The following is a 57,329-nucleotide window of genomic DNA, read 5'->3' as shown; positions in this document are numbered from 1 at the left end:
GGGCTCGGCGCCGTCATCGTCGCCTCGCTGTTCATCGTGAAGGAGGTCTTCGTCGGTGTGATCGTGGTCGCCGTCGTCGTGGGCCTCTGGGAGCTCACCTCACGGCTCCAGGAGCGCAAGGGCATCAAGGCGCCGCTCGTCCCGCTGGCGGTGGGCGGCGCGGCGATGGTGGTGGCCGGTTACGCGCAGGGCGCCGAAGGCGCCTGGGCGGCGATGGCGCTGACCGCGCTGGCGGTGCTCGTCTGGCGGATGACCGAACCGCCCGAGGGCTACCTCAAGGACGTCACGGCCGGTGTGTTCGCGGCGTTCTACGTACCGTTCCTCGCCACGTTCGTCGCCATGCTCCTGACCGCCGACGACGGGCCGCAGCGGGTGCTCACCTTCCTGCTGCTGACCGTGGTCAGTGACACGGGTGCGTACGCTGTCGGCTGGCGCTTCGGGAAGCACAAGCTGGCGCCGCGCATCAGCCCCGGAAAGACCCGGGAGGGTCTGTTCGGCGCCGTCGCCTTCGCGATGGTCGCCGGTGCGTTGTGCATGCAGTTCCTGATCGACGGCGGTTCCTGGTGGCAGGGGCTGCTGCTCGGGTTCGCGGTCGCGGCCAGCGCCACCCTCGGTGACCTGGGCGAGTCGATGATCAAGCGGGATCTCGGGATCAAGGACATGGGCACGCTGCTGCCGGGGCACGGCGGCATCATGGACCGGCTGGATTCGCTGCTGCCGACCGCCCCGGTGGTCTGGCTGCTGCTGGTGCTGTTCGTCGGATCCAGCTGAGAAAGCATTCCTGACCTGCGATTTTACGAGTGAGGGCCCGCTGTCCACAGGACGGCGGGCCCTCACTGTTCTGTCTGCGACACTGGAAGAACCATGCCTAAGCCCGGAGAACTCACTTTCGTCGCGCCCCGCGGAGCCAAGAAGCCGCCGCGGCATCTCGCCGACCTCACGCCCGCCGAGCGCAAGGAAGCCGTCGCCGCGATCGGCGAGAAGCCGTTCCGCGCCCAGCAGCTCTCGCAGCACTACTTCGCGCGGTACGCGCACGACCCGGCGGAGTGGACCAACATCCCGGCCGCGTCGCGGAACAAGCTTGCCGAGGCGATGTTCCCCGACCTGATGTCGGTGGTCCGCCACATCAGCTGCGACGACGACACCACCCGCAAGACGCTGTGGAAGCTGCACGACGGGACGCTCGTCGAGTCCGTCCTGATGCGCTACCCGGAGCGCGTGACGATGTGCATCTCCTCGCAGGCCGGATGCGGGATGAACTGCCCGTTCTGCGCCACCGGACAGGCCGGCCTCGACCGCAATCTGTCGACCGCCGAGATCGTCCACCAGATCGTGGACGGGATGCGGGCCCTGCGCGACGGCGAGGTTCCCGGTGGCCCGGCGCGGCTCTCCAACATCGTCTTCATGGGCATGGGCGAGCCGCTCGCCAACTACAACCGGGTGGTCGGCGCGATCCGCCGGCTCACCGACCCGGAGCCGGACGGGCTGGGGCTCTCGCAGCGCGGGATCACCGTCTCCACGGTGGGCCTGGTGCCCGCGATGCTTCGTTTCGCCGACGAGGGCTTCAAGTGCCGTCTCGCCGTCTCGCTTCACGCGCCGGACGACGAACTGCGCGACACTCTCGTTCCCGTGAACACGCGCTGGAAGGTCGGCGAGGTGCTGGACGCCGCGTGGGAGTACGCGGAGAAGTCCGGCCGCCGCATCTCCATCGAGTATGCGCTGATCCGTGACATCAACGACCAGGCGTGGCGCGGTGACCGGCTTGGCCGGCTCCTCAAGGGCAAGCGGGTCCACGTCAATCTGATCCCGCTGAACCCCACGCCCGGTTCCAAGTGGACCGCCTCGCGGCCCGAGGACGAGAAGGCGTTCGTCGAGGCGATCGCCGCCCACGGGGTGCCGGTCACCGTGCGGGACACCCGCGGCCAGGAGATCGACGGGGCCTGCGGTCAGCTGGCGGCGGCCGAGCGCTGAGGCGGATAAGGCCCGTGTAATCTGGGCCTGAAATCAACTTCATATTCCGACAGGGGAGCGCCACAGCGCTGAGAGTGCGGCACCGAGGACAGGTCGGCCGCAGACCCTCTGAACCTCGCCCGGGTCATTCCGGGTAGGAAGTTCGGTCATCAACTCATGCTGTTGCGCCCTGCCCGCTTCCCGCGGGCAGGGCCGCGTCTCTTCCTGGCCAAAGCCCAGGAGGAATCCATAATGACCACCACGCGCAGGACCAGGCAGTTCGCGGCTACGGCCGTCGCCGCCGCGCTCGGCGTCACCGCACTCGCCGGGTGCGGGAGTTCCGACGACACGTCTTCCGGTTCCGGCGGTACGAAGGGCTCGGGCTCCAAGACCGTGACCCTCGTCAGCCACGACTCCTTCAACGCTTCCAAGGACGTGCTGAAGCAGTTCACCGAGGAGACCGGATACACCGTCAAGGTGCTGAAGAGCGGCGACGCGGGTGTCGCGCTCAACCAGGAGATCCTGACCAAGGGCTCCCCGCGCGGCGACGTGTTCTTCGGCGTCGACAACACGCTGCTCTCCCGCGCCCTCGACAGCGGGCTCTTCACGCCGTACGAGGCGAAGGGCATCGACCGGGTCGCGGCGGACACCCGGCTCGACGCCGACCAGCACCGGGTCACCCCGATCGACACCGGTGACATCTGCGTCAACTACGACAAGAAGTACTTCGCCGACAAGAAGCTCGCGCCGCCGCGGTCCTTCGACGACCTGGCGAAGCCCGCGTACAAGGACCTGCTCGTCACCGAGAACGCCGGGACCTCCTCGCCCGGTCTCGGCTTCCTCCTCGGCACCGTCGCCACCTACGGCGAGAAGGGCTACCAGGACTACTGGAAGAAGCTGGGACGCAACGGCGTCAAGGTCGTCGACGGCTGGGAGCAGGCGTACAACGAGGAGTTCTCCGGCTCCGCGGGCGGAAAGAAGGCCAAGGCGGACCGGCCGCTCGTCGTCTCGTACGCCTCCAGCCCGCCCGTCGAGGTGCTGTACGCGAAGCCGCAGCCGGCCGAGGCCCCGACCGGTGTCGCCACCGGGACCTGCTTCCGCCAGATCGAGTTCGCCGGCCTGCTGAAGGGGGCGAAGAACGAGGCGGGCGGCAAGGCCCTGCTGGACTTCCTGATCAGCAAGAAGTTCCAGGAGGACATGCCGCTCAACATGTTCGTCAACCCGGTCGTCAAGGACGCGGCGCTGCCGGAGCTCTTCACCAAGTTCGGTGCGACGGTGGACAGTCCGACGACCGTGGCCCCGGACCAGATCGCCAAGAACCGTGAGCAGTGGGTCCAGTCGTGGTCCTCGCTCGTAGTGAAGTAACGAAGAGTCCCGTACGCGGAACGGACGCGGGCGGGAAGACTCCCCGCCCGCGGTCCGCGCACGCGGCTGCCGCTCGCGCGAAGGCCCGGCGCGGGAGCGCGGTGCGGCTCGGCCTGATGGCCGTGCCCGTCGCGTTCTTCGCGCTGTTCTTCGCCTACCCGGTCGCGGCGATCGTCGGCCGGGGCCTGAAGGCGGACGGTGTCTGGCAGTTCGGCCGGATCGGCGAGGTGCTGACCCGGCCGGAGATCCGCGACGTCCTCTGGTTCACCACCTGGCAGGCGCTCGCCTCGACGGCGCTGACGCTGCTGATCGCGCTGCCCGGCGCCTATGTCTTCGCCCGCTTCGACTTCCCCGGCAAGCAATTGCTGCGGGCGGTCGTCACGGTGCCGTTCGTCCTGCCGACCGTGGTCGTCGGGACGGCCTTCCTGGCGTTGCTGGGACGCGGCGGATTCCTCGACCAACTCTGGGGCGTACGGCTCGACACCACAGTCTGGGCGATTCTGCTCGCCCATGTCTTCTTCAACTACGCGGTGGTCGTACGGACGGTGGGCGGGCTGTGGTCCCAGCTCGACCCCCGGCAGGAGGAGGCCGCCAGGGTGCTCGGCGCGGGACGGTTCGCCGCCTGGCGACGGGTCACCCTGCCCGCCCTGGGACCCGCCGTGGCCGCTGCCGCGCTGATGGTCTTCCTCTTCACCTTCACCTCCTTCGGGGTCGTGCAGATCCTCGGCGGCCCCGGTTACGCCACCCTCGAAGTGGAGATCTACCGGCAGACCGCGCAGTTGCTCGCCCTGCCGACGGCCGCCGTGCTGACGCTGGTGCAGTTCGCCGCGGTCGGCGCGATCCTCGCCGTGCACGCCTGGACCGTACGGCGCCGGGAGACCGCGCTGAAGCTGGTCGACCCCGCGCAGACCGCCCGCAGGCCGCGCGGTGCCGGGCAGTGGGCGCTGCTCGGCGGGGTGCTGCTGACCGTGCTGCTGCTGATCCTGCTGCCGCTCGGGGTGCTGGTCGAGCGCTCCTTGGACACCACCGGCGGGCATGGCTTCGACTTCTACCGTGCCCTGTCCTCCGTGGACGCGGGCGGCGGTACGTTCCTGGTCGCGCCGCTCGAAGCGATCTGGAACTCCTTGCAGTACGCGCTGGTCGCGACGGTCATCGCGCTGGTCATCGGCGGGCTGGCCGCCGCGGCGCTGACCCGGCGGGCCGGCCGGCTGGTGCGCGGTCTCGACGCGCTGCTGATGCTGCCGCTCGGAGTGTCCGCGGTCACCGTCGGCTTCGGCTTCCTGATCACCCTGGACAAACCGCCGCTGGATCTGCGGACCTCCTGGATCCTGGTGCCGCTCGCGCAGGCGCTGGTCGGTGTGCCCTTCGTCGTACGGACCATGCTGCCCGTGCTGCGCGCGGTGGACGGGAGGCTGAGGGAGGCGGCCGCGGTGCTCGGGGCGTCGCCGCTGCGGGCCTGGCGGGAGGTCGATCTGCCTCTGGTGCGGCGGGCGTTGCTGGTCGCGGCCGGTTTCGCGTTCGCCGTCTCGCTCGGTGAGTTCGGCGCGACGGTGTTCATCGCCCGGCCCGACCGCCCGACGCTGCCGGTCGCCGTGGCCCGGCTGCTGGGGCGGGCCGGAGAGCTCAACTACGGCCAGGCGATGGCGCTGAGCACCATCCTGATGGTGGTCTGCGCCGTCTCGCTGTTGCTGCTCGAACGTATCCGCACGGACCGGTCCGGGGAGTTCTAGGAATGCTGACACTGGAATCGGCCACGGTTCGCTTCGGCGAGCGGGCGGCGCTCGACGCGGTGGACCTGGAGGTCGCCGAGCACGAGATCGTCTGTGTGCTCGGGCCGAGCGGAAGCGGCAAGTCCACCCTGCTGCGGGTTGTCGCCGGACTGCACCCGCCGGACGGCGGCCGGGTGCTGCTGGACGGCGCGGACCAGGCCGGGGTGCCGGTGCACCGGCGCGGGCTCGGCCTGATGTTCCAGGACCACCAGCTCTTCCCGCACCGTGACGTCGGCGCCAACGTCGCCTTCGGGCTGCGGATGCGCGGGGTGTCGCGCCGCGACCAGGATCACAGGGTCGGCGAACTCCTCGACCTGGTGGGCCTGCCCGGTGCCCAGAGGCGCGCCGTCGCCGCCCTGTCCGGCGGTGAGCAGCAGCGCGTGGCCCTGGCCCGGGCCCTCGCCCCGAGCCCCAAGCTGCTGATGCTGGACGAGCCGCTCGGCCAGCTCGACCGCGGTCTGCGGGAACGGCTCGTCGTCGAACTGCGCACGCTCTTCGGCCGCTTGGGCACCACGGTGCTCGCCGTCACCCACGACCAGGGCGAGGCGTTCGCCCTGGCCGACCGGGTGGTGGTGATGCGCGACGGGCGGATCGCCCAGGTGGGCACCCCGCTGGAGGTCTGGCAGCGGCCCGCCTCCGCCTTCGTCGCCCGGTTCCTCGGCTTCGACAACGTGGTCGGGGCGACGGTGACCGGTGCCGTCGCCGACACGGTGTGGGGCAGGGTGCCGGTGCCGAAGGGTTTGCCGCAGGGGGCGTGCGATCTGCTGGTGCGTCCGGCCGGGGTCCGGATCGGCGCCCCGGACGGGGGGCTGCGCTGTGTGGTCGGGACGCGCACGTTCCGGGGCAATCACGTCGCGGTGCGGCTGAAGCCCGAGAGCGGTCCGGAGCTGGAGGCGGAGTGCGCGCTGCGGGACGCCCCCGAGGAGGGCGCGACGGTGGGGGTGGGCTTCGACGCGGCGGAGACCGTGGTCCTGCCCGCCCGGCTCTGACCGTTCCCCCAGGGGTCGCCGGGGGTACGGTGCGCACCGGTCGCGGGAGCCGCCCATCGGCCGGAGGATTGCCGGATGCGCCGGAGTGCGGCGCCGGCCGCCCCGGGGCCCCGGGGGAACGCCCTCGCGGGCGGCCCCGGGACCGAGCGGCAGATCCGGAAGGACAGGGACATGACCGAGTCAGCACGCGAGGGCATCGACATCACCCGCATCCTCGACGCCCCGCCGGAGAAGGTCTTCGCGGCCTGGACGACGCCGGAGCACTTCGCGGCCTGGTACGGCGGTGACGCCGAGGTGCCGCTCGACCGGGTGTCGATGGACGTCAGGCCGGGCGGCGCCTGGAGCCTGGTCATGGTGGTGCCGGGCACCGAGATGCCGTTCCACGGCGTCTACCGGGAGGTGGTGGCCCCGGAACGGCTGGTGTTCACCCTGAAGGACGCCTCCGCGCCCGCCGACATCGAGGGCGAGACCGTCACCGCCACCTTCACCGACCGCGGCCACGGGACCACCGAGATGGTCTTCCGGCAGCGCGGCGGCAACCTCACGGCCGAGCAGTACGCGGCGGCCGAGGACGGCTGGGAGGCCTTCTTCGACGCGCTCGTGACCCGGCTCGCGTCCTTCTGAGTCCGGACAGGACCTACGCGTACAACCGGGCGAGTGCCTTGGGGGCCTCGTCCACCGTGTCCACGAGCGCGATCCGGGACTCCATCGCCCGGTCGGCGGCCAGCGCGCGCAGCAGCGGCCACGCGGGCAGGGCGCGCGTCCAGTGGGCGCGGCCCACCAGCACCATCGGGGTCGGCCCGCCGAGCGAGCCGTAGTAGTTCGGCGTCGCGTTGTCGAAGATCTCCTGTACGGTGCCGGCCGCGCCGGGCAGGAAGATCACGCCCGCCGTGGAGCGGGTGAGCAGTCCGTCCTCGCGCAGCGCGTTGGCGAAGTACTTGGCGATGCGGTCCGCGAACGGGTTCGGCGGCTCGTGCCCGTAGAACCAGGTCGGGATCGAGACGGAACCGCCGCCGCCCGGCCAGCGCCGCCGTACGTCGAAGGCGGCCAGCGCCCAGTCGGTGACCGACGGGGTGAACGAGGGGGCTGTGGCCAGCAGCGCGCAGGCCTCGTCCAGTACTGGATCGGGGTGCGGCGCCGTGTATGCCCCGAGGTTCGCGGCCTCCATCGCGCCGGGACCGCCGCCGGTGGCCACCGTCAGACCGCCTCGGGCCAGGGTCCGGCCCAGCCGGGCGGCGGCCGCGTACGGGGCGCTGCCGCGGGCCGTAGCGTGGCCGCCCATCACCCCGACCACGCGGGCGCCGGTGAGGAACTCGTCCAGCGCGTCGGAGACCGCGTCGTCGTGCAGCGCCCGCAGCATCGACGCGAGGGTGTCGCCGTTCGCCCGGGTCTGCTGGAACCAGCGGTACGCGCGGGCGTCGGGCGTGGCCGCGTAACCGCCGTCCGACAGCCCCTCGTAGAGCGCGTCGGGGGTGTAGAGCAGGCCGCGGTACGGATCGAAGGGGAGTCCGGGCACCGGCGGGAAGACGAACGCGCCGTCGGCCCGTACCTTCGCCGTTGCCCCGGGCTCCATCCTGCAGCCGAGGAAGACGGCGCCCGCCGTGTCGGCGGCCAGCAGGGCGGCGCCGCGGTCCGTCAGGTCGACCGACTGCACCCGGTGCCCGGCCAGCGACCCCGAGGCGACCGCCTCGTCGAATTCGGCGAGCGACTCGATCTCGGGGCCGGGCGGGGGAGCGACATCGTCCGGATTGTCCACGTTGTCATGCTACGTAGCGGCCGGGTGCGGGGCGTGGTCCGTGGCGCGCGTGCTCAGGCCGTCAGCGGCAGTGCGGCCAGCTCGGCGATCAGCCAGGTCAGCGGGGCGAAGACGATCAGCAGGGCGGCGGCGCGCAGGGCCGTCGCGGCCCGCAGCGCCGATACCGGGGCGCCGAGCCGCAGCAGCGCCCGCGCCGTCTGCGCGCGCGCCTGCCTCGCCTCCAGTGCCGAGGTCATCAGCGTCGCCGTCGTGCAGCCGAGCACGAGCACCGCGCCCAGGACCGTCAGCGGGCCGAGGGGGTGGGCCTTCGTCCCGTAGAGCGCGTAGGCGGCGACCGCCGCGGCGAGCACCGCGCAGACCACACCGAGCGGCCGGCCGATCCGGCGCGACTCGTCCATCAGTACCCGGCCGGCCAGCAGCCGGACGGCGCCGGGGCGCGCCGCCTGCAGCAGCCGCCCGCACAGATAGGCCAGCCCCGGGCCCGCCATGGCCAGACCGGCCGCCGTCAGCGTCCACCCCACCAGCACCCCGGTCGGGGTGGCGTCGAGCCTGCTGGGCAGCGGGAGCAGGCTGCGGCCGTCGCCCCGGCTCATGTACGCCTCGACGGCGAGGCCCGCCGCGGTCAGCGCCACGCCCCACGGCAGCCCCGTGGGAGGCGCGGCCGGACCGGGGGCCTCCGGCTCCGTCAGGACCTCCGAGTCGTCCGGGGCCGCCGAGGCCACCGGCTCGGCGCGCAGCGCGAGCGCGCTCGCGGTCGCCGCCGCCACCGGGACCAGGGCCAGCAGCACCAGCGCGGCAGCCGACGGCAGCGGGGTCTCGGCGTCGAGCAGTCCGGCCGCGGCGCCGTCGAACGGCAGCCCTGACAGATCACCGCGCAGATGCAGGTAGAACAGCAGCGCCACCATCGACCCGAGGGTGCAGGAGACGGCGGTGGAGACCGCGGCGAGCACCGCGAGCCGGACCGGCCCGAGGCCCACGGCGGACAGCCCGGAGCGCGGCCGGGTGCTGGGGTCGGTACGTGCCACCGCGATCGCGAACTGAACGGTGGCGGCGAGCGGCACGAAGCACCACAGCAGGCGCAGCACGGCGCCGGTTGAGTGCGCCGGGTGCGCCGAGGCGTAGCCCAGGGCGCACAGCAGCAGGAAGCCGACACCGGCCGAGGCGGTGGCGACCAGCAGCCGCCTCAGCAGGACCAGCGGATGGGAACCCCGGGCTAGACGGAGAGCGAGCACGCCGCGCGGCCCTCCGTATCGGACCCGGCGGGCAGGGCGACGGTCGCGACGCGACGGCCGTCCAGCAGCGGGACCGTGCGGTCGGCAAGGGCGGCGATCTCCGCGTCGTGGGTGGCGAGCACGATCGTGATGCCGTGCGAACGGGCCGCGCTGGTGAGGGTGCGCAGCACATGCGTCCGGTCGCTGCGGTGCAGGGTCGCGGTCGGTTCGTCGGCGAAGATCACCGTGGGGGCGGCCGCCAGGGCGCGGGCCACGGCGATCCGCTGGCGTTGTCCCTGGAGCAGGGTGTGCGGCCGCTGCCTGGCGCAGGCGCCGATGTCGAGCCGCTCCAGCCACTCCAGGGCGGCCTTCTTCGCCTCCCGGTGCGAGGCGCCGCGCAGCAGCAGCGGTAGGGCGGTGTTCTCCCAGGTGTTCAGCTCGGGCACCAGCTGGGGTTCGGGGGCGATCCAGCCGAACCGGTCGCGGCGCAGCCGCTCGCGCAGCCGGGGGCCCATGGTGTGGACGGGGACGCTGTTGAACCACACCTCGCCCTGCTCGGGCACCAGCTGACCGGACAGGCAGTGCAGCAGGGTCGTCTTGCCGCAGCCCCGGGGGCCGGTCACGGCGAGGATCTCGCCGTCACGGACGCCCAGGGATACGCCGCCGAGCGCGGGTGAGCCGTTGTGGGAATGTTGCAGGGAGCGCGCCCAGATCACGTCGTTGTCCGGCGGGGCCACCATGGCGTACACCTCGGTTCAGATCGTAATTCCCGTCCCCCGTACGGGGGAACGAAATCGGGGCCGATCGGTCACTCGGCACCGTAAGGATTCGAACCGCGGTGAGCGCACAGCACACGGCCCGGATGCGCCCCTTCCCACTCGAATGGGCGCATCCGGGCCGTGTGGACCGTATGAGGATGACGGCTGGAAGCCGGTCAAACAGTGGTCAAGCGATGGTCAAGCGACGGGGCGGTCCGACCGGCGGCCGATCCGTGGTCGGGCCGCCGGTCGTCGTGCCGGTCAGAGCTTGGTCCATGCCTCCGTGAGGACGGTGCGCAGGATGCCCTCGATCTCGTCGAACGTCGACTGGTCGGAGACCAGCGGCGGCGCGAGCTGGACGACCGGGTCGCCGCGGTCGTCGGCCCGGCAGTACAGGCCGTTGTCGTACAGCGCCTTGGAGAGGAAGCCGTACAGGACGCGCTCGGTCTCCTCGTCGGTGAAGGTCTCCTTGGTGGCCTTGTCCTTCACCAGCTCGATGCCGTAGAAGAAGCCGTTGCCGCGGACGTCGCCGACGATCGGCAGGTCGAGCAGCTTCTGCAGCGTCGTGAAGAAGGCGTTCTCGTTGTCCAGGACGTGCTGGTTGAGGCCCTCGCGCTCGAATATGTCGAGGTTGGCGAGGCCTACCGCCGCGGAGACCGGGTGGCCACCGAAGGTGTAGCCGTGCAGGAAGGTGTTGTCACCCTCGTAGAACGGCGCGGCGACGCGGTCCGAGACGATGCAGGCACCGATCGGGGAGTAGCCCGAGGTCATGCCCTTGGCACAGGTGATCATGTCCGGCACGTAGCCGAACTTGTCGCAGGCGAACATCGTGCCGAGACGGCCGAAGGCGCAGATGACCTCGTCGGAGACGAGCAGCACGTCGTACTTGTCGCAGATCTCGCGGACGCGCTGGAAGTATCCGGGCGGCGGCGGGAAGCAGCCACCGGCGTTCTGCACCGGCTCCAGGAAGACCGCGGCGACGGTGTCCGGGCCCTCGAAGAGGATCTCCTGCTCGATCTGGTCGGCGGCCCAGCGGCCGAAGGCCTCGGGGTCGTCGCCGTGGATCGGGGCGCGGTAGATGTTGGTGTTCGGCACCTTGTGCGCGCCGGGGACCAGCGGCTCGAAGGGGGCCTTCAGGGCCGGCAGGCCGGTGATGGACAGGGCGCCCTGCGGGGTGCCGTGGTAGGCGACCGCGCGCGAGATGACCTTGTACTTGGTCGGCTTGCCCTGGAGCTTGAAGTACTGCTTGGCCAGCTTCCAGGCGGTCTCGACGGCCTCGCCGCCACCGGTGGTGAAGAAGACCTTGTTGAGGTCGCCCGGGGCGTAGTCGGCCAGGCGCTCGGCCAGCTCGACGGCCTTCGGGTGGGCGTAGGACCACACCGGGAAGAAGGCCAGCTCCTGGGCCTGCTTGTACGCGGCCTCGGCGAGCTCGTGACGGCCGTGGCCGGCGTTGACCACGAACAGGCCGGACAGGCCGTCCAGGTAACGCTTGCCCTGGTCGTCGAAGATGTAGGTGCCCTCGCCACGCACGATGGTGGGAACGGGCGCGTTCTCGTAGTCCGACATGCGGGTGAAGTGCATCCACAGGTGGTCGTACGCGGTTTGGCTGAGGTCCTTGCTCACGGCTATCGGGTTCCCCACATATAGGTCTGCTTCTTGAGCTTCAGGTACACGAAGCTCTCGGTGGAGCGCACACCGGGGAGGGCCCGGATGCGTTTGTTGATCGTTTCCAGCAGGTGGTCGTCGTCCTCGCAGACGATCTCCACCATCAGGTCGAAGGAGCCCGCGGTCATCACCACGTACTCGCACTCGGCCATGGCCGACAGCGCTTCGGCGACGGGATCGAGGTCTCCCTCGACATTGATGCCGACCATCGCCTGCCGCCGGAACCCCACGGTGAGGGGATCGGTGACGGCGACGATCTGCATCACGCCCTGATCGAGCAGCTTCTGGACCCGCTGTCGCACGGCCGCCTCGGAAAGGCCGACGGCCTTGCCGATCGCGGCGTACGGACGGCGTCCGTCCTCCTGGAGCTGCTCGATGATTGCGAGGGAGACGGCATCGACCGCTGGTGACGATCCGTTCCCGGTCCTGGAGTCTGCGCTGCGACTGGCCACGCATCCACTGTGCACCGGGACTCGTCGGTCTGGCAAGCCCAGATCGATGAAATTCGTTGTTTGAGGGTCCAGATCTAACTGAATCCGAAGTTCACGGCGGTTGGGCATGTCGAAAGCGACACCCGAGCGACTACCCTGGGCATCTCACCCATTGGACGTGTCGACAGGAGGGGTGGTTGTGACCACCGAGGTGCGCCGTCTGCGCAACTACATCAACGGAGAATTCCGGGACGCCGCTGACGGGCGGACCATCGATGTGATCAACCCGGTGACGGAAGAGGTCTACGCGACCTCGCCGCTCTCCGGGCAGGCCGATGTCGACGCCGCGATGGACGCCGCCGCGGCCGCTTTCCCCGCCTGGCGCGACGCCACGCCCGCCGAGCGTCAGAAGGCCCTGCTGAAGATCGCGGACGCCTTCGAGGAGCGCGCCGAGGACCTCATCGCCGCCGAGTCGGAGAACACGGGCAAGCCGCTCGAACTGACCCGTACCGAAGAGGTCCCGCCGATGGTGGACCAGATCCGCTTCTTCGCGGGTGCGGCCCGGCTGCTCGAAGGCCGCTCGGCCGGCGAGTACATGGAGGGTCTGACCTCCATCATCCGGCGTGAGCCGGTCGGCGTCTGCGCGCAGGTCGCGCCGTGGAACTACCCGATGATGATGGCCGTCTGGAAGTTCGCCCCGGCGCTCGCCGCGGGCAACACCGTCGTCATCAAGCCGTCCGACACCACCCCGGCGTCGACCGTGCTGATCGCCGAGATCATCGGCCAGATCCTGCCCAAGGGTGTCTTCAACGTCATCTGCGGCGACCGGGACACCGGCCGCGCGATGGTCGAGCACCCGACCCCGGCGATGGCCTCGATCACCGGCTCGGTACGGGCCGGCATGCAGGTCGCCGAGTCCGCCTCCAAGGACGTCAAGCGGGTCCACCTGGAGCTCGGCGGCAAGGCCCCGGTCGTCGTGTTCGAGGACACCGACATCGCCAAGGCCGTCGAGGGCATCTCCGTCGCGGGTTACTTCAACGCCGGTCAGGACTGCACGGCCGCGACCCGCGTCCTGGTCCACGAGTCCATCCACGACGAGTTCGTCACCGCGCTCGCCAAGGCTGCCGCCGACACCAAGACGGGGCAGCCGGACGACGAGGACGTGCTCTACGGCCCGCTCAACAACGCCAACCAGCTGAAGCAGGTCAGCGGCTTCATCGAGCGGCTCCCCGCCCACGCCAAGGTCGAGGCGGGCGGCCACCGGGTCGGCGACAAGGGCTACTTCTACGCCCCGACCGTCGTCTCCGGCCTCAAGCAGGACGACGAGATCATCCAGAACGAGGTCTTCGGCCCGGTCATCACCGTCCAGAAGTTCACCGACGAGGCCCAGGCCGTGGAGTACGCCAACGGCGTCGAGTACGCCCTGGCCTCCTCGGTGTGGACCAAGGACCACGCCCGCGCCATGCGGATGTCCAAGAACCTCGACTTCGGCTGCGTGTGGATCAACACCCACATTCCGCTCGTCGCCGAGATGCCGCACGGCGGCTTCAAGAAGTCCGGCTACGGCAAGGACCTCTCCGCGTACGGCTTCGAGGACTACACCCGCATCAAGCACGTCATGACCTCGCTCGACGGCTGATATCCCGTCAGCAGGCAGGTCACGGCCCCGGGCACTCGCCCGGGGCCGTCCCCGTTCCCCGGGCCGTCCCGTTCCGCTCGCATCGACAGGGTGTGCGGACGGAGCGGGTGGCGCTGGACGGTTGGTCCATTGCCCGCACCGCCGGCCGACCGGCATCCTGCGCAGGTGCGAGCAACCCCGAAGAACCCCATGTCCCGCCGGTCCGTGCTGCGTGCCTTCGGAGCCACGGCCGCCGGTGTCACGCTGGCCGGCTGCGGAGTGCCCGCCGCCTATGTGGAACCCGGCGACCGCGCCGGACGCGACACCTCGGCGAGCGACCACACCCTGCACTTCGCGAACTGGCCGCTCTACATCGACACCGACGACGAGAACGAGTCGAAGCGGCCCACCCTCGACGCGTTCACGAAGCGGACCGGGATCTCCGTCACGTACACCGAGGAGATCAACGACAACGACGAGTTCTTCGGGAAGATCAGCCCGGCGCTGATGAACCACCAGGAGACCGGCCGGGACCTGATCGTCATCAGCGACTGGATGTCCGCCCGGTTCGTGCGGCTGGGCTGGGTGCAGGAGATGGACCGGGCGAAGCAGCCGAACGTCGCCAAGTACCTGGATCCGCAGTTGCGTTCGCCCGCCTTCGACAAGGGCCGGATGCACAGCGTTCCCTGGCAGTCCGGGATCACCGGCATCGCGTACAACCGCAAGAAGCTCGGCCGCGAGATCAAGCACCTGAGCGATCTGTGGGCGGACGACCTGCGCGGCAAGGTGACGCTGATGTCCGGGCTCGACGAGTCCATGGCCCTGCTGATGCAGGGCAACGGCGTCGACATCACCCGCTGGCAGCCGGACGACTTCTACCGGGTGTGCGACCAGGTCGAGAAGCTGGTGAAGAAGCGGCACATCCGCCGCTTCACCGGCAACGACTACATCAAGGACCTGTCGACCGGCGACGTGCTCGCCTGCCAGGCCTACTCCGGCGACGTCATCCAGCTCCAGGCGGACAACCCGGAGATCGAGTTCGTGGTCCCCGAGGAGGGCGCCGAGCTCTGGGCGGAGTCGCTGATGATCCCCAACCTCGCGCGCCACAAGCGCAACGCGGAGCGGCTCATCGACTACTACTACGAGCCGGAGGTCGCCGCCGAGCTGGCCACCTGGGTCAACTACGTTTGCCCCGTCCCGGCCGCCCGCGACGTGCTGGCCTCCGCGAAGGACAAGGAGACCGCCGAGCTCGCCGAGGACCCGCTGATCTTCCCCGACGACGCGATGCGCAAGAGGCTCGCGATCGCCCGCGACATCACCTCCGAGGAACGCACCGGGTTCGCGAAGAAATGGAACTCCATCGTCGGCCTGTGAGCCTTACCAGGGGTGGCGTAAGGGGCCGGTAAACGCGGGCGTACGCTGCGGACATGAGCGAGCGAAGAGCCCTGCTGAGGCGCATACGTGTGTGGTTGGCCGTCTTTATCGTCTGTCTTGTACTGAGCGGGCTGACCGCCTTTCCGCTCGTCCATGAACTCCACTGGGCCGAGGACCTGCTGAGGTCCTCGGCCTCTCCCGTTCCGGAGCACTTCCCGGCACTGATGGAGTGGATCACCAAGGTCCGCACCGGCCTCGACGAGGCCGACGCGAAGTACCCCTTCGTGCTGTACGGCACTGACTGGCTGGCCTTCGCGCACCTGGTCATCGCGGTCGCCTTCTACGGCCCCTACCGCGACCCGGTGCGCAACATCTGGGTCATCGAGTTCGGCATGATCGCCTGCGCCGGGATCATCCCGCTCGCGCTGATCTGCGGACCCATCCGAGGCATCCCCTTCTGGTGGTCCGTCATCGACATGTCGTTCGGCGTCTTCGGGGTGATCCCGCTGCTCGTGGTGCGCCGCATGATCAAGCGGCTGGAGGCCCTGGAGGGGACACCGCGGCCGGAGCCCGCCGCGACGACCGCTCAGGCTCTCTGAGTCACCCGGCCGACGGGGCGCCGAAGGCCGCCACGACTATGTTCATCGCCGTGGGGTTCATGTCGTCCCCCTTCGCGTCCGTCGAGTTGACGCTGTAGACGAGGGTCCGGGAGAGATCACGGGTGGCCGCGACGACGGTGTTGTAGCCCCAGCGGCCACCCGTCTTGCCCCAGACCTCGCGTCCGCCCAGCCGCATCACCGAGAGACCCGCGCTGTACGCGGCGGGCTTGCCCGTGCCGTACTCACGCACCGAGGCGTCGGGCAGCGTGAACATCTCCTGGAGCAGCGGACCGCGCACCACCCGCCCGCCGAACAGCGCCCGGGTGAAACGCTCCAGGTCGGCGGTGGTCGAGATCAGGTCGCCCGCCGCCCAGGCGTCCGTCGCCCCCCACACCGTCACATCGCGCAGCTCGCCCGTGCCGAAGAGCTGGTAGCCGTGGTTGTGCGGTCCGCGGATCGCCGGATCGGCGCCGGGGAAGTACGTGTCCTTCAGGCGCAGGGGCTCCAGGACGCGGCGGGAGACCTGCGAGGCGTACCTGTCGCCCGTGACCCGCTCGATCAGCAGGCCCGCAACGGTGTAGCCGATGTTGGCGTAGTGCTGCTGGGTGCCGGGCACGAAGTCCGGCTCCTGGGAGGTGGCTTCGCGCACGGTCCGCTCCGGGTCGTGCAGGTCGAAGCGGTGCGCGTACCAGTCGTCCAGGTCGCCGCCGGAGCCGACGGAAGGGATGCCGCTCGTGTGGTTCAGCAGTTGGCGCACCGTGACGTCCTTGTACGCCGCCGGGATCAGATCCGGCAGATAGCGCCGGACCGGGCGGTCCAGGCCGAGCCTGCCCTCCTCGGCCAGCTGAAGCACGACGGCCGCCGTGAAGACCTTGGTCACCGAACCGGCCCGGAAGCGGCCGTCCGGGTCCGCCGGCCGCCCGGAGGCCAGGTCGTGGACGCCGGAGCTGCCCCGCCAGTCGCCCCCGGAGCCCGAGACCCGCACCAGCGCGGCCGTGGCGTCGTCCTTCGGGAGGCCGGCGATGGCGGTCCGCAGCGCCTCGGCGTCCGGAGCCTCTGTGACGGGAGCCCTCTGAACGGAGTGGCCCGTGGCCGCCGAGGCCCCGGTACCGGCTGCCAGGGCCGGTGAGGCGGGGCCCGCGGCGATGCCGAGGACGAGCGCGGCTGCGAGGGCGGTGCTGGACATGCGGACGTTCATGACGGGTGCCTCCTGGGCGTGGAATCCTCAACTGCTCACGGACTCCATCCTGTTGATCAGCGCCCTCGGGCGGATCCCCCGCCCGGGGGTTTGCCCGGGGGAGACGGGCTCCCCTGCGCGGGGGAGCCGGATGCCGGACCTCCCCCCGGAGAGGGAGACACGGCTGGAGACAGAGACACGACCGGAGCCGGAGAGAGGGTCACGATTCCGGAGAGGGAGTCACGACACCGCACTCGTAAGCGCAGATCACCGCCTGGATCCGGTCGCGCAGCCCCAGTTTGGACAGCACATTGCCGACATGGGTCTTCACCGTGTGCTCGCTGACGACCAGCGCCGCCGCGATCTCCGCGTTCGACAGCCCACGGGCCAGGTGCAGCAGCGTCTCGCGCTCCCTGGCGGTCAGTACGTCCAGGCGCGCCGACGGTGCCACGGCCGCGGCCGGCGGGCGCGAGGTGTACTCGGCGATCAGCCGGCGCGTCACCGAAGGAGCCAGCAACGAGTCCCCGGCCGCCACCACCCGTACCGCGTGCACCAGGTCGTCGCGGCGGACGTCCTTGAGCAGGAAACCGCTCGCGCCCGCGTGCAGGGCCTCGTAGACGTACTCGTCGGAGTCGAAGGTGGTCAGCATGACCGTCCGGCAGCCGGTCCCGGCGCTGATGGTGCGGCAGGCCTCGATGCCGTCCGTGCCGGGCATCCGGATGTCGAGCAGCGCCACGTCGGGCGCCAGCCGCCGTACCGCTTCGACCGCCGCCCGGCCGTCGCCCGCCTCGGCCACCACCTCGATGTCCGGCTGCGCGTCCAGGATCATCGCGAAGCCGCTGCGCACCAGCTCCTGGTCGTCGGCCACCACCACACGGATCGTCAACTTCCCACCTCTGTCCCCTGCTCCGTCTCCATCTTCGTCTCCACCCCTGTCTCCGTCTTCGCCCCTGCCCCTGTCTCCGGCCGGGCCCGCGGGATCGTCACCCGGACCCGGAACCCCCGCCCGCCCGGACCGGGGCCGGTACCGGCCGTGCCGCCGTGCGCGGCGGCGCGCTCCCGGATGCCGATCAGTCCCAGCCCGGCGCCGCCCTCGGGGCCCCGTCCGTCGTCGGTGACGGTGAGCGTCAGCGCGTCGGGTCCGTGCTCCAGCCGGACGCCGACCGTGCTCGCGTCAGCGTGCCTGACCACGTTCGTCAGCGCCTCCTGCACGATCCGGTAGACGGTCGCCTCGACCGCCAGGTCCAGTGAGCCGGGGCTGCCCGTGACCTCGTACGAGACCGCCGGACCGTTGCCGCGCACCCGCTCCACGAGCCCCGGCAGTCCGGCCAGCGAGGGCTGGGGCTCCCGCGGCGCGTCCGGTGCGCCCTCGTTCTCGCGCAGCACACCGAGCATCCGGCGCAGCTGTGCCATCGCGTCCCGGCCCGCCTCCGAGATCGCGTCGAAGGCCGCCTCGGCACGCTCCGGCGCCGTGCGGACCGTCACCGGTCCCGCCTCCGCCTGCACGATCATCAGGCTCACCGCATGGGACAGGATGTCGTGCATCTCCCGGGCGATCCGGGCCCGTTCGCGGGCCGCTGCCTGTTCGGCCTCGATCCGGTGCGTCAGCTCCAGCTGACGGGCCCGGTCCTCCACCGCGCGCAGATAGGCCCTGCGCGTCACCGTGAACCGGCCGAAGGCGTAGGCCGCCGCGAACACGAACAGGGAGAAGAGCAGCTCCCGCATGTCCTCGCCGTCGAGTCCGACCGAGACCAGCACCGCCGCCACCGTGAGCACCGCGATCCCGATCCGCTTCGGCGGCGAGGAGAGCTCGGCCACCGTGTAGAACGCCACGAGACCGGTGTACGGGAGCGGCTGCCCCGGCCCGTCGACGGTGAACGTGTACAGGGCGCCGGCGGCCAACACCGCGATGAGGACCGCGACCGGCGCCCGGCGGCGGGCCACCAGCGGCAGCACCATCAGGGTGGTCAGCCCGTACGACGTCCACGTCGCCTCCGGCAGCTCCGGGGCGCGCGGCACGACGAACGGCATGGTCATGGCGGCCTGGACCAGAAGGACGATGAGCAGGTCCAATCCGAGGGGGCCGGCCCCCGGGGCGAGTCCCGGCACTCTCGCGGTGATGTCCCGTATGCGCATCGGACCGGCGCCCTCAGGGCTTCCGCGCAACCGCGCCGAACTGCGCGACCTGTGCCGCACCGGGCTCACCGCGCCAGTGCGCGCACGACACGACGCCCGGGTCCACGAGGTCGAGCCCGGTCAGGAACGCGGCGAACTCGGCGCGGGTGCGGGCGGTGATCGGCGGGGTGGCGTTCTCGTTCCAGAACCGCATCGCCGCCTCGTTGCCCTCGCCGCCCAGCTCCAGCGTGGGATGGGTGAGCACCAGATGGCTGCCCGAGGGCAGCGCGTCCATCAGCGTGCGGACGATGCGCCGCGCCTCGTCCGTGTCGAGCACGAAGTTCAGAATGCCCAGGAGCATGACCGCGACCGGCCGCCCCAGGTCGAGCGTCGGCTGCGCCGCCCGCAGGATCCGCTCCGGGTCCCGGGCGTCCGCGTCGACGTACTCGGTCGCGCCCTGAGGCGATCCGGCGAGCAGCGTCCGGGCGAGCGCCAGCACCGTCGGATCGTTGTCGACATACACGACGCGGCAGTCGGGCGCGGTGCGCCGGGCGACCTCGTGGGTGTTTCCGGCGCTCGGCAGGCCGGTGCCGATGTCCAGGAACTGCCTGATCCCCGCCTCACCGGCCAGATAGCGCACCGCCCGCTCCAGGAACGCCCGGTCGGCGCGCGCCACTTCGCCGATGCTCGGGTACATGGCCGTGACCCGGTCGCCGACCGCGCGGTCCACGGGGTGGTTGTCTGTGCCGCCGAGCCAGTGGTTCCAGACCCGCGCGTTGTGGGCGACGTCGGTACGGATGCGGTCGGGGACGGGGGTGGTGCGGGGATCGGTCATGTCGCTGCTCCTCCTGCGCCGGGCCCGCATCACGGACGATGGGGCGGGCCCATGATGCCGGACCGGTCGACGGGAGCGGTTCGGCGCGGTCATGATGCCGGACCGGTCGACAGGCGCGGATTGGCGCGGCCATGAGCCGGACTTCAACGGGAGCGGCCCGGCGGGCCCGCGCTGCCCGGCCGGTCAACGGGGGCGGTTCGCGGGGGAGTTGGCGAGGACGTCGTGCAGGACGTCGACCCGGTTGGTGGTGATCGAGTCGACGCCGTGCCGGACGAGGCGGCGCATGGTCCGCCTGGTGTCGGCCGTCCAGGCGGAGACCAGCAGCCCGTCCCGGTGCAGCCGCCGGGTCAGTTCCGGGTCCACCAGGCCGAACCGGTAGTTCAGCCAGCGCGGCCGCACCGCGTCGAGGAGCGCGGCGCGCGGCGGCGCGGGACTCGTCCACGTCAGGGCGATCTCGGCGCTCGGGTCGGCGGCCCGAACCCGGAGCATCGCCCCGGCCCCCGCGCAGTAGTACGCCCGCTCACCGGCCCCGCACTCGCGCACGACACCGACGATCCTCGGCACGGAGCCGTCCGTCGAGCCCGGGAGGTCGACCATGACGCGGTGCGCCCCGGCGGCGAGCAGCGCCTCGCGCAGGGTGGGCACGCCGCCCCGGGTCAGCTCGGTGAGCTCCGCGTGGGTCAGCCGGTCGAGCCGCACATCGTGACCCCACAGTCGCTTCAGCGTGGCGTCGTGCAGCAGGACCGGCACGCCGTCCCGGGTGAGCCGTACATCGATCTCGACCGCGTCCGCCCCTCGTCCGAGCGCGGAGCGGATCGAGGGCAGCGTGTTCTCGCGGACACGGTAGGGATCGCCGCGGTGGGCCACGGCGGTGACTGAGGTGACCATGGGGCCATTGTGGCCACCGGGATCACCGGCCCGTGCGCCCCAGCCAGTTGGCCGTGTACGTGTCGATCTCGGCGGCCAGCGTCCGCTTGCCGGCCGCGTCGAGGTACGACGCCTCGACGGCGTTCTTCGCCAGCGACGCGAGGCCCCGCTCGTCCAGACCGAGGAGGCGGGCGGCCACCGCGTACTCGTTGTTGAGGTCGGTGCCGAACATCGGCGGGTCGTCGCTGTTGATGGTGACCAGGACGCCTGCGTCCACCATCTCCCTGACCGGGTGCTGCTCGATGTCGGCCACCGCGCGGGTCGCGATGTTCGAGGTCGGGCAGACCTCCAGCGGGATGCGGTGCTCGGCGAGGTGGGCCAGCAGCTTCGGGTCCTGGACGGAGCTGGTGCCGTGGCCGATGCGCTCGGCGCGCAGGTGGATCAGGGCGTCCCAGACGGTCTGCGGGCCGGTGGTCTCCCCGGCGTGCGGCACCGAGTGCAGGCCCGCGGCGATCGCCCGGTCGAAGTAGGGCTTGAACTGCGGGCGCTCCACACCGATCTCCGGACCGCCGAGACCGAACGAGACCAGCCCCTCGGGCCGCAGGTCCACGGCGAGCCGGGCGGTCTCCTCTGCCGATTCGAGCCCGGCCTCGCCGGGAATGTCGAAGCACCAGCGCAGCACGACACCCAGCTCGGCCTCGGCGGCCTTGCGGGCGTCCTCTATCGCCTCCATGAACGCCTGCTCCGGAATGCCGCGCCGGGTCGAGGAGAACGGGGTCACCGTGAGTTCCGCGTAACGGATGTTCTGCCGCGCCATGTCGCGGGCGACCTCGAAGGTCAGCAGGCGGACGTCCTCCGGGGTGCGGATCAGGTCCACGACGGAGAGGTACACCTCGATGAAGTGCCCGAAGTCCGTGAAGGTGAAGTAGTCGGCGAGCGCCTCCGGGTCGGTGGGGACCTTGGAGTCGGGGTGGTGCGCGGCCAGCTCGGCGACGATACGCGGAGAGGCGGACCCGACGTGGTGGACATGCAGCTCGGCCTTGGGCAGCCCCGCGATGAAGGGGTGCAGATCGGTCATCGGACTCTCCGGGGCGTGGAACGGTTCGGGTGCCGGGCACGGTCGGCCGGGCAGGGGACGGGGATCATCGTAGGCCGGGCCCAGCGGTGCGCAGCGGGGCCGTAGCATGACGGGACCACGATGGGGGAGGCCCATGTCAGACAACACAGAGCAGCCAGAGGGTGGGGCCGCGCCGCGCGATCCGTGGGCTCCGCCGGACAGCAAGGTGCCGCTGGAGAAGCCGGCCGGCGATCCCAGCCCGCCCGCTGTGCACAACCAGCCCACAGTCGCCTCGATGCCGGGCGCCGGGGACGGCCCCGAACCCGCTGATTCGACACCGCCGGGATTCGGTTCGCCGGCGCAGACCGGGCCGGTGCCCGGATTCGGCCCCGGCCCCGGCGAGGTTCCGCCGCCGCCGGTCGGACCGAACGGACCGGGCCAGCCGGTCCCACCGGTCGCGGGCCAGTACGGCTACCCGGCCGCACCGCCCGTCCCGCAGTACGGCGGATACCCGGGGTACCCCGGCTACAACCAGGCGCCCTGGGGCGGTCCGCCGCCCTCCAACGGCATGGGTACCGCGGCCATGGTGCTCGGCATCCTGGCCGTCTGCTTGTTCTGCATCTACGGGATACCCAGCCTGGTCCTGGGCGCACTGGCCCTGATCTTCGGCATCCTCGGCCGCAAGCGGGTGCAGCGCGGTGAGGCGACCAACAGCGGTCAGGCGCTCGCCGGGATCATCATGGGGGCCATCGGCATCGTCTTCGGCGTCGCGATCATCAGCTTCTTCATCTGGGTGTTCGTCGCCCACGGTGAAGATTTCGAAGAGAGCACCTACAACGACGACCCGTACTCCACGTCGCTGGTCCTCGAGGTCACCCGCTAGCGGGTCCCGCAGTCAGTCCCGCTCCCGATGGCCCGGCTCCCGCAGCCGGGCCATCGGGCTTTCGGCCGTCGGGCGTCCGGGGTGCTTCATGACGCGGCGCGCCTCATGAAGTGCGCAGCTCCGCCCGCGAGTCCATCAGCGCGAACCCCAGCAGATTCAGCCCCCGCCAGCTCGCCGGATTCGCCGCCCGCGGGTCGTCCGCCGCCAGGCCTATGCCCCAGATCCGGTCCATCGGGCTCGCCTCGACCAGCACCCGGTCCCCGGTGTTCAGCAGGAACTCCCGCAACTCCGGATCGCCGCCGAACTTGTGCACACTGCCGGCCACCACCAGCCCGTACCGCTCGCGCTCCCACACCGCGTCGTCGAATCCGCGGACCAGCCGGCCCACCTTCTTCGCCATCGCCGGGCTCTTCGCCGCCACCGCCGCGGCCTCCGACTCCGCATCGCCGAACAGCCGCGCCTTGCCGGCCATCATCCAGTGCTCGGCCGACGCGTAGGTCACACCGTCGACCGTGAAGCGCGACGGCCACCACTGACTGAGGCAGCTCGTACCGATCCGGCCGTCGGGCCGGGGGCGGTGCCCCCAGAAATGCAGGTACTTCACCTTCTCGCCGCGCGCGGCCCGCGCGAGGAGATCGTCCATGTGTTCCATGACATGCGATTCTGGCATTCGCCACTGACACTCCGTACGGGGATTTCTGCACTGACGCGACACATGGTCGACAGATTCCGTCGCGTAACCAAAAGGCAACAACGGAATCACTTGTTGGGGTAGATCCCCTCTGCCAGGATCGGCACTCAAATCGAGCAGAGGCTACGCCGCCCCCGCACTCCGGGGTACGCGGCGGAGGAGATCGTCATGGGCAACGGCATCCAGGTGCGGGACCGCTTCGCGGACGGCGCACAGTACATCGGCGGAAAGCTGCGGTCCGGAACATCGGGACGTCACCACGACGTGGTGAACCCGGCGACGGGCGAGACCGTCTACCGCTACGAGCTGGCGGGCACCGCCGACGTGGACGCCGCCGTGGCGGCCGCACGCGAGGCGTTCCCCGGCTGGTCGGGCGCGACGCCCGCCGAGCGGGCGGAGGCGATGCACCGTTTCGCCGCCGTCCTCGCCGAGCAGGCCGACGACTTCGCGTACGTGGAGTCCCTCCAGTGCGGCAAGCCGATCAAACTCTCCACCGAGTTCGACGTGCCCGGCACCGTGGACAACACCTCCTTCTTCGCCGGGGCCGCCCGCCACCTGGAGGGCAAGTCGGCCGCCGAGTACGACGGTGACCACACCTCCTACGTACGCCGCGAGGCGATCGGCGTCGTCGGCTCCATCGCGCCCTGGAACTACCCGCTCCAGATGGCCGCCTGGAAGGTCCTCCCGGCCATCGCCGCGGGCAACACGATCGTGCTGAAGCCCGCCGAGATCACCCCGCTGACCTCGCTGATGTTCGCCCAGGCGGCCACCGAGGCCGGGATCCCCGACGGTGTGATCAACATCGTCACCGGCGCGGGCAAGGACGCCGGCGAGCACCTCGTCGGCCACCCGGACGTCGTGATGACCTCCTTCACCGGCTCCACCGCCGTCGGCAAGCGGGTCGCGGAGATCGCCACCTCCACCGTCAAGCGCCTCCACCTCGAACTCGGCGGCAAGGCCCCCTTCGTGGTCTTCGACGACGCCGACCTCGAAGCCGCGGTCAACGGCGCGGTCGCCGGAGCGCTCATCAACACCGGCCAGGACTGCACCGCCGCCACCCGCGCCTACGTCCAGCGCCCGCTGTACGACGCCTTCGTGCAGGGCGTCGCCGAGCTCATGGAGACCGTCCGGCTCGGCGACCCCTTCGACCCGTCGACCGACCTCGGTCCGCTGATCAGCCACGCCCAGCGCGACCGGGTCGCCGGATTCGTCGAGCGGGCCCGCGCGTACGCCACCGTCGTCACCGGCGGCGAGGCCCCCGGCGGCGAACTGGCGGCAGGCGCCTACTACCGGCCGACGCTGGTCGCCGGAGCGGCCCAGGACAGCGAGATCGTCCAGTCGGAGATCTTCGGCCCGGTCCTGGTCGTGCTGCCCTTCGACAGCGACGACGAGGGCATCCGCCTCGCCAACGACACCCCGTACGGACTCGCCGCCTCCGCCTGGAGCCGCGACCTGTACCGCGCCAACCGCGCCACCCGCGAGATCAAGGCGGGCTGCGTCTGGGTCAACGACCACATCCCGATCATCAGCGAGATGCCGCACGGCGGATACAAGGCCAGCGGCTTCGGCAAGGACATGTCCTCGTACTCCTTCGAGGAGTACACACAGGTCAAGCACGTCATGTACGACAACACAGCGGTCGCCCGCAAGGACTGGCACCGCACGATCTTCGGGGACCGATAAGCCGGCCGACCCAGGCCACACACACCCGAAAGGGCAACGCGCATGGAGCAGTACGAGCCCGAGCGCCTCTCCGCGGCCCAGATCGCCGCGATGCGACGCAGCCTCACCAGCGGCCGGGGCGCTCTGACCCGCCGATCGCTGATCCGCGCCTCCGGCATGGGGGCGCTGGCGATCGGCGGGCTGGGCACGCTGAGCGCGTGCGGCATCCCGCCCGCCAAGCGGGAGGGGGATGCCGCCGCGGCGTCCGACGACCACTCGGCCGAGGAGAAGCAGATCAACTTCTCCAACTGGACCGAGTACATGGACGTCACCGACGACGGCAAGCACCGGCCCACCCTGGAGGCGTTCACCGAGCGCACCGGGATCAAGGTCAAGTACACCGAGGACATCAACGACAACGTCGAGTTCTTCGGCAAGATCAAGCCGCAGCTCGCGGCCGGCCAGGACACCGGCCGCGACATCATCTGCGTCACCGACTGGCTGGCCGCCCGCATCGTCCGGCTCGGCTGGGCGCAGAAGCTCGACGCGTCGAACCTGCCGCACGCCTACGCCAACCTCTCGGCCCAGTTCCGCTCCCCGGACTGGGACCCGGGCCGTGCCCACTCCTACCCCTGGGCGGGCATCCCCACCGTCATCGCCTACAACTCCAAGGCGACCGGCGGCCGCAAGGTCGACTCCGTCAGCCAGCTGCTGGACGACCCGAAGCTCAAGGGCCGGGTCAGCTTCCTCTCGGAGATGCGCGACACCATCGGCATGACCCTGCTCGACATGGGCAAGGACCCCGGCAACTTCACCGACGCCGACTACGACGCCGCGATCGGCCGCCTCCAGAAGGGCGTGGACAAGAACCAGATCCGCCGCTTCACCGGCAACGACTACACCGCGGACCTCGACAAGGGCGACATCGCCGCCTGCGTCGGATGGGCCGGCGACGTCATACAGCTCCAGGCCGGGAACCCGGACATCAAGTACGCGATACCCACCGCGGGTTACGTCATATCCAGCGACAACCTGATGGTCCCGGTGAACGCCCGGCACAAGACCAACGCCGAGAAGCTCATCGACTACTACTACGAGCCGTCGGTCGCCGCGAAACTCGCCGCGTACATCAACTTCGTCTGCCCGGTCGACGGGGTCCGTGACGAGCTGGCGAAGATCGACCGGGCGATGGCCGACAACGTCCTGATCCTCCCGGACAGGGAGATGGCGTCCCGGTCGCATGCCTTCCGCTCTCTGACCAGCAAGGAAGAGACGGCGTACGAAGAGAAGTTCGCCAAGCTCATCGGCGCCTGACCGCCGCTCCGCACCCCCTCCGCACCCCCTCCTGATCTCCCTCTGACACCACTGGGACCGCGATCCATGACACAGCAGCAGACCGGCGGCGACGTCCGCCTCACCGGGATCAGCAAGTCGTACGGCTCCTTCGAAGCCGTCAAGCCGCTCGATCTCACCGTCCCGCAGGGTTCCTTCTTCGCGCTGCTCGGCGCGTCCGGCTGCGGCAAGACCACCACCCTGCGGATGATCGCGGGCCTGGAGGAGGCGACCACCGGCACGGTCTCGCTCGGTGGCCGCGACATCACCGGGCTTCCCCCGTACAAACGGCCCGTCAACACGGTCTTCCAGAGCTACGCGCTCTTCCCGCACCTCGACATCACGGAGAACGTCGCCTTCGGCCTGCGCCGGCGCGGCATCAAGTCGGTGAAGAAACAGGTCGACGAGATGCTGGAGCTCGTCCAGCTCGGCGACTTCGCCAAGCGCAAGCCGCACCAGCTCTCCGGCGGCCAGCAGCAGCGCGTCGCCGTCGCCCGCGCTCTGATCAACCACCCGCAGGTGCTCCTGCTCGACGAGCCGCTCGGCGCCCTCGACCTCAAGCTGCGCCGCCAGATGCAGCTGGAGCTCAAGCGCATCCAGACCGAGGTCGGCATCACCTTCATCCACGTCACCCACGACCAGGAGGAGGCCATGACCATGGCCGACACCGTCGCGGTGATGAACGGGGGCCGCGTCGAGCAGCTCGGCGCCCCCGCCGATCTGTACGAGAACCCGAGGACGACCTTCGTCGCCAACTTCCTCGGCACCTCCAACCTCATCGAGGGCGAGACCGTCTCCGCGGGCACCGACATCGTGGTGGCGGCGGGCGGCGGGAAGCTGCGGCTGCCCGCCGACCGGTGCACGGCCCCGACCACGAGTGGCGGCAAGCTGCTCCTCGGCGTCCGCCCGGAGAAGATCTCGCTCGCGCACGCCGACGACGCGGACGCGATCGCCGACGGCCGCAACCGGGTCACCGGCCGGATCGTCGACTCCAGCTTCATCGGCGTGTCCACGCAGTACGTGGTGGAGAGCCCGGCGGGGAAGGCGCTTCAGGTCTACGAGCAGAACATCGAGCGCGACGCGCGGCTCACCGCCGGGGCCGAGGTCGTTCTGCACTGGAACCCCGCGCACACCTTCGGACTGGACGCAGCCCAGGACATCGACGCCGGCGTGGAGACGGTGGAGGACGCGGCGTGACCGTCACCAAGGAGGCGCCACCGGCGCCCGTCACGGCGGAGCTCGTGCTGCGCAAGCCCTCCACCCGTAAGCGCCTCGTCCCGTACTGGCTGCTGCTCCCCGGCATCCTGTGGCTGCTGGTCTTCTTCGCGCTGCCGCTGGTCTACCAGGCGTCGACCTCCGTGCAGACCGGATCCCTGGAGAAGGGATTCGAGGTCACCTGGCACTTCCAGACCTACTGGGACGCGCTGACGGACTACTACCCGCAGTTCGTCCGGTCCCTGCTTTACGCCGGCACCGCCACCATCCTGTGCCTGCTGCTCGGCTACCCGCTCGCCTACCTCATCGCGTTCAAGGCGGGCCGCTGGCGCAACGTCGTCCTGGTGCTGGTCATCGCGCCGTTCTTCACCAGCTTCCTGATCCGCACGCTCGCCTGGAAGACGATCCTCGCGGACGGCGGCGCGGTCGTCGACGTACTGAACACCCTGCACGTCCTGGACGTCACCAGCTGGCTCGGCTGGACCGAGTCCAACCGCGTGCTGGCCACCCCGATGGCGGTGGTCTGCGGTCTCACGTACAACTTCCTGCCGTTCATGATCCTGCCGCTCTACACCTCGCTGGAGCGGATCGACGGCAGGCTGCACGAGGCGGCCGGCGACCTGTACGCCACCCCCGCCACCACCTTCCGCAAGGTGACCTTCCCGCTCTCCATGCCGGGTGTCGTCTCCGGAACGCTGCTCACCTTCATCCCGGCCAGCGGTGACTACGTCAACGCGGAACTGCTGGGCTCCACCGACACGAAGATGGTCGGCAGCGTCATCCAGACCCAGTTCCTGCGGGTCCTGGACTATCCGACGGCGGCCGCGCTCTCCTTCATCCTCATGGCGGTCGTCCTGATCATGGTCACCGTCTACATCCGCCGCTCCGGGACGGAGGACCTGGTCTGATGCCCGTACTGCGCTGGATACGCCGGAATCTGATCGTCATCGCGGGTCTGCTGACCCTCGCGTACATGATCCTTCCGAACATCGTCGTCATGGTGTTCTCGTTCAACAAGCCGAACGGGCGCTTCAACTACTCCTGGCAGCGCTTCTCGCTCGACGCCTGGAAGGACCCCTGCGGCGTCGCCGACATGTGCGGCTCGCTCTCGCTGTCCCTGCAGATCGCCGTCTGGGCCACCGTCGGCGCGACCGTCCTCGGCACGATGATCTCCTTCGCGCTGGTCCGCTACCGCTTCCGGGCACGCGGCGCGATCAACTCGCTGATCTTCCTGCCGATGGCGATGCCCGAGGTCGTCATGGCCGCCTCGCTGCTCACCCTCTTCCTCAACATGGGCGCGCAGCTGGGCTTCTGGACGGTCCTCATCGCGCACATCATGTTCTGCCTGAGCTTCGTCGTGACGGCCGTCAAGGCGCGCGTGATGTCGATGGACCCGAGGCTGGAGGAGGCGGCCCGCGATCTGTACGCCGGACCCGTGCAGACCTTCCTGCGGGTGACGCTGCCGATCGCCGCCCCCGGAATCGCCGCGGGAGCGCTGCTCGCCTTCGCGCTCTCCTTCGACGATTTCATCATCACCAATTTCAACGCGGGCTCCACCGTGACCTTCCCCATGTTCGTCTGGGGATCGGCACAGCGCGGCACGCCCGTGCAGATCAACGTCATCGGAACGGCGATGTTCATCATTGCCGTGATGGTGGTCGTCGTCGGCCAGCTCATCGCGAACCGGCGCAAGAACAGCGCACGATAGAAAGCCCTGAAGGAGTTGGAAACCATGGCCCCAGCTGCCATGCGTACTGCTGCACAATCACTCTCCGACGCGAAGCCCGTCTCGTTCTGGCTGGACGACCCGGGCAAGCCCGGCGCGCTGCCCGCACTCACCGGTGACGAGCACTGCGACCTGCTCGTCATCGGCGGCGGCTACAGCGGACTGTGGACCGCGCTGATCGCCAAGGAACGCGATCCGGAACGGGACGTCGTACTGATCGAGGGGCACGAGGTGGGCTGGGCCGCCTCGGGCCGCAACGGCGGATTCTGCGCCGCCTCCCTCACCCACGGCCTGCCCAACGGGCTGGAGCGCTGGCCCGAGGAGATCCACAAGCTGGAGGAGCTCGGGGAACGCAACCTCGACGCCATCGAGGCCGCCGTCGCCCGTTACTCGATCGACTGCGAATTCGAGCGCACCGGCGAGATCGACGTGGCCACCGAGCCCCACCAGCTCGAAGAGCTCCATGAATGGCACCAGGAGGCCGAGAAGCTCGGCTTCACCGGGTCGGAATTCCTGGACCGGGACGCGCTGCGTGCCGAGGTCGACTCACCGACATTCCTCGGTGGCCTCTGGGACCGCAGGGGCGTCGCCATGCTGCACCCCGCCAAGCTGGCCTGGGGCCTGAAGCAGGCCTGCGTCGACCTGGGCGTGCGGGTGTACGAGCACACCCGGGGCCTCGAACTGGCCAGGTCCACCACGGGAATGGCGGTCCGCACCCCGTACGGAAGGGTCTTCGCGCGCCGGGTGGCGCTCGGTACGAACATCTTCCCGTCGCTGGTCAAGCGGGTGCGCCCGTACACCGTGCCGGTCTACGACTACGCGCTGATGACCGAGCCGCTCACCGCGGACCAGCTCGCCTCCATCGGCTGGAGGAACCGGCAGGGGCTGGGCGACAGCGCCAATCAGTTCCACTATTTCCGGCTGTCGTCCGACAACCGGATCCTGTGGGGCGGCTATGACGCGATCTATCCGTACGGCGGCCGGCTGAGCGCCGATCTCGATCAGCGTCCGGAGACCTTCCTCAAGCTCGCGGGCCAGTTCTTCGACTGTTTCCCACAATTGGCGGGAGTGCGTTTCAGCCATGCCTGGGGCGGGGCGATCGACACCTGTTCGCGCTTTTCCGCTTTCTTCGGCACGGCCCATCAGGGCCGGGTCGCCTACGCCGCCGGATTCACCGGACTCGGCGTCGGCGCCACCCGTTTCGGGGCCGATGTGATGCTCGATCTGCTGGCGGGCGAACAGAACGAACGGACCGCGCTGGAAATGGTCCGCAGCAAGCCGATGCCGTTCCCGCCGGAGCCCTTCGCCTGGGCCGGGATCGAGCTCACCAAGCGGTCCCTGGCCAGGGCGGACAACAACGGCGGGCACCGCAATCTCTGGCTGCGGACGATGGACCGGCTGGGGCTCGGCTTCGACAGCTGAGTACGACAGCTGAGTACGGCAGTTGAGTACGAAAACTGAGTAGGAATGCGGAGTACGACGGGCAGGTCACCCCCCGCGGGGGGTGACCTGCCCGCTCGTCGTGAATTCGTCGCCCGAACCCGCGTAATCGATCGGCGTCACCTCTCTCTCCCGTGTGAAGCACCGCCACCGTATGGCCGGTGCACACGGAATGGAGACAGGTCATGGCTGGCGCGGGGGTCAAGGCAGCGGTCGAATGGCTGGCATCGGTGGCGCCGGATCCGGATGCCTGCCGGTGGGAATGGGAGCGCAATCCCCGAGGTGTCGCACTCCTTCCCGCCGGCCGCCGCTGGGACGTGCTGATTCCTCCGGGGGCGCTGGGCCATCCCACCCTCGACGTACTGACCCGCCTCATCGACAGGCCCGGTCCTGTTCTCTCCGACTTCGGCGACGCCCGCATGGGTTACTTCGTGGCGCCGGGCACCGTCTCCCGCTGGGTCGGCACCGGAGTACGGGGCGTGGGGCAGGGAGCCTGGATCGTCGTGCCGCATCCGGGCCGGGCGTCCAGCAGCGGGGTGCGCTGGCTGATCCCGCCCGACGGCTCGGGAACCCTCACCGACGCGACACTTCTGGAGCTCGCGATGCACGAGGCGGCGGCCGGACAGGCCGAGCGCCGCAGGGACTGAGGGCGACCGGGCGGGGGAGAACGGTGTACGCGGTCGGGCCGGGCGGACGCCCCGGGACTGTCAGAGGTCTTGACAACCCGATTGGTCTGGACCATGTTGTGGCGGCCGCACTCGATTCCCCCATGCACGGAGGCCGTTGTGGAACGCACGGGACCCCCCGCCCGATTTACCGGAGCCGTGGCCGCCTTCGCGGCGGCCCTGCTCGCCGCCGGCGGCCTGACCGCCATAGCTCCGCCCGCCGCCGCTGCCGACACCGACCAGGCGCGCAACGGCGGCTTCGAGTCCGGCCTGGACGGCTGGACCTGTACCGGCGGCAGCGGTGCCGCCGTCAGCACCCCGGTCCACAGCGGCACTTCGGCGCTGAGGGCGACCCCGGCCGGCTCCGACAACGCCAAGTGCTCCCAGCAGGTGGCGGTCCAGCCGGACTCCACCTACACGCTGAGCGCCTGGGTGCAGGGTTCCTACGTCTACCTCGGCGCGGACGGCACCGGCACCACCGACGTGTCCACCTGGACCCAGTCCTCCGCCGACTGGAAACAGCTCACCACCACGGTCAGGACGGGCCCGTCCACCACCCGGGTGACCGTCTACACCCACGGCTGGTTCGGCACCCCCGCCTACTACGCCGACGACCTCACCCTCGTCGGTCCGGGCGGCGCCCCGGCCGAACTCCCGGCCGCCCCCACCGGACTCAAGGCCGGCACGGCCACCGCCTCCTCCGTCGACCTCTCGTGGACCGGTTCCTCCGGGGCCACCGGCTACAACGTCTACCGGGGCGGCACGAAGGTCCTCTCGGTCACCGGCACCTCCACCACCGTGACCGGCCTCGCCGCGTCGACCGCGTTCAGCTTCCAGGTCGCCGCGACCAACTCCGCCGGGGAGTCCGCCAAGTCCGCGGCCGTCTCCGCCACCACCACGGCGGGCGGCGGCGGAGGGGGCGGGGGAGGCGGCCTGCCCGCCCACGCGCTCGTCGGCTATCTGCACTCCAGCTTCGCCAACGGCTCCGGCTACACGCGGATGGCGGACGTGCCAGACTCCTGGGACGTCATCGACCTGGCCTTCGGTGAACCGACCTCGGTCACCTCGGGCGACATCCGCTTCTCGCTCTGCCCGGTCGCCGAGTGCCCGAACGTCGAGTCCGAGGCCGAGTTCAAGACGGCCATCAAGGCCAAGCAGGCCGCGGGCAAGAAGGTGCTGATCTCCATCGGCGGCCAGAACGGCCAGGTGCAGCTCACCACCGCCGCCGCCCGCGACACCTTCGTCTCCTCGGTCGGCAAGATCATCGACGAGTACGGTCTGGACGGCCTCGACATCGACTTCGAGGGCCACTCGCTCTCGCTGAACACCGGGGACAACGACTTCCGCAACCCCACCACCCCGGTCGTGGTCAACCTGATCTCCGCGGTGAAGTCCCTCAAGGCCAAGTACGGCGACAAGTTCGTCCTGACGATGGCCCCCGAGACCTTCTTCGTCCAGCTCGGCTACCAGTACTACGGCTCGGGCCCCTGGGGCGGCCAGGACCCCCGGGCCGGAGCCTACCTCCCGGTCGTCCACGCGCTGCGCGACGACCTGACCCTGCTGCACGTCCAGGACTACAACTCGGGCTCCATCATGGGCCTGGACAACCAGTACCACTCGATGGGCGGCGCGGACTTCCACATCGCCATGACCGACATGCTGCTCACCGGTTTCCCGGTGGCGGGCGACCAGACCAAGGTCTTCCCGGCGCTCCGCCCCGACCAGGTCGCCATCGGCCTGCCCGCCTCCACCCAGGCGGGCAACGGCCACACCTCGCCCGCCGAGGTCACCAAGGCGCTGAACTGCCTGACGAAGAAGACCGACTGCGGCTCCTACGCCACCCATGGAACATGGCCCGCGCTGCGCGGACTGATGACGTGGTCGATCAACTGGGACCGGTTCAACAACGGGGAGTTCTCGAAGAACTTCGACGCCTACTTCGGTAGCTGAGGGGCACGGACAGCCCTCAGCGGCAGCAGCACCGCCCCGAACAGGAACCAACTGCCCAGCACATCCAGCGGCCAGTGGTAGCCGCGCAGCACCAGACCGATGCCCGTCGCCGTGGTCAGCAGGACAGCGGCGACGGGCATCATCCATGACCACGACCGCCGCACGTACGGCGCGACCAGCAGCGCCGCCGCCCCGTACGCCACCGCGGCCGTCGCCGCATGACCGGACGGGAAGTAGCCGGTGGCGTCCGTCAGCGGCCCCGGACGGGCGATCCACGCCTTCAGCGGCACGACCAGCGCGGGCACCGCGCCCATGGCGAGCGCCGCGTACAGCGGGGCACGGCGCGCACCACGCACCAGGGCGAGAACGATCGCGCAGCCCAGCACCGGGAGCGCGACCTGCGTATTGCCCAGATCGGCGAGGAATTCGGTCAGCCGGGCGGGGCCGTGGCCGACGACGGCCCGGCCGGTCCGCTCGTCCAGTGCGCGCAGCGGGCCGTCGGCCACGATCTGCCAGGTGGTGAGTGCGAAGAGCGCCAGGAGGAGTGGTGCCGGAAAGAGGAAAATAGCCGGCCGCCCGGGAACAGGGGGGGTGGTTCCGGGGCGGCCGGTCGGACCGGTTTGCCGCACGCCCCGGGGGGTTTGGGGCGAGCGGCCATCCGATCGGTGAGGAGTTCCGGAGCCAGAGGCTCCAGCGGTGCGCCCGAAGGCACGGCCAGGACGGCGCTGGGGAAGCTCCGGCCCGGCATCGCCCGCAGTCCCCTGCGGGCGGGGTGTTTCTCTCATCTGCAGGAACCGTACGGCAGCCGACGGGGGACCGACAGCGGGAAACAGATCCCGCCATCGGCCCCCCACACGTTCTTCACAGGCCCACACGCGGGCCCCTCGGAACCCCTGCCGGAACGCGTTCCGGGGCCGTCGGGGCTCGCACAGGTCAGATCCGGCCGAACGCCTGCTCGATGACGTCGAGCGCCTCGTTCAGCAGGTCCTCGCCGATCACCAGCGGCGGGAGGAAGCGCAGGACGTTGCCGTACGTGCCGCAGGTGAGGACCAGGACGCCCTCCGCGTGGCAGGCCTTGGCGAGCTTCGCGGCGGCCTCCGGGTTCGGGTCCTTCGTGCCGGACTTCACCAGCTCGATCGCGATCATCGCGCCGCGACCGCGGATGTCACCGATGATGTCGCCGTTGTCGAGCTTCGACTGCATCTCGGCGAGGCGGCCCTTCATGACCTCCTCGATGCGCTTGGCCTTCCCGTTCAGGTCCAGCTCGCGCATCGTCTCGATGGCGCCGAGCGCACCCGCGCAGGCGACCGGGTTGCCGCCGTAGGTGCCGCCGAGGCCGCCGGAGTGGGCGGAGTCCATGATCTCGGCGCGGCCGGTCACGGCGGAGAGCGGCAGACCGCCCGCGATGCCCTTGGCGGTGGTGATCAGGTCCGGGACGATGCCCTCGTCCTCGCAGGCGAACCACTGGCCGGTGCGGCAGAAGCCGGACTGGATCTCGTCGGCGACGAAGACGATGCCGTTGTCCTTGGCGAACTGGGCGATCGCCGGGAGGAAGCCCTTGGCCGGCTCGATGAAGCCGCCCTCGCCGAGCACCGGCTCGATGATGATCGCGGCGACGTTCTCCGCGCCGATCTGCTTGTTGATCTGGTCGATGGCCTGGGCGGACGCCTCGGCACCGGCGTTCTCGGCACCGGTCGGCCAGCGGTAGCCGTACGCCACCGGCACCCGGTAGACCTCGGGCGCGAACGGGCCGAAGCCCTGCTTGTACGGCATGTTCTTGGCGGTCAGCGCCATCGTGAGGTTGGTGCGGCCGTGGTAGCCGTGGTCGAAGACGACGACCGCGGTGCGCTTGGTGTGGATGCGGGCGATCTTCACCGCGTTCTCGACGGCCTCGGCGCCCGAGTTGAACAGCGCGGACTTCTTCGGGTGGTCGCCCGGCGTCAGCTCGGCGAGCTGCTCACAGACCTCGACGTACCCCTCGTACGGCGTGACCATGAAACAGGTGTGGGTGAAGTCGGCGAGCTGCGCGGAGGCGCGGCGCACGACGGCCTCGGCGGAGGCGCCGACCGACGTCACGGCGATACCGGAGCCGAGGTCGATCAGACGGTTGCCGTCCACGTCCTCGATGATCCCGCCACCGGCGCGGGCGGTGAACACCGGCAGGGTGGAGCCCACACCTGCGGCAACCGTCTCCAGACGGCGGGCCTGCAGCTCCACCGACTTCGGGCCGGGAATGGCAGTGACGACGCGGCGCTCCTGCGGGATTTCGGTCATGAGGGGCTCCTGGGGGATGTTTCGGACGCTTCCTGGCCAGGCTATGGGCGAGGCCGGGGGTACGGCATGTTCCGATCGGGAGTGGTGTTCGCGCGTCGTTGTCCGTCACGGACATAGCGAGGGGGTGCGGCGGGCCGGGAAACCGTGCGCCCCGGTGCGGGAGCCTTGCTGAACTCGCCCTGCGGGCGCACTAGATTGACCGGGGCAGACGGACGGACCCGGCCGGTCAGGGGGCAACGGTTCATGAAGAGCGACGACGCGCGCGGTGCGCGGGGCACGAGCGGTACCGAGGGGGAGGGCGGCCGGCCCGATGTGCCCCGCCCTCAGGTGCCGCGCCCGGCCGGGCCGCCGCCCGCCGCCCCGCCGATGCCCATCGGCGCGCCCCGGAGCGGGCCACCCGCGGCTCCGCCGATGCCCGCCGGCCTTCCCGGGGCCGGGCCGTCGGTCGTGGAGTGGCTGAACACCGTCCGCCCCGCCGCCGGGCCCGGTGTCTGGCGCTACGGACATGTGCCGCGCTCCGCCGAGCGGCCGCCGCGTCCCTCCCTGCTCGGGCCGCTGATCGCCCTGGCGCTCTGGCTGGTGATCTGGGCGCTGCTGGCGGACTTCCGGATCCCGTACGTGAAGGTGCCCCTGGAGGCGGTCACGCCGGGGAGCTGGTGGGTCTTCGACACGCTGCGGGCAGGCTCCGTGCCGGCCGCCGCGTACAGCATCGAGACGCTCTACAACCAGCTGCTGGTGCTGATCGCGGGGCTGTGGGCAGCCCGCGTCGGACACTGGGCGGGGCTCTTCCGGTACTGGGCAGGCCCCCGCCCGGAGCGTGCCCGGCTGGCCCTCTCGGGCTTCGGCGCGCTACTGGCCCTGTGGCTGATCTGGACCCAGAAGGTGCCGCTGCTGGACGTCCTCTTCTACTGGACGAGGGGCTGGCTGTTCAGCGGGGACCAGTTGCTGGCCACCCTGGCCGCCTACGGCTCCTACGCGGTGGCCATCGCCGTCGTCGTGGTGCCGATCGGCCGGGCCGGGCAATGGCCCGCCGCTCTCCGCGCTCTCCGGGCGCGGCGCGCGGCCCCCCGAGCGCAGGACGCGGAAAACCCGCCGCCCGTGGCCGGGACGGACGCGGCGACCTGGCCGAAGCTGCGCGCCGCGGGACGCGTGGAGGCGGCTCAGGCGCTCACCGCGGCCGTCCGGGCCGGGCGCCTGAACGACGTGGACTGCGTACGCGTGAACCGTGCCTGGGAGCGGGCGCGGACCCGTCACGACGGACCGGCGTCCTTCGACGAGGCGGTCGTGCGCCGGGGGGCCGATGCCTTCCTGCATCCCTCGGGCAGCCGGGACCTTCCCCTGCGGACCGCGCGTCACGATCTGCTGGCCGGCCAGGTCCGGATCGGTGACTGCGCGGACGACGAACGCAACCCGTACGCCCGCAGGGGTTCGGGCATGGCCCTGGACCCCGCCCTCCTCGGCACGTCCCTGCTGGCGGTCGGCCCGCCCGGCGCGGGCAAGACGGCGCGGGCGGTGCGTCCGGTCGTCGAGACGCTGGCCCTCCAGGCCCTGACGGGCGGGGCGGCGGTGCTCGCGGTGGGCGCCGCGGGAGCGTCCCTGGGTCCCGACGACGCGTACGACGTCGTGGTGAAGATCGGCGACCCCTCGTCCGTCCACGACTTCGACCTGTACGGCGGGTCGGCCGACCCGGACGAGGCCGCGGCCACCCTCGCGGAAGGACTCGCCGGGGACGTGCCGGACCTGGACGGACGGCGCGCGGCCCTGGCCCTCGGCCAGCTGCTCGGCCCCTACCGGGCGGTCCACGGCTGCTTCCCGGCGGTGCCGGCGCTGCGGGAGCTGCTGGCCGGGGACGAGTCGGCCGTCGGTGAGCTGCGACGCGCCCTGGAGGCGGGCGGCCACTCGGCCATGCTCCGTGAACTGGACGCCCGGATCCGGCAGACCGGCGGAGCGGGCGACCCGGCGGCGGTACTGGCCGATCGCGTCGCCCTCCTCGACCGGCCCGCGTTCGCCGGTTTCTTCGCCACCGGGGAGGAGGCGCGGCCCTTCTCGCTCCGCTCGCTGGGACAGCATCCGCTCAGGGTCCGGATCGACCTGCCGGAGCGCGCCCATGCCGGGGCCTGCCGGGTGCTGACCCGCCTCGTCCTCGCACAGTTCAACGCGATCGCCGCGGCCCGCCCCGACCGGTCGGTCTTCACCTGTCTGGTGCTGGACGACGCGACGCACACGGTCACCACCGAGACCGTCCAGGGGATCAGGCGGCTCAGGTCGGTGAACGCCGGCGCCGTACTGGCGCTGCGCACCCTCGACGACGTCCCCGAGGGGCTGCACTCGGCGCTGCTGGGCGCGGTGGGATGCGGCATGATCTTCCCGGGCGTCACCACCTGGGACGGGAAGCGGTTCTCGGAGGCATGGGGCAAGGAATGGGTCTCGGTCCGCGAGGTGGCCCAGCACGGGGTCTTCGCCGACCAGCCGTTCACCCGCGCCATGCACGCGCTGCGCAAGCTCGCCACCGGCAAGGCGGTCACCGTCGACGCGGTCACCGTGCGGCAGGTGGAGCGCGAACGCTGGTCCGCCTCCGCGCTGGCCTACGAGCTGCCCGCCGGGCACGCGGTTCTCTCCGTGACGACGGTCGACGGCGAACACGTGCCGCCGCTGCTGGTGAATCTGAACGGCTGAGCGGTGCGGGGTGCGCCCGGCACCCCGCACCGTTGGTCGTGGTCATGCCGGACCCTGCCGCTCTGGCAGAATTGAGAACAGCCGTTCGTACGGGACGGCAAAAATCGACTCTCCGAGGTCCCGCGGTCCCCATGCCCCTCACTCTCGCCTCGCTCGTCCAGCATTCGGCGCTCAAACTCACCGTGCGCGCGGGGGCGGACCGGCTCGACGCGCCCGTGCGCTGGGCGCACGCCAGCGAGCTCGCCGACCCCGTGCCGTACATGGAGGGCGGCGAGTTCCTGCTCGTCACCGCCACCAACCTCGACGCCGAGAACCCCGAGGCGATGCGGCGCTATGTGCGGCGGCTGGCCGGGGCCGGGGTCGTCGGCCTGGGCTTCGCCGTCGGCGTCAACTACGACGAGGTGCCGAAGGCGCTGATCGACGCGGCCGAGGAAGCGGGGCTGCCGCTCCTCGAAGTGCCGCGCCGCACCCCGTTCATCGCCATTGCCAAGGCCGTCTCCTCCGCGATCTCCGAGGAGCAGTACCGCGCCGTGACCGCCGGGTTCGAGGTCCAGCGGGAACTGACCCGGGCCGCCCTCGCGGGCGACGGGCCCGGCGAACTCCTCACCCGGCTCGCCGCGCACCTCGACGGCTGGGCGGCGCTGTACGACGCCGCCGGCCAGGTCGTCGCCGCCGCACCCGAGTGGGCCGCCCGCCGCGCCGCCCGGCTCACCCCCGACGTGGAGCGGCTGCGGGACCGCCCGGCCCCGGCCAGCGTCGTCGTCGGCGACACCGACGACCGGGTCGAGCTCCAGTCCCTGGGCACCGGCCGCCGGGTCAGGGGAGCGCTCGCCGTCGGCACCGGGGCGGCACTCGGCACCGCCGAGCGGTACGCGGTGCACTCCGCCGTCGCCCTGCTGACCCTGACCACCGCACGCTCCCGGTCCCTGCAGGGCGCCGAACAGCGCCTCGGCGCGGCGGTGCTGCGGATGCTGCTCGCCGGCCAGCCGGACCACGCCAGGGCCGTCGCCGGGGACCTGTACGGGGGACTGCTCGACGCCCCGTTCCGGCTGCTCATCGCGGAGGCGTCCGCCCCGGCCACCCCGCTGTCGCTCGGCGAGGCGATGGAGGCGGCGGCGCTGCGGACCGGCGAGACCCTGCTGACCGTCCCCGAGGGCGACCGGCTCGTCGTGCTGGCCGCGGACGGCGGAGCGGCGGTCGCCGCCTGCACGGCGTACGCGGAGGCCCAGGAGGCGCGGGCGCCCGCCGAAGGGACCAAGCCGGAGGACGGCCAGGTGGTCGTGGGCCTCTCCGCCCCGGCGGGCCCGATCGCCGTCTCCGCCGCGTACAAGCAGGCCGAACAGGCCCTGTCGGTGGCCCGCCGCCGGGGCAGGGCACTGGTCGAGCACGAGGAGCTGGCGGCCGGCTCGGTGCTCCCGCTGCTCGCGGACGACGCGGTGCGGGCCTTCGCCGACGGAATGCTCCGGGCCCTGCACGAGCACGACGCCAAGGGCCGCGGCGACCTCGTCGCCTCGCTGCGGGCCTGGCTCGCCCACCACGGCCAGTGGGACGCCGCCGCCGCGGACCTGGGCGTGCACCGCCACACCCTGCGCTACCGGATGCGCCGGGTCGAGGAGATCCTGGGCCGCTCGCTGGACGATCCGGACGTCCGGATGGAGCTGTGGCTGGCGCTCAAGGCGACGAGCGCCCCGTCGGCGGCGGAGGCGTAACCACCGAACCGGAGCCACAGGCTCCGGTCGCATCCGACAAACCGGCGCGTCCCCGTGGCGCACTGCTCCACCCCGGACAAACGCCACGGCGCCCGCGCGGCCCTACGGTGGGGGCAAGACACCCCCACCGCTCCGAAGGGCCGGAACCTCCATGACTTCCACCCACGCCTTCTGGCTCGCCGGCCGCCAGGCCACCGGCGAGGACAGCTTCGACGTCACCAACCCCTACGACGGCCGTCTCGTCGGCACCGTGAGCGTGCCGACCGACGCCCAGATCGAGGAGGCCGTCGCGGCCGCGCACGCCGTGCGCGAGGAGTTCGCCGCGACCCCGGCCCACGTCCGGGCCGCCGCACTCGACCACGTCGTACGCCGTCTGGTGGAGCGCACCGAGGAGATCGCCCAGCTGATCTCCGCCGAGAACGGCAAGCCCATCAAGTGGGCCCGCGGCGAGGTCGGCCGCGCCGTCTCCGTGTTCCGGTTCGCCTCGGAGGAGGCCCGCCGCTTCAACGGCGGCGACGCCCAGCGCCTGGACACCGACGCCGGCGGCACCGGCCGGCTCGGCCTGACCCGCCGCTTCCCGCGCGGCACGGTCCTCGGCATCGCGCCCTTCAACTTCCCGCTGAACCTGAGCGCCCACAAGGTGGCCCCGGCCATCGCCGTCGGTGCGCCGATCATCCTGAAGCCCGCCCCGGCCACGCCGATCTCCTCGCTGATCCTGGGCGAGCTGCTGGCCGAGACCGACCTGCCGGCCGGTTCCTGGTCCGTGCTGACCGTCCCCAACGACCGGATGCCCGCCCTGGTCCAGGACGAGCGCCTGCCGGTCATCTCCTTCACCGGTTCCGGCCCGGTCGGCTACTCGATCCTGGAGTCGGTGCCCCGCAAGCACTGCACCCTGGAGCTCGGCGGCAACGCCGCGGCGGTCGTCCTCGGCGACTACGCCTCGGACCAGGACCTGGACTGGGCCGCGACCCGTATCGCGACCTTCTCCAACTACCAGGGCGGCCAGTCCTGCATCTCGGTGCAGCGCGTCATCGCGGACGCCGCCGTCTACGACCGGCTGCTCCCGAAGATCGTCGCGGCCGTCGAGGCCCAGGTCACCGGCGACCCGTCGGACGCCACCACCGACGTCGGCCCGCTGGTCAGCGAGGACGCCGCCAAGCGCGTCGAGTCCTGGGTCGACGAGGCCGTCCAGGCCGGCGCCCAGCTCCTCGCCGGCGGCAAGCGGGACGGCGCCACCTATGCGCCGACCGTGCTCGCCGAGCTCCCGGACAATGTCACCCTCTCCTGCGAGGAGGTCTTCGGACCGGTGCTGACCGTGCAGAAGGTGGACGGCGAGGCCGAGGCGTTCGAGGCCGTCAACTCCTCCAAGTACGGCCTGCAGGCAGGCGTTTTCACGCACGACCTGCAGACCGCCTTCCGCGCCCACCGCGCCCTCGAGGTCGGCGGCGTGATCATCGGCGACGTCCCCTCCTACCGCGCCGACCAGATGCCGTACGGCGGCGTCAAGGAGTCCGGCGTCGGCCGCGAGGGCGTCCGCTACGCCATGGACGACTACACCTACGAGCGCGTGCTGGTCCTCACCGGCCTCGCCCTGTAGTCCGCGAACAGGATCGAAGAGATCCACCCGAAGTCGCCTGTGTTCCGCCTGGACAGCACGACAGCAGGTGACAGCGAGACGGCCGGAGCCCACTGTGCGGGGGCTCCGGCCGTCTCCGCGTCTCTGTCGCGCCCGCCACCGCAGGCGGGTCAGTGGAGTGGCTCCCGACCCGATCGGCGTCCGGGGGATGGTGGACGTGTCGGGATTCGGGTACATACGGACGAGTAGGGCCTGTCCGGCCCGAGCCGGCTGGTACCCGTGGGCGCTGTCCCCACCCGGACCGGCCGCGTCCACCCACTCACGCCGCGGCGAGGTGAGCTCCTCATGTCCGCACCATCCGCACCGAAGAACACGCCCCGGGTCACCGAGCGCGAAGCGCGCCAAGTGGCCGAGGCCGCACGCGAACAGGACTGGCACAAGCCGAGCTTCGCCAAGGAACTCTTCCTCGGACGCTTCCGGCTCGACCTGATCCATCCGCATCCGCTGCCGCCCGCGGACGACGTCCGGCGGGGCGAGGCCTTCCTCGCCCGGCTGCGCGAGTTCTGCGAGACGAGGATCGACGGTGCCCTGATCGAGCGCGAGGCGAGAATCCCCGACGAGGTGATCAACGGCCTCAAGGAACTCGGCGCGCTCGGCATGAAGATCGACCCCAAGTACGGCGGCCTCGGCCTGACCCAGGTCTACTACAACAAGGCCCTGGCCCTGGTCGGTTCGGTGAGCCCGGCCATCGGCGCGCTGCTCTCCGCCCACCAGTCCATCGGTGTGCCGCAGCCGTTGAAGATCTTCGGCAGCCAGGAGCAGAAGGACACCTTCCTGCCCCGGCTGGCCCGTACCGACATCTCGGCGTTCCTGCTCACCGAACCGGACGTCGGCTCCGACCCGGCCCGGCTCGCCACCTCGGCTGTCCCGGACGGGCCCGACTACGTCCTTGACGGGGTGAAGCTCTGGACGACCAACGGCGTCGTCGCCGACCTGCTCGTCGTGATGGCCCGGGTACCGAAGTCGGAGGGCCACAAGGGCGGCATCACGGCCTTCGTCGTCGAGGCGGACTCCCCGGGCATCACCGTCGAGAACCGCAACGCCTTCATGGGCCTGCGCGGCCTGGAGAACGGCGTCACCCGCTTCCACCGGGTCCGGGTCCCCGCCGCGAACCGCATCGGTCCCGAGGGCGCCGGGCTCAAGATCGCCCTCACCACGCTCAACACGGGACGGCTCTCGCTGCCCGCCATGTGCGTCGGCGCCGGGAAGTGGTGCCTGAAGATCGCCCGCGAATGGTCCGCGGTACGTGAGCAGTGGGGCAGGCCGGTCGCCCGGCACGAGGCCGTCGGCGCCAAGATCTCCTTCATCGCCGCGACCACCTTCGCCCTCGAGGCGGTGGTCGACCTCTCCTCCCAGATGGCCGACGAGGACCGCAACGACATCCGTATCGAGGCCGCCCTCGCCAAGCTGTACGGCTCCGAGATGGGCTGTCTGATGGCCGACGAACTCGTCCAGATCCGGGGCGGACGCGGCTTCGAGACCGCCGAATCCCTCGCCGCCCGCGGCGAGCGGGCCGTCCCCGCCGAACAGTTGCTGCGCGACCTGCGGATCAACCGGATCTTCGAGGGCTCCACCGAGATCATGCATCTGCTGATCGCCCGCGAGGCCGTCGACACGCATCTCAAGGTCGCCGGGGACATCATCGACCCCGACAAGCCCCTCTCCGCCAAGGCGAAGGCGGGCGCCAACGCAGCCGGCTTCTACGCCCGCTGGCTGCCCAGGCTCGTCACGGGACCGGGACAACTCCCGCGTACGTACGGCGAGTTCAGCCATCCCGGCCACCCCGACCTGGCCGCCCATCTGCGCTACGTCGAACGGGCCTCGCGCAAACTGGCGCGCTCCACCTTCTACGCCATGTCGCGCTGGCAGGGCCGGATGGAGACCAAGCAGGGCTTCCTCGGCCGGATCGTCGACATCGGCGCGGAGCTCTTCGCGATGAGCGCCGCCTGCGTCCGCGCCGAACTGCTGCGCTCCTCGGGCGACCACGGACACGAGGCCTACCGCCTCGCCGACGTGTTCTGCCACCAGTCCCGCGTCCGCGTCGAGGAACTCTTCACCCGCCTGTGGACCAACACCGACGACCTGGACCGGCGCCTGGTCGACGGCGTCCTGTCCGGGGCGTACACCTGGCTGGAAGAGGGCGTCGTCGACCCGAGCGGCGAAGGCCCCTGGATCGCCGACGCCACCCCGGGACCGTCCACGCGGGAGAACGTCCACCGGACCATCCGCTGAACCACCAGGGCCTGTCCGACCCTGATCCGCCGGACAGGCCCTGGCCGGGCGGGGCGCTTCCACGCACCGGACGCGCCCCGCCCGGACACCACCCGGGCCCCCGGCGCCGTCCCGCCCACCCCGTCTCCGGGACGCACTGTCCACGCCCACAGGTGATGCGGCAACAATGGGGGGCATGAGCGACAGCCCCGCCCCCCTTGCCGACCCGCACCTCGTCTTCGACGCAGCGGAAGGCCGCCGGGATCTCGTCATCCTCGGCTCCACCGGATCCATCGGCACCCAGGCCATCGACCTGGTGCTGCGCAACCCCGACCGCTTCCGCGTCACCGCGCTCTCCGCCGCCGGCGGACGGGTCGCCCTCCTCGCCGAGCAGGCGAGGCGGCTGCGGGTGGCCACCGTCGCCGTCGCCGCACCGGACGCCGTACCGGCCCTGCGCGAGGCGCTGCGCGAGCAGTACGGGACGGGCGAGCCGCTCCCCGAGATCCTCGCGGGGCCCGACGCCGCCGCGCAGCTGGCCGCGAGCGACTGCCACACCGTGCTCAACGGAATCACCGGCTCGATCGGACTCGCCCCCACGCTCGCCGCGCTGGAGGCGGGCCGCACGCTCGCCCTGGCCAACAAGGAGTCGCTGATCGTCGGCGGCCCGCTGGTCAAGGCGCTGGCGAAGCCCGGCCAGATCATCCCGGTCGACTCCGAGCACGCCGCACTCTTCCAGGCACTGGGCGCCGGCACCCGCGCCGACGTGCGCAAGATCGTCGTCACCGCCTCCGGCGGCCCCTTCCGGGGACGGACCAGGAGCGAACTGGCGGAGGTCACCCGCGAGCAGGCCCTCGCCCACCCGACCTGGGCCATGGGACCGGTCATCACGATCAACTCCGCCACCCTGGTCAACAAGGGCCTTGAGGTCATCGAGGCACATCTCCTCTACGACATCCCGTTCGACCGGATCGAGGTCGTGGTCCACCCCCAGTCGTACGTTCACTCCATGGTGGAGTTCACCGACGGCTCCACCCTCGCCCAGGCCACGCCCCCGGACATGCGCGGCCCGATCGCCATCGGCCTCGGCTGGCCCGCCCGCGTCCCGGACGCCGCCCCCGCCTTCGACTGGTCGAAGGCGTCCAGCTGGGAGTTCTTCCCGCTCGACGACGAGGCCTTCCCGTCCGTGGGTCTGGCCAGGCACGTCGGCACGCTCGGGGCCACCGCACCGGCCGTCTTCAACGCCGCCAACGAGGAATGTGTCGACGCATTCCTCGCAGGACGGCTGCCGTTCAACGGAATCATGGATACGGTCACGGCGGTGGTGGCCGAACACGGCAGCCCCGCCACGGGAACTTCGCTCACGGTCGCAGACGTCCTGGAAGCGGAGACCTGGGCACGAGCCCGGGCCCGTGAACTCTCGGCGAAAGCGACAGCGGAGGCGCGCGCATGAGTATTTCGACGGTCCTGCTGACGATTCTGGGCATCGCCGTCTTCGTCTTCGGCCTGCTGTTCTCGATCGCCTGGCACGAGCTGGGGCACCTGTCGACCGCGAAGCTCTTCGGTATCCGCGTACCTCAGTACATGGTCGGCTTCGGGCCGACGATCTGGTCGCGGAAGAAGGGCGACACCGAGTACGGGATCAAGGCCATCCCGGCCGGCGGCTACATCCGCATGATCGGCATGTTCCCGCCGGGAGAGGACGGGCGCCTGGAGGCGCGGTCCACCTCGCCCTGGCGCGGCATGATCGAGGACGCAAGGTCGGCCGCCTTCGAGGAACTCGAACCGGGCGACGAGAAGCGCCTGTTCTACACGCGCAAGCCGTGGAAGCGCGTCATCGTGATGTTCGCCGGACCGTTCATGAACCTGGTCCTGGCCGTCGCGATCTTCCTCGGTGTGGCGATGACCTTCGGCTTCCAGACCCAGACCACCGAGGTGGCCGGTGTCCAGAAGTGTGTGATCGCCCAGAGCGAGAACCGCGACACCTGCAAGAAGTCCGACCCGGTCTCGCCCGCCCAGGCGGCGGGGCTCCAGAAGGGCGACAAGATCGTCGCCTTCGACGGGCAGAAGGTCGACGACTGGGCCACGCTCTCCGACAAGATCCGCGACACCATCGGCCCCGCCACCATCACCGTCCTGCGCGACGGCCAGGAGAAGACCCTCCACGCCGTGCTCAAGGAGAACGCGGTGGCGAAGAAGGACTCCAAGGGCGAGGTGATCGCCGACCAGTACGTGAAGGCCGGCTACCTCGGCTTCGCCGCCCAGACCGAGATCGTCCCGCTCTCCTTCGGCGACTCGGTCGTCCGCATGGGAGACATGATCGAGAACGGCGTCGACTCGATCATCGCCCTCCCGTCCAAGATCCCCGGCCTGTGGGACGCCGCCTTCGGTGACGGCGAGCGGGCGGCCGACTCCCCGGTGGGCGTCGTCGGCGCGGCCAGGATCGGCGGCGAGGTGATGACGCTCGACGTCCCCGCGACCAACCAGATCGCGATGATGCTGTTCCTGCTGGCGGGCTTCAACCTCTCGCTGTTCCTCTTCAACATGCTGCCCCTGCTGCCGCTCGACGGCGGGCACATCGCCGGAGCGCTCTGGGAGGCCCTGCGCCGCAATGTGGCCCGGGTCTTCCGGCGCCCCGACCCCGGCCCCTTCGACGTGGCCAAGCTGATGCCGGTCGCCTACGTCGTCGCCGGAGTCTTCATCTGCTTCACGCTGCTGGTGCTCGTCGCCGACATCGTGAATCCGGTCAAGATCTCCTGACCCACCGAGCGCCTTGTTGCACCGCGAGTGACGGCCCGGTACACAGTGTGTGTCCGGGCCGTCGCATTTGTGTAGCACTCCCGTACGCGGTGTGCTTCGGGCCGCCTGCGGTGCCGTAACCTCGAAGGCCGGAGCCCGCCGATCTCGGGACCTTGATCCACACCTTGGGGATGCTCAGCGCATGACTGCGATTTCTCTCGGAATTCCGTCCGTTCCGACCAAGCTCGCCGACCGGAGGGTCAGCCGCAAGATCCAGGTCGGGTCGGTTGCGGTGGGCGGGGACGCGCCGGTGTCGGTGCAGTCGATGACGACGACGCGTACGTCGGACATCGGTGCGACGTTGCAGCAGATCGCGGAGCTGACGGCGTCGGGCTGTCAGATCGTGCGGGTGGCGTGTCCGACGCAGGACGACGCGGACGCGCTGGCGACGATCGCGAAGAAGTCGCAGATCCCGGTGATCGCGGATATTCATTTCCAGCCGAAGTACGTGTTCGCGGCGATCGACGCGGGTTGTGCGGCGGTGCGGGTGAATCCGGGGAACATCAAGCAGTTCGACGACAAGGTCAAGGAGATCGCGCGGGCGGCGGGGGACGCGGGTACGCCGATCCGGATCGGTGTGAACGCGGGTTCGCTGGACGCGCGGCTGCTGGCGAAGTACGGGAAGGCGACGCCGGAGGCGTTGGTGGAGTCGGCGTTGTGGGAGGCGTCGCTCTTCGAGGAGCACGGTTTCCGTGACATCAAGATCTCGGTGAAGCACAACGATCCGGTGGTGATGGTCAATGCGTACCGTCAGCTGGCGGCTCGTTGTGACTATCCGCTGCATCTGGGTGTGACGGAGGCGGGTCCTGCGTTCCAGGGGACGATCAAGTCGGCGGTGGCGTTCGGTGCGTTGCTGTCGGAGGGGATCGGGGACACGATCCGGGTGTCGTTGTCGGCGCCGCCGGCCGAGGAGGTCAAGGTCGGCATCCAGATCCTGGAGTCGTTGAACCTGCGGCAGCGGCGGCTGGAGATCGTGTCGTGTCCGTCGTGCGGCCGGGCGCAGGTGGATGTGTACAAGCTGGCGGACCAGGTGTCGGCGGGCCTTGAGGGCATGGAGGTGCCGTTGCGGGTGGCCGTGATGGGCTGTGTCGTCAACGGTCCGGGCGAGGCCCGTGAGGCGGACCTGGGTGTCGCGTCCGGCAACGGCAAGGGGCAGATCTTCGTGAAGGGCGAGGTCATCAAGACGGTGCCCGAGTCGAAGATCGTCGAGACGCTCATCGAGGAAGCCCTGAAGATCGCCGAGCAGATGGAGAAGGACGGCATCGCCTCCGGCGAGCCCGAGGTCTCCGTCAGCTGAACCGATGACTCGCACCACAGCGCCCCGCCGGACGAATCCCGTCCGGCGGGGCGCTGCCGTGAGCGACCTCACGGCCTCCCACAACCCCTGTTCACAGGCACGGGGGGCACGGATGAGCCGCGTCGGTTACAGTGCGGAAATCAGCAGACCGTATGGTGAGGCCCCCTCGTGTTGACGCAGACCACCACCCGGGTCCTCGAACCCAGCGACCTCGGAGCCGCTCTCGCCATCCTGGAGAGCGAGCCCGTCGCCAACGCCTTCGTGACGTCCCGGGTCCAGATCGCAGGTCTCGATCCCTGGCGCCTCGGCGGCGAGATGTGGGGCTGGTACGCCGACGGACGGCTCCGCTCGCTCTGCTACTCGGGCGCCAACCTCGTCCCCATCTGCGCCACCCCCGAGGCCGTCCGGGCCTTCGCCGACCGGGCCCGCCGGGCCGGCCGCCGCTGCTCCTCGATCGTCGGCCCCGCCGAACCCACCGCCCAGCTGTGGCGGCTCCTCGAACCGGGCTGGGGCCCCGCCCGCGAGGTCCGGGCGAACCAGCCGCTGATGGTCACCGAGAGCCCGTCCGCCGACGTGATCCCCGACCCCCTGGTCCGCCGGATCCGCAAGGACGAGATGGACGTCCTGATGCCGGCCTGCGTGGCGATGTTCACCGAGGAGGTCGGCATCTCCCCGCTCGCGGGCGACGGCGGACTCCTCTACCAGGCCCGCGTCGCCGAACTCATCGGAGCCGGCCGCTCCTTCGCCCGGATCGACGACGGCAAGGTCGTCTTCAAGGCGGAGATCGGCGCCGCGACCCCGCAGGCCTGCCAGATCCAGGGCGTCTGGGTCGCCCCCGAACACCGTGGCCGAGGACTCTCCGAGACCGGCATGGCGGCCGTCCTGCGCTACGCGCTCGCCGATGTCGCCCCCCTCGTCAGCCTCTACGTGAACGACTACAACACCCCCGCGCGCCGGTCCTACGCCCGGGTCGGTTTCCAGGAGACCGGCGCGTTCATGAGCGTGCTGTTCTGACCGGCCGGCGGCCGCCCATCCGTACCCCGTTGCCCACCGGGGCCAGTAGGGTCGGCGCATGGCAGCAGTTCCCGGGGGCGGACCCCGCACTCCCAGCGTCCGGATCGGGCCCATCGATCTCGCCGCGCGCGTGGACGAGGCGCTCGCCGTACAGGCCGTCGCCTTCGGCCTGGGGCCCGAAGAGATCGAGGTACGGCGCCACATCGTCCTCAGACACCTCGACCACCCGCACGCCCGCGCCCTCGGCGCCACCACCCCCGGCGGACGGCTCGTCGGCTTCGTCTACGGGATGCCGAACGAGCGCGGCCAGTGGTGGTCCACCGTCGTCGAGCCGTACCTCCGCGCCACCGGCTGCGTGCACTGGCTCGACGACTCGTTCGTCATCACCGAACTCCACGTCCTGCCGGAGTTCCAGAACCACGGTATCGGGCGCACGCTGATCACCACCATCACCGACGCCGTCGACCAGCCCCGGTCCATCCTCTCGGCCATCGACACCGAGAGCCCGGCACGTGGTCTGTATCGCAGTCTCGGCTACCAGGACCTGGCCCGGCAGGTGCTCTTCCCCAGCGCTCCCAAGCCGTACGCCGTGATGGGGGCCCCGCTCCCGCTGCGTCGCAAGGGCTAGGCCCTGCACGGCCGCCGACAATGGATTTCCGCCCACCCGCACCGCCCGGCTAACCTCCTGCACATCACCCTTTCCGAGCAGGAGTTCATCATGGCCCAGGTCCAGCGCATGTCCCGATTGATGATCAAGACACTGCGCGACGACCCGGCCGACGCCGAGACGCTCAACCACAAGCTGCTCGTCCGGGCCGGCTACGTACGTCGCACCGCGGCCGGAATCTGGACCTGGCTGCCGCTCGGCAAGAAGGTCCTGGAGAACATCACCCGCGTCGTGCGCGAGGAGATGGACGCCATCGGCGGCCAGGAGGTGCTGCTGCCCGCGCTGCTGCCCAAGGAGGCGTACGAGGCGAGCGGCCGGTACGACGAGTACGGCGACCTGCTGTTCCGGCTCAAGGACCGCAAGGGCGCCGACTACCTCCTCGGCCCCACCCACGAGGAGATCTTCACCCAGGTCGTCAAGGACATGTGCTCGTCCTACAAGGACCTGCCCGTGATCCTGTACCAGATCCAGACCAAGTACCGCGACGAGGCCCGTCCCCGCGCCGGTGTGCTGCGCGGCCGTGAGTTCCAGATGAAGGACTCGTACTCCTTCGACACCACCGACGAGGGTCTCGCCGAGGCGTACCAGCTGCACCGCGCCGCCTACATCCGGATCTTCGAGCGCCTCGGCCTCGACCACCGGATCGTCTCCGCCGTCTCCGGCGCCATGGGCGGTTCCGCCTCCGAGGAGTTCCTCGCGCCCGCCCCGGCCGGCGAGGACACCTTCGTCGACTGCCCCGACTGCGACTACGCCGCCAACACCGAGGCCGTGACCTTCAAGGCGGTCGCCGCGGACGGCTCGGCGCACGGCCCCGTCGAGGAGCTGGACACCCCCGACACCCCGACCATCGAGTCGCTCGCCGCGCTCCTGGGCGTCGACGCCTCCGCGACCCTGAAGAACCTGCTGGTCAAGGTCGACGGCGAGATCGTGGCCGTGGGCGTGCCCGGCGACCGCGAGGTCGACCTCGGCAAGCTCGGCGAGCACCTGGCGCCCGCCGTCGTCGAACTGGTCACCGCCGAGGACTTCGAGGACCGTCCCGACCTGGTACGCGGCTACGTCGGCCCGCAGGGACTGGAGAAGGTCCGCTTCATCGCCGACCCCCGCATCGCCGCCGGCACCGCCTGGATCACCGGTGCGAACAAGCCCGGCACCCACGCGAAGAACGTCGTCGCGGGCCGCGACTTCGAGGTCGACGACTACCTCGACGTCGTCGTCGTCGAGGCGGGCGACCCCTGCCCCAACTGCGGCGCCGGCCTCCGGGTGGACCGTGCCATCGAGATCGGCCACATCTTCCAGCTCGGCCGCAAGTACGCCGACATCTTCTCCCTCGACGTCCTCGGCCAGCAGGGCAAGCCCGTCCGCGTCACCATGGGCTCGTACGGCATCGGCGTCTCCCGCGCCGTGGCCGCGCTCGCCGAGCAGACCGCCGACGACAAGGGCCTGTGCTGGCCCCGCGAGATCGCCCCGGCCGACGTCCACGTCGTCGCGGCGGGCAAGGCGCTCCAGACCGAGCTGGCGCTCGACGTCTCCGAGAAGCTGAACGCCGCCGGCCTGCGCGTCCTGGTCGACGACCGTCCGGGCATCTCGCCCGGCGTCAAGTTCACCGACTCCGAGCTCATCGGCGTCCCGAAGATCCTCGTCGCCGGCCGCCGCTCGGCCGAGGGCGTCCTGGAGCTGAAGGACCGCCGCACCGGCGAGCGCGAGGAGCTCACCGTCGACGAGGCGATCGCCCGCCTCACCGCCGGCAGCTGATCCCACGAGAAGCCGCAGGCCCCTGCGCACCGCGCGGGGGCCTGCGGCTTTCGTCATCTCACAGCCAGCTCGCGAACTCCAGCGTCAGCTCGCCCTCCTGGCGGCGGCCGGCCGCCAGCGCCCGGGTCCCCGACTCCACCGCACGGAACAGCGTCCAGCCGTGCAGCCGCTCCCGGTCCACGTCCAGCGAATCGGCGAGCTTCTTGATCCTGCGGCGGGCCGTCACCGCGCCGCCGGGGGAGGCGATCAGATCCTCGACGCGGTCGCGGACCAGGCGCGCCAGATCGTAGGCACGTTCACCGACCAGCGGCTCGGGACCGACCGTCAGCCATGGCACCCGCTCGCCGGCCAGCACCTTGCTCTGCCGGAAGTTGCCGTGCAGCAGCAGGAGTTCGGGGGAGTGGGCGACCAGTGCCTCGCGCGCCGCGAGGGCCGCGGAGACCAGCGGCTCCAGGCCCGGGTCGGCCGCCGCGCTCGCCCGCATCGGCTCGATACGGCCCCCGGTCCGTTCGGCGACCGTCTCGAAACCGTGCCCGGCCGGCGGCTCGACCCACAGCCTGCGCACCGTCCCGGCCGCCTCCAGCAGCGCCTTCGCCTCCGGCAGAGAGCGCAGCGACACCTCGGGGTGCAGCCGCTCCAGCAGCAGTGCGCCGGGGGCGTCCGCGATGAGCCGCACCGCACCCCAGCCGTTCCAGTGGGCCAGCGCGGCCCGCTCCAGCTCGGGTGCGGCCCCGGGCGGCGCGATCTTCAGCGCGGCCGGGGTGCCGTCGGCACAGGTCACCAGCAGGACCAGACTGCTGCGGCCCCCGGGGGCGGCGACCCGCTCCACTGTCGTGTTCTGCCCGGTGGCGGACAGTGCTTCCTCGGTCAGTGCGGGAAGCCGCGCGAGCCAGTCGGCGGCGCCTTCGTCCCCGTACGACTCGCCCAGCGCCCGCACCAGACGCTGCGGCGGTTCGAAACCCATACGTGCCTTGTTCCCTTTCAGAGCTGCTTCAGTGCGTCGCGCCGGACCCGTTCGTCCCACCGGCCCCGGTCTTCGCGGCCGTCCCGGTCTTCGCGCCGGTGCCTTCGGAGGCCCGCTCGGCGAGCCCGGGAAAGGCTACGCCGCTGCCCCGCCAGCGGACCGCCCGCACCGCGGCCTCCCGCATCGCGTCGGCGGCCTCCCGCCTGAGCGGCCCCTCGGCGGCCCGGACGAGGTCGGAGTACACGCCCGCGACCCGGTCCTCCAGCACGGCCGCCAGCCGCACCGCCGCGGCCGGGTCCGGCACGGCGAACGGCAGAGCGTACGCGGCCTGTGCCGCCACCGGCTCACCGCCCAGTCCGCGCACGGTCCGCACCAGCGCGTCGCGCCGGGCCCGGTGCGCGTGGTGGGCCGCCGCCGCCTCGGCCCGGCGGCCCTCGGCGACCCGGCCGCCGACCACCCCGTACCCGTACACCGCCGCGTGCTCGGCGGCCAGGGCCGCCTGTGCGGCCTTCCGTGTCCCGGCGCTCATGACGAGGTCTCCTTGGCCAGTTCGGTCAGCAGATAGGCGTGGGCCGCGCCCGCCGCCGCGATCGACGCCAGCAGCCGCGCCAGCTCGGGCGGGGCCTCCATGAGAGCCGCCAGGTGCGCGTCCGCGGCACGGCGTTCCGCCGCGGCCAGTTCCCCGACGGCGGCCTTGGCACCGGTCGCGCGCGAGCGCGTGAAGCTGAGCGCCTGCGCGCCGTCGGGGGCCAGTGCCTTCGCGTGGGCGCGCACGGCGTCCCGCAGCGGCGCGAGCCCGGCGGCGGTCGCCGGATGGGCCCTGATCACGTGCTCGTACCCGCCGAGCAGCTCCAGGCTGGTCCGTGCGGCCGTCGTACGGATCCGCTTCTCCGCCCGTGCCGCGGAGGCCTGCTCGGCCGTGGTCGCCGCCCCGGACCGGGCGGAGTCCTTCCCGCTCCCGGCGCCGTCACCGCAGCCGGCCAGCACCGCCCCCAGGGCGATGGCTCCCGTCGCGGTGAATACACCCCTGCGCGTCGTCCCCGTGCGCCGCACCTGTTCTCCTCCGGGCCTGGCCCTGACTTGACTGGATCTGTCCTGAAGTGATCACCGCAGGCGAGCGTACCCGCGGCCGCGAGGACGGCGGACGGCAACACCCCTCGGGACCGGATACCCTTTGACCTGACACGCGACGATCCCCACAACAGCACACGCGGCCGAGGAGTCACCCGGATGAGCACCACCCAGAGCGAGAGGCTGCGCGGGCTGCTCGAACCGCTCGTCAGCGCCGAACAGCTGGATCTCGAAGAGATCGAGGTGTCCCGGGCAGGCCGCCGCCGCGTGCTGCGCATCGTCGTGGACTCCGAAGAGGGCGTCGAGCTGGACGCCTGCGCCGAGCTGAGCCGCGCGATCTCCGAGAAGCTCGACGAGACCGACGCGATGGGCGACGGCGAGTACGTCCTCGAAGTCAGTTCCCCCGGTGCCGACCGTCCGCTGACGGAGCACCGCCACTACGTACGTGCCACGGGCCGCCTGGCCAAGCTCAACCTGCACGAGGGCGGCGAACTGGTGGCCCGCATCCTCGCCGTGGACGAGGACGGCCTCGACCTCGAAGTGCCGGGCGTCAAGGGCCGCAAGCCCACGTCCCGCCGGGTCGCCTTCGACGAGATCGCCAAGGCGCGCGTGGAGATCGAATTCAGCCGCAAGGACAAGAAGGAAGAGGAGGCGTAGCCGTGGACATCGATGTGAAGCTCTTGAAGGGCTTGGCACAGGACAAGGAGATCCCCTTCGACGTGCTCGTCGAGGCGATCGAGTCGGCCCTCCTCATCGCCTACCACCGTACCGACGGGAGCTACCGCCGCGCGCGCGTGAAGCTCGACGAGCGCGGCCATGTGACGGTGTGGGCGAAGGAGGACCCGGCCGACCTGGAAGAGGGCCAGGAGCCGAAGGAGTTCGACGACACCCCGTCCGGATTCGGCCGGATCGCCGCGACCACCGCCAAGCAGGTCATCCTGCAGCGGCTGCGCGACGCCGAGGACGACAAGACGTTCGGTGAGTACGCGGGCCACGAGGGCGATGTCGTCACCGGCGTCGTCCAGCAGGGCAAGGACCCGAAGAACGTCCTGGTCGACATCGGCAAACTGGAAGCGATCCTGCCGGTGCAGGAGCAGGTGCCGGGCGAGGAGTACACCCACGGCCTGCGGCTGCGTACGTATGTCGTACGGGTCGCCAAGGGCGTGCGCGGCCCCTCCGTGACGCTGTCGCGGACCCACCCCAACCTCGTGAAGAAGCTCTTCGCGCTGGAGGTTCCGGAGATCGCCGACGGTTCCGTCGAGATCTGCGCGATCGCCCGCGAGGCCGGTCACCGCACCAAGATCGCGGTCCGTTCGACCCGTTCCGGGCTGAACGCCAAGGGTGCCTGCATCGGCCCCATGGGCGGCCGGGTGCGCAATGTCATGGCCGAGCTGCACGGCGAGAAGATCGACATCGTGGACTGGTCGGACGACCCGGCCGAGATGGTGGCCAACGCGCTGTCGCCCGCACGGGTGAGCGAGGTCGAGGTCGTCGACCTCGGCGCACGTTCCGCCCGGGTCACCGTGCCGGACTACCAGCTGTCGCTGGCGATCGGCAAGGAGGGGCAGAATGCCCGCCTGGCCGCCCGTCTCACCGGCTGGCGCATCGACATCCGCCCGGACACCGAGACCGACGCCGAGCGCGACGTCGCCGACCGGGAGCGCGCGGAGCGGGCCCGCGAGCGGTCCGAACGTCGCTGATCCGGTGCCCTGCGGGGCGCTGATCCGGCGGTCCGTGCGGACTTCCGGGAATATTTCTCAGCGGCATCGCCGCTGAGATCACGACAACATCCGTTCGATTTTTGCCCCAAAGGGGTGAGGTCGGTGCGGGGAGGTAGACTTAGCCGTGTCTGGCCGGACGCACGCCCGTGCTTGCCCTGAGCGAACCTGTGTGGGATGCCGGGAGCGGGCGGCCAAGAGCGAGCTGCTGCGCATCGTCGCGGACGAGGACGTTTGTGTCCCCGATCCTCGCGGTACGCTGCCCGGCCGGGGTGCATATGTACACCCCGCCTCCGTCTGTCTGGACCTGGCGGTTCGCCGCCGGGCCTTCCCCCGGGCCTTCAAGGCCAAGGGGCCGTTCGACCCCGCCGCAGTGCAGCGGTTCGTCGAGCGGGTGACACCGTAAGAAATGAACGGCACGGGACCCCGTGCGGTCAGGTACCTCGCGAGTTGGAAGTAGGTCGAGATTGCGATGAGCACTCGATGAGTACGCGATGAGTACGCCCATGAAGTAGCGACGGTCCGGCGGTAACCCGGACCTAAAAGGAGCGAAGTGGCTAAGGTCCGGGTATACGAACTCGCCAAGGAGTTCGGCGTCGAGAGCAAGGTCGTCATGGCCAAGCTCCAAGAACTCGGTGAATTCGTCCGTTCGGCGTCCTCGACGATCGAGGCGCCGGTTGTACGCAAGTTGACTGACGCACTGCAGGGGCCCGGCGGCAACGCCGGCAAGTCCGCTGCGAAGCCTGGCGCGCCCCGTAAGGCGACGCCCGCAAAGCCCGCAGCGCCCTCCCCGGCCGCTGCGGCACGTCCCGCTGCCCCGAAGCCCGGCGCCCCGGCCCCCAAGCCGGCCCCCGCCGCCCCGGCGAGCAGCACTCCCGCAGCGCCTTCCGCGCCGGCTGCCGGCCCGCGTCCGGGCCCGAAGCCCGCGCCCAAGCCCGCTCCGGTGACCCCGGTGCCCGCCGCCGAGTTCTCGGCTCCGGCTCCGGCCCAGCCCGCTGCCCCGCAGCAGCAGGCCCCGCGTCCCGCGGGTGCCACCCCGGGCCGCGTCCCGCCCGTCCGGCCCCGGCCGGCGGTCAGCGTGACGGTGGCCAGCGCGACGGCGGCCGTGGCGGCGAGCGCGGCGGCGACCGCCCCGCACGTCCCGCGGGCCAGGGCGCTCCGCGCCCCGGCGGCGCACGTCCGGCCGGTCCCCGTCCGGGCAACAACCCCTTCACCTCCGGTGGCTCGACGGGCATGGCCCGTCCGCAGGCGCCCCGTCCCGGCGGCGCCCCGCGTCCCGGTGGCGGCCAGGACCGTCCGGGCGCCCCGCGTCCGCAGGGCGGCCCCGGTGGCGCTCCGCGGCCCCAGGGCCAGGGCGGCGCCCGTCCGACTCCGGGTGGCATGCCCCGTCCGCAGGCTCCCCGTCCGGGCGGTGCCCCCGGTGGTAACCGTCCGAACCCGGGCATGATGCCGCAGCGTCCCGCTGCCGGCCCGCGTCCCGGTGGTGGCCCCGGCGGTGGCCGTGGTCCCGGTGGCGGCGGTCGTCCCGGCGGCGGTGGCGGCGCAGGCCGTCCCGGCGGCGGTGGCTTCGCCGGCCGTCCGGCCGGTCCCGGTGGTGGCGGCGGCGGTTTCGCCGGTCGTCCCGGTGGCGGCGGTGGCGGTGCGGGTCGTCCCGGTGGTGGCGGCGGCTTCGGCGGTCGTCCCGGCTTCGGTGGACGTCCCGGCGGCCCCGGTGGCCGTGGTGGCACACAGGGTGCGTTCGGCCGTCCCGGCGGTCCCGCGCGTCGTGGTCGCAAGTCGAAGCGGCAGAGGCGTCAGGAGTACGAGGCCATGCAGGCCCCGTCGGTGGGCGGCGTCATGCTGCCTCGCGGCAACGGACAGTCCGTCCGTCTGTCGCGCGGTGCCTCCCTCACCGACTTCGCGGAGAAGATCAACGCCAACCCGGCGTCGCTCGTCGCCGTGATGATGAACCTCGGCGAGATGGTCACGGCGACGCAGTCCGTCTCCGACGACACCCTCAGGCTGCTCGCGGACGAGATGAACTACGTCCTCGAGATCGTCAGCCCCGAGGAGGAGGACCGCGAGCTGCTCGAGTCCTTCGACATCGAGTTCGGCGAGGACGAGGGCGGCGAAGAGGCCCTGGTCTCCCGTCCGCCGGTCGTGACCGTCATGGGTCACGTCGACCACGGTAAGACCCGACTGCTGGACGCGATCCGCAAGACGAACGTCGTCGCGGGCGAGGCCGGCGGCATCACGCAGCACATCGGTGCGTACCAGGTCTCCTCCGAGGTCAACGGCGAGGACCGCCGGATCACCTTCATCGACACCCCGGGTCACGAGGCGTTCACCGCCATGCGTGCCCGTGGTGCGAAGTCCACCGACATCGCGATCCTCGTGGTGGCGGCGAACGACGGTGTGATGCCCCAGACGATCGAGGCGCTGAACCACGCCAAGGCGGCCGAGGT

At 71.0% G+C, this 57,329-nt stretch carries 48 protein-coding genes and 1 pseudogene (2 of these 49 cut by a window edge); 32 read left to right on the top strand and 17 right to left on the bottom strand.

Annotated features, from left to right (window positions below; all coding sequences use genetic code 11):
- The 6 genes from OG842_RS10840 to OG842_RS10815 all read left to right on the top strand — a co-directional run.
- On the top strand, nt 1–771 hold the 3' portion of the coding sequence (locus OG842_RS10840; protein WP_266729419.1) for a phosphatidate cytidylyltransferase. Its footprint begins 315 nt before the window's first position; the window shows 771 of its 1,086 coding nt (coding positions 316–1,086); its start codon lies off the left edge, out of view; it ends in the stop codon at nt 769–771.
- A 93-nt stretch (nt 772–864) separates the two neighbouring features.
- Entirely contained in the window at nt 865–1,971 is a 1,107-nt protein-coding gene (gene rlmN / locus OG842_RS10835) for a 23S rRNA (adenine(2503)-C(2))-methyltransferase RlmN (RefSeq protein WP_266729418.1), read from the top strand.
- Between the two features lie 231 nt (nt 1,972–2,202).
- Nucleotides 2,203–3,315, top strand: a complete 1,113-nt coding sequence (locus OG842_RS10830) for a thiamine ABC transporter substrate-binding protein (protein ID WP_266729417.1) — start codon at nt 2,203–2,205, stop codon at nt 3,313–3,315.
- A 116-nt stretch (nt 3,316–3,431) separates the two neighbouring features.
- Nucleotides 3,432–5,045, top strand: a complete 1,614-nt coding sequence (locus tag OG842_RS10825; RefSeq protein WP_266733521.1) for an ABC transporter permease — start codon at nt 3,432–3,434, stop codon at nt 5,043–5,045.
- Between the two features lie 2 nt (nt 5,046–5,047).
- A complete protein-coding gene (locus OG842_RS10820; RefSeq protein ID WP_266729416.1) occupies nt 5,048–6,073 on the top strand; it encodes an ABC transporter ATP-binding protein in 1,026 nt (341 codons plus the stop codon).
- A 171-nt stretch (nt 6,074–6,244) separates the two neighbouring features.
- On the top strand, nt 6,245–6,697 hold the full coding sequence (locus OG842_RS10815) for an SRPBCC family protein (protein ID WP_266729415.1): 453 nt from the start codon (nt 6,245–6,247) through the stop codon (nt 6,695–6,697).
- Between the two features lie 13 nt (nt 6,698–6,710).
- Here the strand turns inward: OG842_RS10815 and OG842_RS10810 are convergent, their stop codons facing one another.
- From OG842_RS10810 to OG842_RS10790, 5 genes are all read right to left on the bottom strand, one after another.
- A complete protein-coding gene (locus OG842_RS10810) occupies nt 6,711–7,829 on the bottom strand; it encodes an LOG family protein (RefSeq protein WP_266729414.1) in 1,119 nt (372 codons plus the stop codon).
- 53 nt (nt 7,830–7,882) lie between these two features.
- Entirely contained in the window at nt 7,883–9,061 is a 1,179-nt protein-coding gene (locus OG842_RS10805) for a hypothetical protein (protein ID WP_266729413.1), read from the bottom strand.
- Nucleotides 9,043–9,780: an ABC transporter ATP-binding protein gene (locus OG842_RS10800; protein WP_266729412.1), complete on the bottom strand. Its 738-nt coding sequence runs from the start codon at nt 9,778–9,780 to the stop codon at nt 9,043–9,045. Before OG842_RS10800 ends, OG842_RS10805 begins: the two co-directional genes overlap by 19 nt.
- A gap of 279 nt (nt 9,781–10,059) precedes the next feature.
- Complete coding sequence (locus OG842_RS10795) at nt 10,060–11,439, bottom strand: aspartate aminotransferase family protein (RefSeq protein WP_266729411.1); 1,380 nt, start codon at nt 11,437–11,439, stop codon at nt 10,060–10,062.
- On the bottom strand, nt 11,424–11,915 hold the full coding sequence (locus OG842_RS10790; protein ID WP_176729251.1) for an Lrp/AsnC family transcriptional regulator: 492 nt from the start codon (nt 11,913–11,915) through the stop codon (nt 11,424–11,426). The genes OG842_RS10795 and OG842_RS10790 overlap by 16 nt, the downstream gene beginning before the upstream one ends.
- Before the next feature lie 178 nt (nt 11,916–12,093).
- Here OG842_RS10790 and OG842_RS10785 point away from each other — a divergent pair, with 178 nt between their 5' ends.
- The 3 genes from OG842_RS10785 (at nt 12,094) to OG842_RS10775 (ending at nt 15,485) form a co-directional block, all read left to right on the top strand.
- Complete coding sequence (locus tag OG842_RS10785) at nt 12,094–13,533, top strand: gamma-aminobutyraldehyde dehydrogenase (RefSeq protein ID WP_072487207.1); 1,440 nt, start codon at nt 12,094–12,096, stop codon at nt 13,531–13,533.
- 189 nt (nt 13,534–13,722) lie between these two features.
- Complete coding sequence (locus tag OG842_RS10780) at nt 13,723–14,886, top strand: ABC transporter substrate-binding protein (RefSeq protein WP_266733519.1); 1,164 nt, start codon at nt 13,723–13,725, stop codon at nt 14,884–14,886.
- Between the two features lie 53 nt (nt 14,887–14,939).
- On the top strand, nt 14,940–15,485 hold the full coding sequence (locus OG842_RS10775) for a hypothetical protein (protein WP_266729410.1): 546 nt from the start codon (nt 14,940–14,942) through the stop codon (nt 15,483–15,485).
- Between the two features lies 1 nt (nt 15,486).
- Here the strand turns inward: OG842_RS10775 and OG842_RS10770 are convergent, their stop codons facing one another.
- The 6 genes from OG842_RS10770 to OG842_RS10745 form a co-directional block, all read right to left on the bottom strand.
- On the bottom strand, nt 15,487–16,683 hold the full coding sequence (locus tag OG842_RS10770) for a serine hydrolase domain-containing protein (RefSeq protein ID WP_266729409.1): 1,197 nt from the start codon (nt 16,681–16,683) through the stop codon (nt 15,487–15,489).
- Between the two features lie 199 nt (nt 16,684–16,882).
- Nucleotides 16,883–17,548 carry a response regulator transcription factor gene (locus OG842_RS10765; RefSeq protein WP_323185726.1) on the bottom strand — a complete coding sequence of 222 codons (666 nt, stop codon included), beginning with the start codon at nt 17,546–17,548 and terminating at the stop codon, nt 16,883–16,885.
- Entirely contained in the window at nt 17,545–18,798 is a 1,254-nt protein-coding gene (locus OG842_RS10760; RefSeq protein WP_443063974.1) for a sensor histidine kinase, read from the bottom strand. Before OG842_RS10760 ends, OG842_RS10765 begins: the two co-directional genes overlap by 4 nt.
- 13 nt (nt 18,799–18,811) lie before the next feature.
- Nucleotides 18,812–19,612, bottom strand: coding sequence for an SAM-dependent methyltransferase (locus OG842_RS10755; protein ID WP_266729408.1), 801 nt, complete (start codon nt 19,610–19,612; stop codon nt 18,812–18,814).
- A 183-nt stretch (nt 19,613–19,795) separates the two neighbouring features.
- Entirely contained in the window at nt 19,796–20,500 is a 705-nt protein-coding gene (locus OG842_RS10750; protein ID WP_266729407.1) for a glycerophosphodiester phosphodiesterase, read from the bottom strand.
- A 22-nt stretch (nt 20,501–20,522) separates the two neighbouring features.
- Nucleotides 20,523–21,665 (bottom strand): adenosine deaminase, encoded by a 1,143-nt coding sequence (locus tag OG842_RS10745; RefSeq protein ID WP_401876706.1) that lies wholly within the window; start codon nt 21,663–21,665, stop codon nt 20,523–20,525.
- Between the two features lie 25 nt (nt 21,666–21,690).
- Between OG842_RS10745 and OG842_RS10740 the strand changes: the two genes are divergently transcribed.
- On the top strand, nt 21,691–22,419 hold the full coding sequence (locus OG842_RS10740) for a DUF4190 domain-containing protein (protein WP_266729405.1): 729 nt from the start codon (nt 21,691–21,693) through the stop codon (nt 22,417–22,419).
- Nucleotides 22,420–22,522: 103 nt separating this feature from the next.
- Here OG842_RS10740 and OG842_RS10735 read toward each other — a convergent pair whose 3' ends face one another.
- A complete protein-coding gene (locus OG842_RS10735; protein ID WP_401876704.1) occupies nt 22,523–23,062 on the bottom strand; it encodes an NADAR family protein in 540 nt (179 codons plus the stop codon).
- A gap of 216 nt (nt 23,063–23,278) precedes the next feature.
- On the opposite strand from OG842_RS10735, the gene OG842_RS10730 reads away from it, so the two are divergent.
- From OG842_RS10730 to OG842_RS10695, 8 genes are all read left to right on the top strand, one after another.
- On the top strand, nt 23,279–24,793 hold the full coding sequence (locus tag OG842_RS10730) for a gamma-aminobutyraldehyde dehydrogenase (RefSeq protein WP_266729403.1): 1,515 nt from the start codon (nt 23,279–23,281) through the stop codon (nt 24,791–24,793).
- A gap of 42 nt (nt 24,794–24,835) precedes the next feature.
- Nucleotides 24,836–26,086 (top strand): ABC transporter substrate-binding protein, encoded by a 1,251-nt coding sequence (locus OG842_RS10725; protein WP_266729402.1) that lies wholly within the window; start codon nt 24,836–24,838, stop codon nt 26,084–26,086.
- 66 nt (nt 26,087–26,152) lie between these two features.
- On the top strand, nt 26,153–27,301 hold the full coding sequence (locus OG842_RS10720; protein ID WP_266729401.1) for an ABC transporter ATP-binding protein: 1,149 nt from the start codon (nt 26,153–26,155) through the stop codon (nt 27,299–27,301).
- Complete coding sequence (locus OG842_RS10715) at nt 27,298–28,227, top strand: ABC transporter permease (protein WP_266729400.1); 930 nt, start codon at nt 27,298–27,300, stop codon at nt 28,225–28,227. The genes OG842_RS10720 and OG842_RS10715 overlap by 4 nt, the downstream gene beginning before the upstream one ends.
- The gene (locus OG842_RS10710) at nt 28,227–29,027 is read left to right on the top strand and encodes an ABC transporter permease (RefSeq protein ID WP_266729399.1); all 801 of its coding nucleotides are present in this window, start codon (nt 28,227–28,229) and stop codon (nt 29,025–29,027) included. The genes OG842_RS10715 and OG842_RS10710 overlap by 1 nt, the downstream gene beginning before the upstream one ends.
- Before the next feature lie 24 nt (nt 29,028–29,051).
- Complete coding sequence (locus OG842_RS10705; RefSeq protein WP_266729398.1) at nt 29,052–30,467, top strand: NAD(P)/FAD-dependent oxidoreductase; 1,416 nt, start codon at nt 29,052–29,054, stop codon at nt 30,465–30,467.
- Nucleotides 30,468–30,670: 203 nt separating this feature from the next.
- Complete coding sequence (locus OG842_RS10700) at nt 30,671–31,132, top strand: hypothetical protein (protein WP_266729397.1); 462 nt, start codon at nt 30,671–30,673, stop codon at nt 31,130–31,132.
- Nucleotides 31,133–31,270: 138 nt separating this feature from the next.
- Entirely contained in the window at nt 31,271–33,100 is a 1,830-nt protein-coding gene (locus OG842_RS10695) for a chitinase (RefSeq protein WP_328512191.1), read from the top strand.
- Here the strand turns inward: OG842_RS10695 and OG842_RS10690 are convergent.
- Both OG842_RS10690 and gabT read right to left on the bottom strand, forming a co-directional pair.
- On the bottom strand, nt 33,085–33,729 hold the full coding sequence (locus OG842_RS10690; RefSeq protein WP_328512190.1) for a phosphatase PAP2 family protein: 645 nt from the start codon (nt 33,727–33,729) through the stop codon (nt 33,085–33,087). The two genes, OG842_RS10695 and OG842_RS10690, sit on opposite strands and share 16 nt — an antisense overlap.
- Before the next feature lie 304 nt (nt 33,730–34,033).
- Nucleotides 34,034–35,374 carry a 4-aminobutyrate--2-oxoglutarate transaminase gene (gabT, locus tag OG842_RS10685; protein WP_266729396.1) on the bottom strand — a complete coding sequence of 447 codons (1,341 nt, stop codon included), beginning with the start codon at nt 35,372–35,374 and terminating at the stop codon, nt 34,034–34,036.
- 243 nt (nt 35,375–35,617) lie between these two features.
- Here gabT and OG842_RS10680 point away from each other — a divergent pair, with 243 nt between their 5' ends.
- The 10 genes from OG842_RS10680 (at nt 35,618) to OG842_RS10635 (ending at nt 51,132) form a co-directional block, all read left to right on the top strand.
- Nucleotides 35,618–38,050: an ATP/GTP-binding protein gene (locus OG842_RS10680; RefSeq protein ID WP_266729395.1), complete on the top strand. Its 2,433-nt coding sequence runs from the start codon at nt 35,618–35,620 to the stop codon at nt 38,048–38,050.
- A gap of 131 nt (nt 38,051–38,181) precedes the next feature.
- Nucleotides 38,182–39,759, top strand: a complete 1,578-nt coding sequence (locus OG842_RS10675; protein WP_266729394.1) for a PucR family transcriptional regulator — start codon at nt 38,182–38,184, stop codon at nt 39,757–39,759.
- A 151-nt stretch (nt 39,760–39,910) separates the two neighbouring features.
- Entirely contained in the window at nt 39,911–41,356 is a 1,446-nt protein-coding gene (locus OG842_RS10670; protein ID WP_266729393.1) for an aldehyde dehydrogenase family protein, read from the top strand.
- Between the two features lie 324 nt (nt 41,357–41,680).
- Nucleotides 41,681–43,627, top strand: a complete 1,947-nt coding sequence (locus tag OG842_RS10665) for an acyl-CoA dehydrogenase family protein (RefSeq protein WP_266729392.1) — start codon at nt 41,681–41,683, stop codon at nt 43,625–43,627.
- Between the two features lie 175 nt (nt 43,628–43,802).
- Complete coding sequence (gene dxr, locus OG842_RS10660) at nt 43,803–45,056, top strand: 1-deoxy-D-xylulose-5-phosphate reductoisomerase (protein ID WP_266729391.1); 1,254 nt, start codon at nt 43,803–43,805, stop codon at nt 45,054–45,056.
- On the top strand, nt 45,053–46,363 hold the full coding sequence (locus OG842_RS10655; protein ID WP_266729390.1) for a M50 family metallopeptidase: 1,311 nt from the start codon (nt 45,053–45,055) through the stop codon (nt 46,361–46,363). Before dxr ends, OG842_RS10655 begins: the two co-directional genes overlap by 4 nt.
- Before the next feature lie 181 nt (nt 46,364–46,544).
- On the top strand, nt 46,545–47,699 hold the full coding sequence (gene ispG / locus OG842_RS10650) for a flavodoxin-dependent (E)-4-hydroxy-3-methylbut-2-enyl-diphosphate synthase (protein ID WP_266729389.1): 1,155 nt from the start codon (nt 46,545–46,547) through the stop codon (nt 47,697–47,699).
- A gap of 168 nt (nt 47,700–47,867) precedes the next feature.
- Nucleotides 47,868–48,713 (top strand): GNAT family N-acetyltransferase, encoded by an 846-nt coding sequence (locus OG842_RS10645; RefSeq protein WP_266729388.1) that lies wholly within the window; start codon nt 47,868–47,870, stop codon nt 48,711–48,713.
- 58 nt (nt 48,714–48,771) lie between these two features.
- Entirely contained in the window at nt 48,772–49,341 is a 570-nt protein-coding gene (locus OG842_RS10640; RefSeq protein ID WP_266729387.1) for a GNAT family N-acetyltransferase, read from the top strand.
- Between the two features lie 90 nt (nt 49,342–49,431).
- Nucleotides 49,432–51,132 carry a proline--tRNA ligase gene (locus OG842_RS10635; protein WP_266729386.1) on the top strand — a complete coding sequence of 567 codons (1,701 nt, stop codon included), beginning with the start codon at nt 49,432–49,434 and terminating at the stop codon, nt 51,130–51,132.
- Nucleotides 51,133–51,190: 58 nt separating this feature from the next.
- Here OG842_RS10635 and OG842_RS10630 read toward each other — a convergent pair whose 3' ends face one another.
- Genes OG842_RS10630 through OG842_RS10620 form a run of 3 tightly spaced genes read right to left on the bottom strand, consistent with a single transcriptional unit; the run spans nt 51,191 to nt 53,149 of the window.
- Nucleotides 51,191–52,096, bottom strand: coding sequence for an aminoglycoside phosphotransferase family protein (locus OG842_RS10630; protein ID WP_266729385.1), 906 nt, complete (start codon nt 52,094–52,096; stop codon nt 51,191–51,193).
- Nucleotides 52,097–52,124: 28 nt separating this feature from the next.
- Nucleotides 52,125–52,625, bottom strand: a complete 501-nt coding sequence (locus OG842_RS10625) for a ferritin-like domain-containing protein (protein ID WP_266729384.1) — start codon at nt 52,623–52,625, stop codon at nt 52,125–52,127.
- Entirely contained in the window at nt 52,622–53,149 is a 528-nt protein-coding gene (locus tag OG842_RS10620; protein WP_266729383.1) for a hypothetical protein, read from the bottom strand. Before OG842_RS10620 ends, OG842_RS10625 begins: the two co-directional genes overlap by 4 nt.
- A 177-nt stretch (nt 53,150–53,326) precedes the next feature.
- Between OG842_RS10620 and rimP the strand changes: the two genes are divergently transcribed.
- From rimP to infB, 4 genes and pseudogenes are all read left to right on the top strand, one after another.
- Nucleotides 53,327–53,824, top strand: a complete 498-nt coding sequence (rimP, locus tag OG842_RS10615) for a ribosome maturation factor RimP (RefSeq protein ID WP_266729382.1) — start codon at nt 53,327–53,329, stop codon at nt 53,822–53,824.
- A gap of 2 nt (nt 53,825–53,826) precedes the next feature.
- Nucleotides 53,827–54,867, top strand: a complete 1,041-nt coding sequence (gene nusA / locus OG842_RS10610; RefSeq protein WP_266729381.1) for a transcription termination factor NusA — start codon at nt 53,827–53,829, stop codon at nt 54,865–54,867.
- 145 nt (nt 54,868–55,012) lie between these two features.
- Nucleotides 55,013–55,291 carry a YlxR family protein gene (locus OG842_RS10605; protein ID WP_266729380.1) on the top strand — a complete coding sequence of 93 codons (279 nt, stop codon included), beginning with the start codon at nt 55,013–55,015 and terminating at the stop codon, nt 55,289–55,291.
- Nucleotides 55,292–55,438: 147 nt separating this feature from the next.
- Nucleotides 55,439–57,329, top strand: a pseudogene (gene infB, locus OG842_RS10600) (translation initiation factor IF-2); it runs 1,207 nt beyond the window's last position.

This window comes from Streptomyces sp. NBC_00376 (assembly GCF_036077095.1).
GTDB lineage: Bacteria > Actinomycetota > Actinomycetes > Streptomycetales > Streptomycetaceae > Streptomyces.
Note: the sequence above shows the minus strand (reverse complement) of the source record. Positions and strands in the feature narration are given on the sequence as shown.

What these genes read in the sequence shown, in the direction of transcription:
- OG842_RS10735 (WP_401876704.1), bottom strand. Translation starts at nt 23,062, where the DNA reads ATGGACGATCTCCTCGCGCGGGCCGCGCGCGGCGAGAAGGTGAAGTAC.
- OG842_RS10770 (WP_266729409.1), bottom strand. Translation starts at nt 16,683, where the DNA reads ATGAACGTCCGCATGTCCAGCACCGCCCTCGCAGCCGCGCTCGTCCTC.
- OG842_RS10700 (WP_266729397.1), top strand. Translation starts at nt 30,671, where the DNA reads ATGGCTGGCGCGGGGGTCAAGGCAGCGGTCGAATGGCTGGCATCGGTG.
- OG842_RS10655 (WP_266729390.1), top strand. Translation starts at nt 45,053, where the DNA reads ATGAGTATTTCGACGGTCCTGCTGACGATTCTGGGCATCGCCGTCTTC.
- OG842_RS10720 (WP_266729401.1), top strand. Translation starts at nt 26,153, where the DNA reads ATGACACAGCAGCAGACCGGCGGCGACGTCCGCCTCACCGGGATCAGC.
- OG842_RS10725 (WP_266729402.1), top strand. Translation starts at nt 24,836, where the DNA reads ATGGAGCAGTACGAGCCCGAGCGCCTCTCCGCGGCCCAGATCGCCGCG.
- OG842_RS10740 (WP_266729405.1), top strand. Translation starts at nt 21,691, where the DNA reads ATGTCAGACAACACAGAGCAGCCAGAGGGTGGGGCCGCGCCGCGCGAT.
- OG842_RS10670 (WP_266729393.1), top strand. Translation starts at nt 39,911, where the DNA reads ATGACTTCCACCCACGCCTTCTGGCTCGCCGGCCGCCAGGCCACCGGC.
- ispG (WP_266729389.1), top strand. Translation starts at nt 46,545, where the DNA reads ATGACTGCGATTTCTCTCGGAATTCCGTCCGTTCCGACCAAGCTCGCC.
- OG842_RS10750 (WP_266729407.1), bottom strand. Translation starts at nt 20,500, where the DNA reads ATGGTCACCTCAGTCACCGCCGTGGCCCACCGCGGCGATCCCTACCGT.
- OG842_RS10625 (WP_266729384.1), bottom strand. Translation starts at nt 52,625, where the DNA reads ATGAGCGCCGGGACACGGAAGGCCGCACAGGCGGCCCTGGCCGCCGAG.
- OG842_RS10665 (WP_266729392.1), top strand. Translation starts at nt 41,681, where the DNA reads ATGTCCGCACCATCCGCACCGAAGAACACGCCCCGGGTCACCGAGCGC.
- OG842_RS10680 (WP_266729395.1), top strand. Translation starts at nt 35,618, where the DNA reads ATGAAGAGCGACGACGCGCGCGGTGCGCGGGGCACGAGCGGTACCGAG.
- OG842_RS10635 (WP_266729386.1), top strand. Translation starts at nt 49,432, where the DNA reads ATGGCCCAGGTCCAGCGCATGTCCCGATTGATGATCAAGACACTGCGC.
- OG842_RS10780 (WP_266733519.1), top strand. Translation starts at nt 13,723, where the DNA reads ATGTCCCGCCGGTCCGTGCTGCGTGCCTTCGGAGCCACGGCCGCCGGT.
- OG842_RS10815 (WP_266729415.1), top strand. Translation starts at nt 6,245, where the DNA reads ATGACCGAGTCAGCACGCGAGGGCATCGACATCACCCGCATCCTCGAC.
- OG842_RS10820 (WP_266729416.1), top strand. Translation starts at nt 5,048, where the DNA reads ATGCTGACACTGGAATCGGCCACGGTTCGCTTCGGCGAGCGGGCGGCG.
- OG842_RS10730 (WP_266729403.1), top strand. Translation starts at nt 23,279, where the DNA reads ATGGGCAACGGCATCCAGGTGCGGGACCGCTTCGCGGACGGCGCACAG.
- OG842_RS10830 (WP_266729417.1), top strand. Translation starts at nt 2,203, where the DNA reads ATGACCACCACGCGCAGGACCAGGCAGTTCGCGGCTACGGCCGTCGCC.
- OG842_RS10755 (WP_266729408.1), bottom strand. Translation starts at nt 19,612, where the DNA reads ATGACCGATCCCCGCACCACCCCCGTCCCCGACCGCATCCGTACCGAC.
- OG842_RS10705 (WP_266729398.1), top strand. Translation starts at nt 29,052, where the DNA reads ATGGCCCCAGCTGCCATGCGTACTGCTGCACAATCACTCTCCGACGCG.
- OG842_RS10745 (WP_401876706.1), bottom strand. Translation starts at nt 21,665, where the DNA reads ATGCTACGGCCCCGCTGCGCACCGCTGGGCCCGGCCTACGATGATCCC.
- OG842_RS10800 (WP_266729412.1), bottom strand. Translation starts at nt 9,780, where the DNA reads ATGGTGGCCCCGCCGGACAACGACGTGATCTGGGCGCGCTCCCTGCAA.
- OG842_RS10760 (WP_443063974.1), bottom strand. Translation starts at nt 18,798, where the DNA reads ATGCGCATACGGGACATCACCGCGAGAGTGCCGGGACTCGCCCCGGGG.
- rlmN (WP_266729418.1), top strand. Translation starts at nt 865, where the DNA reads ATGCCTAAGCCCGGAGAACTCACTTTCGTCGCGCCCCGCGGAGCCAAG.
- OG842_RS10675 (WP_266729394.1), top strand. Translation starts at nt 38,182, where the DNA reads ATGCCCCTCACTCTCGCCTCGCTCGTCCAGCATTCGGCGCTCAAACTC.
- OG842_RS10630 (WP_266729385.1), bottom strand. Translation starts at nt 52,096, where the DNA reads ATGGGTTTCGAACCGCCGCAGCGTCTGGTGCGGGCGCTGGGCGAGTCG.
- OG842_RS10825 (WP_266733521.1), top strand. Translation starts at nt 3,432, where the DNA reads ATGGCCGTGCCCGTCGCGTTCTTCGCGCTGTTCTTCGCCTACCCGGTC.
- dxr (WP_266729391.1), top strand. Translation starts at nt 43,803, where the DNA reads ATGAGCGACAGCCCCGCCCCCCTTGCCGACCCGCACCTCGTCTTCGAC.
- rimP (WP_266729382.1), top strand. Translation starts at nt 53,327, where the DNA reads ATGAGCACCACCCAGAGCGAGAGGCTGCGCGGGCTGCTCGAACCGCTC.
- OG842_RS10640 (WP_266729387.1), top strand. Translation starts at nt 48,772, where the DNA reads ATGGCAGCAGTTCCCGGGGGCGGACCCCGCACTCCCAGCGTCCGGATC.
- gabT (WP_266729396.1), bottom strand. Translation starts at nt 35,374, where the DNA reads ATGACCGAAATCCCGCAGGAGCGCCGCGTCGTCACTGCCATTCCCGGC.
- OG842_RS10775 (WP_266729410.1), top strand. Translation starts at nt 14,940, where the DNA reads ATGAGCGAGCGAAGAGCCCTGCTGAGGCGCATACGTGTGTGGTTGGCC.
- OG842_RS10710 (WP_266729399.1), top strand. Translation starts at nt 28,227, where the DNA reads ATGCCCGTACTGCGCTGGATACGCCGGAATCTGATCGTCATCGCGGGT.